This window comes from Flavobacterium hydatis (assembly GCF_000737695.1).
Taxonomy (GTDB): domain Bacteria; phylum Bacteroidota; class Bacteroidia; order Flavobacteriales; family Flavobacteriaceae; genus Flavobacterium; species Flavobacterium hydatis.
The window spans coordinates 230,687-288,357 of sequence record NZ_JPRM01000003.1 but is presented as its reverse complement, the minus strand read 5'-3'; the positions used below and the strand labels follow the sequence as shown (position 1 = coordinate 288,357).

Here is a 57,671-nt window from a genome sequence, read left to right as displayed (position 1 = left end):
CTCTAATTATCATGTTTTAAGTAGTTGAAAGTCTTGTTTTATCTTATAATGATTGAAGCTTTTAACATGAAAAAGGTATTATTATAATTAGTACTTTTATAGGTTATAAGCAAACAGAATACTATTTTGAAAACAGTTCCATTTATATATCAAAAGTTAGAAGCTTTTATCAAGAAATATTATACCAATGAGTTAATTAGAGGCTTACTTCTTTTTACTGGATTTGGATTATTGTATTTTTTATTTACGATTTTCATCGAATATTTTCTTTGGTTAAAGCCAGTAGGAAGAACACTTTTGTTCTGTGCTTTTATATGCGTGGAAGTTTTTTTACTGTTTCGTTTTATTATGTTTCCTCTTTTCAAATTATTCAAACTTCAAAAGGGGATAGATTACAACCAAGCTTCGGCAATAATCGGAAATCATTTTACTGAAGTAAATGATAAACTGACTAACTTTTTGCAACTTTCTGCTACAGATTCAGACATCGAAAAGTCAGAATTAATGTTAGCTTCTATAGAGCAAAAAGCAAATTCGTTGCAACCAATTCCGTTTAGTAATGCTATTAATTTTAATTCAAATAAGAAATATTTGCCATTAGCATTAATACCAATTTTGTTCTTTTTTGTTTTTTATATTTCCGGAAATAGTGGTATTCTTTCTCAAAGTTTAAATAGAGTAGTACACTTTAATGCTGCTTTTTTACCACCAGCACCTTTTAAATTTGTAGTTCTAAATTCTAATTTACAAACTGAACAGAACAAAGATTTTGTTTTACAGGTACAATCAGAAGGTAAAGTTATACCTGAGAATGTTATGATTCATATTGGCAATGAAAGTTACTTTATGGAATCGACTAAACCTGGAGTATTCGAATTTAAGATAGAGAAACCAAATACAAATGTTGAGTTTTTTCTTGAAGGGAATCTAGTTACTTCTCCTTCGTACGAATTGAAAGTGATCACAGTTCCATCTATTGCAAACTTCGAAATGCAGTTGAATTTTCCATCTTATCTTAATAAGAAAAGTGAAACTATTAGCGGAACTGGTAATGCTATTTTACCAGAAGGAACTCGAGTAACTTGGAAAATGAATACTAAATCTACTCAAAATGTAGATTGGAAAGAAGGTAATGTATCTATCCCTTTTGCTAAAGCTGAGGATAGCTTTGTTTTATCTAAAAATGTTATTCAAAACACAGAATATCAAATTCTTACATCAAATGATAAGGTCAAAAACTACGAAAAGCTTAATTATCAGCTCTCTGTTATCAAAGATCAGTTTCCTACCATCAATGTGAGTGTTGCTCCTGATAGTTTAAAGCTTGGTAAAGACTTTATGTTAGGACAATTGTCTGATGATTATGGATTATCTAAATTACAAATTGTATACTACGAACGTAACAAACCTAACACTGCCAAACGTGGAACAATTGCAGTTAAGAACAATGTATTCGATCAGTTTGTTTTTTCATTCCCAAGTAATCTACCAGTAGAGCAAGGAGTATCTTATGAATATTATTTTGAGGTTTTTGATAACGATGCACCACATAATTTCAAGAGTGCAAAGTCATCTGTATTTTCAGATAGAGTTGCAACTACAGATGAATTGCATGAACAAGATTTAGAGATGCAAAATAGTAATATCAATGCTTTATCTAAATCATTAAAAAGCCAAGACAAACAAATTTCTGAATTAGAAAAACTTCAAAATCTAGGGAAGGAAAAGAATAATTTAGAGTTTAAAGAACAACAAAAAGTGAATGATTTTGTGAAACGTCAGAAACAACAAGATCAGATGATGAAAGAATTTGCTGAGAAGATGAAGCAAAATCTAGACAAATTTAAGACTGAAAAGAAAGACCAAACTATCGATGATTTGCAAAAACGTTTAGATAAAGCGGATAAGGATTTAGAGAAAAACCAAAAACTATTGGATGAACTTAAGGACTTAAATGATAAAATTAAGAGCGATGAATTGTTTGATAAGATAGATAAGTTCAAACAAATTTCTAAAAATCAATCTAGAAATTTAGAACAATTAGTAGAGCTTACTAAGAGGTTTTATGTGTCTAAAAAAGCACAACAACTAAAAGATAAATTAGATAAACTTGCCGATAAGCAAGAGGAACTTTCTAATAAAGAAAAGGAAAATACTGCCGATAAGCAAGACGAAATCAATAAGACATTTGATAAACTTCAGGAAGATTTAAAGGATTTAAAAGAAGAAAATAAATCATTAAAAGCTCCTATGGATATTCCAGCTGATGCCAACAAAGAGAAAGATATCGATAACGAATTGAAGAAAGCATCTGATGAATTAAAGAAAAATAACAGTGCAGAAGCAAAGCCAAAGCAAAAGAATGCTGCTAAGAAAATGAAAGAGATGGCTAAAAAAATGGAAGAAGGTATGGAGGGTTCTGAGCAAGAACAACTAGAAGAAGATGTAAAAATGTTGCGTCAGATTTTGGATAATCTTCTTGCATTTTCATTATCAGAAGAAGCTGTTATGTTACAGTTTAAATCCCTTAAGTTAGGTTCATCTGTATTTAATAAGAACATAAAGATACAGCAAAATTTAAAGTTACAGTTTAAACACATCGATGATAGTTTGTTTGCATTGTCATTGCGCAACCCAAAAGTAGCAGAAGATGTTACTAAAGAAATTGGAAACGTACAATACAATATGGACAAAGCTTTAGAAACTCTTACCGATGTTCAGATTTCTAAAGGAGTTTCTCACCAGCAATACGCAGTTTCATCGGCTAACAAACTGGCAGATTTCTTGAGTGATTTATTAAGTAATATGCAAATGTCTATGTCAAGTCCTAGTTCAGGAAAACCAAAACCTGGTCAAGGGGAAGGAATGCAGTTGCCAGATATTATGAAGAAGCAAGAAGGATTAGGAAAGAAAATGAAAGAAGGAATGGAGAAAGGGGAACAACCTGGTAAAGGCAAAGATGGTAAAGACGGTAAAGATCCTAAGTCTGGAGGTAAAGGAACATCTGGTGATAATGGTGATGATGGAGAAGGGAATGCTCAGGAGATAATGGAAATTTATAAAGAACAAGTTCGTTTAAGAGAAGCTTTGCAAAATGAATTAGAGAAACAAGGACTCGGACCAAACGGTCAGAAGACTTTGGAACAAATGAAACAATTAGAAAAGCAACTTCTTAATAAAGGTTTCAAGAATGAAAACATGCAACGTATTTTAAATATACAACAAGAATTACTGAAGCTTAATAATGCAGTTCAGGAACAAGGTCAGGAGAACAAGCGCCAATCTGAAACAAATAGCAAAGAATTTAATAATCAATCGAATGCGTTGCCAAAGGCATTATCAGATTATTTAAATAGCATAGAGATTTTAAATAGACAATCATTACCTTTGCGCTCGAATTTTAATCAAAAGGTTCAAGAATACTTTAATACAAAATGATCAATTTTAATTACGAAACAGACTTTGTTTTAAATAATGAAGAAGCGTTTGAGTCATGGCTATCGGCTGTGATTCTTTCGGAGAATAAAAAAGAAGGGGAGATAAGTTATATATTTTGTGATGATGATTACCTTCATAAAATTAATGTAGAGTATCTAAATCATGATACACTTACAGATATTATCAGTTTTGATTATACTGTTGGTAACGAACTAAACGGAGATATATTTGTTTCTGTGGAGAGAGTTCGTGACAATGCTCTAGATTTTAATGTACCGTTTGAGAATGAATTGAAGCGAGTATTAGCTCATGGTATCTTACACTACTGTGGATACAAAGATAAATCTGATACTGAAGCTGCTTTAATGCGCTTTAAAGAAGAAGAGAAAATTGCAATGTTCCACGTGGAACTATAATTAGATTTCTCTTTTTTTGATTACATGTTCCACGTGGAACATGTAATTTTAGTTTTTACTTTATGTGTTCCACGTGGAACACGAATAATTTTAATTTGTTTCTGAGTTGTTTCGAATGCGAAGCATTCAGAAAAAAATCCATATCAAAAAATGTTTTTAGAAGAATACGATGTTATTGTAGTTGGCGCAGGACATGCCGGCTCGGAGGCCGCGGCAGCGGCCGCGAATCTTGGGTCTAAAACTTTGCTTGTAACAATGAGTTTGCAAAACATCGCACAGATGTCGTGCAACCCAGCGATGGGAGGAATTGCAAAAGGACAAATCGTGCGTGAGATTGATGCGCTCGGCGGATATTCAGGAATCGTTTCCGACCGCACGGCAATTCAATTTAAGATGTTGAACAAATCCAAAGGACCTGCAATGTGGTCGCCAAGGGTTCAAAGTGACCGAATGCGCTTTGCCGAAGAATGGAGAATGATGTTGGAGGGAACTCCAAATCTTGATTTCTACCAAGAAATGGTGAAAGGTTTGATTATCGAGAATGGAAAGATAAAAGGAATCAGAACTTCACTTGGAGTTGAAATTCGTTCCAAATCGGTTGTCTTGACAAACGGAACTTTCCTGAATGGATTGATTCATATCGGAGACAAACAATTCGGTGGAGGTAGAGCAGGCGAAAGTGCTGCATACGGAATCACCGAAGATTTAGTTCAGGCAGGTTTTGAATCTGGAAGAATGAAAACTGGAACGCCTCCACGAGTGGATGGGCGTTCTTTGGATTATTCTAAAATGAACGAAGAAAAGGGAGATGCTAAGCCAGATAAGTTTTCATACTCGGATGTTACTTCACCTTTGGTTCACCAAAGGTCTTGTCATATGACATACACATCGCTAGATGTGCATGATATTTTGAGATCAGGTTTTGATCGTTCGCCAATGTTTAACGGAAGAATAAAAAGTATTGGCCCAAGATATTGTCCATCTATCGAAGATAAAATTAATCGTTTTGCTGATAAAGAACGTCACCAATTATTTGTAGAGCCTGAAGGCTGGAATACTTGTGAGGTTTATGTAAACGGTTTTTCAACTTCTTTGCCAGAGGATATTCAGTTTAAAGCGTTGCGTACAGTTGTAGGTTTTGAGAACGTGAAATTTTTCCGTCCAGGTTATGCAATCGAATATGATTACTTTCCGCCAACACAATTAAAGCATACGCTTGAAACTAAATTAGTCGAAGGTTTATATTTTGCTGGACAGATAAACGGAACAACAGGATATGAAGAAGCAGCTTCGCAAGGTTTGATGGCAGGGATAAATGCGCATTTAAAAGTACACGAAAAAGCTCCATTAATTTTAAAACGCGACGAAGCGTATATTGGTGTTTTAATAGATGACCTAATTACGAAAGGAACAGAAGAACCATATCGTATGTTTACTTCTCGCGCAGAGTATAGAACTTTGTTACGTCAAGATAATGCCGATTTCAGATTAACACCAATGTCATATGAAATAGGTTTGGCTTCGGAGAAACGTTTACGTAGAATGGAACATAAACTAAATGAATCTGAAAAAATGGTTGCTTTCTTTAAAGAAACGAGTGTTTCTGTTGCAGAAGCAAATCCTATTTTAGAATCAAAAGGAACTGCTTTGATTTCTCAAGGAGATAAAATGTTTAAAGTTTTCTCTCGTCCGCAAATAGATTTGGAGGATATATTAAAGTTTGAGAAGGTTAAAGAGTATATCAATGAAAACGACTTAGATCAGGAAATTCTGGAACAAGCCGAAATTCAAGTTAAGTATTCAGGTTATATCGAAAAAGAAAGAAATAATGCTGATAAGCTTACGAGATTAGAAGAGATGAAAATCCCTGAAAACTTTGATTATAATAAAATCAAATCTATGTCGATAGAGGCGAAGCAGAAACTGAGCAAGATTCGTCCTGTTACGATTTCTCAAGCTTCAAGAGTTAGCGGAGTTTCACCAAGTGATATATCTGTTTTACTTATTTACATGGGAAGATAATAATTGCAGATTCCAGATTGTAGAGTTTAGTTTTATAATACAATCTAAAAATAATATGTTCCACGTGAAACTACTTTGTTAAGCCCCGACTTTGTTGGGGTTTTTCTGTTTATAGATTATTCTGAAATTTAGTATTCCCGCAAACAGAATCTGTCTGCTATTATGTTTGATGAGTATTCCTTTTGATTAAAGATAAAGTTCTGTAATCTCTTCAAGACTTCAGATAATGTTATTAAGTTAAGTTTTTTAGAAAACTGTATTAATATGTAAGCGCGTAAAACCGTAAAATTATAACACAATCTTGTCATTTTGACGAAGGAGAAATCTTCATGAGTAACTCTTTAAAGCTAAGATTTTCGTTGCCGAGTCTCTTGCTGAGATTTACTTCGGCTGTTTGCTATCGCTCGGTTCTCTAAAATCACAAACAGTGTGGGTGATTTATTATATGGAAAAACTGTTTTGTAATAAATTTATTCGATAGAGTATTATATGTTTTGACTTAGTATAATAACATCGAGCTTGGGTCAGCAATCTAAAATAGATATTCTTCAATACAAATTAAAATGTTCCACGTGAAACTACTTTGTTAAACGTTGATTCTATTGAGGTTTTTAGATTTAGAAATTATTCCATAATCTAAAGTTTCTTTCTTCTTTTTAAAAAAATGTTTAGAATTTACGATGTAATTATAATTATTTATAACGGCGTGATATGATTCATAAACTCGAAATTGATTTTTTACTTTATGTAAATATGAATTTGTTTTAGAATTTTCTCGCTTCATAAACTAATTGAATCACCTAGATTGTATTTGTATTCTCTAAACTGAATTTAAAATAGGGTAGTAGTTAGTTTTAATATTCTTCCTTTTCTATAAAAGCAGTCTTTTTAATTTAAAAATGTATCGTTTAATCTAAATTGATACATTGTTGCAATTGATTGTTTTTTGAATTGTTTTAAATGAAATTTCTAAAAAGTATTAGAAGTTTTGGATTAACTCAACTGAATTGTAATCTTAAATTAGTTTTGTTGTGAAACTACGTTATGGATTTTTGAATTTAATCAGGAGTAATTTTATAGATAATGAATGAGTATTTTAATCGAAATTGAAAATTTTGAGCAATTTTGTTTTAAAATTTTACTTTTTAGTGCCGAAACCAACATCATTTAGTTAAGGAAAATTCTATAATACAGTATCGGATAAATTTATCGTAAAGCGCAAATTTTTTATAAAAGGTAATTATCTATACAGTTTGTCATTTCGACGAAGGAGAAATCTCCACAAGAAACTCTGCAATGTGAGTTCTAGCTTTTTTATAATTACTCATGAAGATTTACTTCGCCCGTTCACTATTCTCGTATCCTTGGTTGAAATGACAAACACTGTGGGTAATTGATTTTTATGTTTTTTTTTTAAGTTTAAGTAGGATTGAGTCCGCATTGTATGTTCTTGTGTTTAAAGAATAATTTATGTTTTAAATTAAAATGATTTCTTTAATCTGATTTTATACATTTGCCGAATGTTAGCTTTTTTTTGATTGTTTTAAAAATGATAACGAAAGATGCATTTCGACAGCGTTTTTAGAATTGTTTCTGCAAATTAGAATAGTAAAGAAATGTTTTGAAATTCTTGATTTTTTGTGTGATTGAAGCTTACTAAAGCATGTTTTTTCCGATCTGAATTGATATCTTCGTATGATATTTATTTAGAGTTTGCTTGAGGAGCATTTGATAAGAGATATGATTGTTACCTGATTTTGATGAATTGTTTTCTGGAATGTGAATAGGATAGAACCAGGCTTGATAATTTTTGGTTGAAGAGTTAGTTTTGTAATCTAATATAAGAAATCTAAAAATTGTACGTTCCACGTGAAACTACTTTGTGATATATTGAATTTGTTGTGTATTTCTTTTTAGTTCAACGGTTAGTTCTGCAATCTAAAATCTAATATCTAAAATCAAACGGTTCCACGTGAAACTCCTTTGCGAAGTATTATTTTTTTTGAATGAGAATTGATTTTTTGTACGTATCGTAACTGTAATCTAAAATCTATATTCTACAATCTTAAATTGTACGTTCCACGTGAAACTACATTGAGAAGAGTTGAATTTGATGATTTTTTATTTTTAGTTAAACGGTTAGTTCACCAATCTAAAATCTAATATCTCAAATCTATAATCGAACTGTTCCACGTGAAACTACTTTGGGAAGCATTGAATTTATTGAATGTATTGCGTTTTTAATTTTTTAGATTATGAAGATAGTTCAAGGAGAAGTTTTATCGTTAGAACAGAAAGAAAGCTTATTGCAACTTTGGAACAATGAATATACAAAGAATTTAAATCATCAAACAATTCATGATTTTGATTTGTATTTAAATAGTTTGTCGGATGTAAAACATCATTTTTTAATGAATGATGAGAATATAATTCAAGGATGGGCGTTTGCTTTTTTGAGAGATAATGAAGATTGGTTTGCAATTATTGTCAACAGTCAAATTCATGGAAGAGGGAAAGGTTCTTTTTTAATTGAAGAATTAAAAAAGAATAAGGATAATTTGAATGGTTGGGTTATAGACCACGAAAATGAAATTAAAAAAAATGCAGCGCCATATAAATCTCCATTGTTGTTTTATGTAAAAAATGGATTTACAGTTTGTGCTGAAACAAGAATTGAAAACGAAAAGATATCGGCTGTCAAAATAAATTGGAAGCGTTAAAGAGAAAAATTAAAAATTAAATACAGTATGCCCTAAAAATGATAAAATTCGTTTTTAGGGTTTGCTGTGAAATTAAACCAAAATACCAATAATTATAAAATGGACGTTTTAAACAAAAAACATTTTCTTACTGTAAAAGATCATTCTGTTTCTAAAGAAACTTTTGAATTGTATTATGATGAAACTTTGGACATGCTAATTACATCTCCTCAACCTGATGAAAATAACCTGGGGAAATATTATGAAAGCGAAGATTATATTTCGCACACAGATAACAAACGTTCGTTATTTGAAAAAGCATATCACATTGTAAAAAATATCGCTTTAAAAAATAAGTTGAATTTGATTAATTCTGAAAATCCTCAAAAGGGAAGAATTTTAGATATTGGTGCTGGAACCGGAGATTTTTTATTAACGGCAAAAGAGAATGGCTGGAATACTGTTGGAGTAGAACCAAGTGATAGAGCTAAATCTATTGCAATTAAAAAAGGAATTTCTTTTGTTGAAAAAATTAGCGACTTAGAAAATAATTCTTTCGACGTAATTACGATGTGGCATGTTTTGGAACACGTTCCAAATTTAGAATTTCAAATTCAGGAATTGAAGCGATTATTAAAGCCAACTGGAACGTTAATTGTAGCAGTTCCAAATTTCAAATCTTTTGATGCAAATCATTATAAAACTTTTTGGGCGGCTTATGATGTGCCAATTCATTTTTGGCATTTCTCGAAAAAAGCAATTCAGTCTCTTTTTGAAAAAGTAGATATGCGCCTCGAAAAAATTCTTCCGATGAAATTTGATTCGTTTTATGTGAGCCTACTTTCGGAAAAATACAAAACTGGAAAAATGAATTATCTATCGGCGTTTTTTATCGGATTAAAGTCAAATTGGAAAGCAAAACGAACTTTAGAATATTCATCGCACATTTACGTCTTAAAAAACAAGTAAAAAGCATTTTTAAGCCCTTTACGGGACGTTTTAGGTTGTAAATATGTCTTTGTATTCCCTTTTTAAGAAAGTCTCTTAAAAAAGAGCTAATAAATCCAATATTAATAGCAGTAAATTATATAAAATCGGGGTTTGATAACAAAAATTGATACTAGAAAAATCGAGCATTTTTTAAACTTTATGTCGGTGCTATTGATTTTTTTATATTTTTGTCTTTCATACTTTAAAAAAAATAGAAATTAACAAAATGAAAAAAGCATTAGTAATTATCGCACTTTCAATTTCAGTTGTTGCTTGTAACAAAACGGCAGAAGTTAAAGAAGTAAAAACAGCTTACGTTGACACTTCAGTTTTAATGAAAGAGTACACAGAAGCAAAAGACCTTGAAGCTAAATACAAAGCACAAGCAGAGGAAAAAGGGAGACAGCTTCAAGCCGAGATTACTCGTTTTAAACAAGATGCTGCTAATTTCCAAAGTCAGGCACAAGCCAATGGTCAAGCATGGGCACAACAAAGAGGTGCTGAGTTACAAAAAAGAGAACAACAATTAGGGTATGCACAACAAGCATTAGCTCAACAATTGCAACAAGAAAGCGGTGCCGAAATGGATACTTTGGTTACTGGAGTTAAAAAATTCATCAAGAATTACGGTAAAGAAAAAGGGTATTCTTACATTTACGGTACAGGTGATGCAGCATCAATTTTATATGCTGAAGACAAATATGATATTACAAAAGATATCGTTAAAGCTTTGAATGACAATTATAAAGCTGGTACAAAGCTAGATACTAAATCTGACGCTAAAGCAAAAGATACAGCGACAGCAAAAAAATAATAAAAATTAAGAAACTATTTTTGAAGCCTATATCCACAACGATATAGGCTTTTTTTATTATAAATTATCTATAATTAGATTTTTAACTCGATATGTTCTTCTACTTTTGCAAAATGAATTTCTAACTAGAATTTCGAGTTTTTTCTTTTCTAAAATACAAGCCTAATGCAAAATATTTCCGAAGTAGCTTCCTATACGCTACAGTTTATAAACCAGACACAACGTTCTATTTTTCTTACAGGAAAAGCCGGAACTGGTAAGACTACATTGTTGCGCGAAATTATCGAAACAACACATAAAAACACTGTGGTAGTGGCACCTACAGGTATTGCTGCGCTTAATGCTGGTGGGGTTACGATTCACTCGATGTTTCAGTTACCATTTGCAGGTTTTATACCAGATAATTCTTCGCCGCAATTCTCAGAAACTACTAAGTTTGAAACGAAGGCAACGTTGCGCAGGCATTTTAAAATGAATAATGTGAAACGTTCTGTTATCAGGAATATGGAACTTTTGGTTATTGATGAAGTCAGTATGTTGCGTGCCGATTTACTTGACGCTATGGATTTTATGATGCAAACTGTTCGTAAAAGTAGCCAACCATTTGGTGGAGTTCAGGTATTATTTATTGGCGATTTATTGCAATTGCCTCCAGTAATTCGTGATGAAGAATGGCGCACTTTGAGAACGTATTACCGCGGAAAATTCTTTTTCCATTCGCATGTAATTCAACAAAATCCACCTTTGTACATTGAGTTGTCTAAGATCTTTCGTCAGACTGATGATTCGTTTATTTCAGTATTGAATAATCTGAGAAACAACCAAATAACACCACAAGATATTCAGAGTCTAAATCAGTACGTTCAACCAGATTTCGACTTAAAAAACAACCCGGGTTATATAACTCTTACTACACATAATGCTAAGGCAGACGCAATCAATAATCAGGCTATCAATGATTTGAAAGGTAAAATGCATAATTATTTTCCTGATATTGTTGGTGATTTTCCTGAAAAAATTTACCCACTAGACCCAAATCTTCAGCTTAAGGTTGGCGCTCAGATTATGTTTGTGAAGAATGATTTGTCTTTTGATAAAAATTATTTCAACGGAAAAATGGGCGTGATAAAATCCCTTTCGAGCCAGGAAATCATGGTTCATTTTCCTGAGGAGAATAAAACCATTGAAGTCGAAAAATACGAATGGCAAAATATTCGATACAAAGTCGACGAAATGACTCAAGAAATAGAGGAGGAGGTTTTGGGAACTTTTGTGCAATATCCGATCAAGCTCGCTTGGGCAATTACGGTTCATAAAAGCCAAGGATTAACTTTTGACAAAGCAGCGCTCGATGTATCGCAAGTTTTTCTTCCCGGACAGGCGTATGTGGCATTATCACGTTTACGTTCCTTAAATGGGCTTATTTTGCTTTCTCCGCTGCGCATGAATGGTATTTCTAACGATCAGGATGTGATGGATTATGCTTTGAATAAAGCTTCGGAAGAATTATTGAAGAATTCTTTACACTTCGAAACTAAGAATTTTATTCATAAGTATCTGGCTAACAGTTTTGATTGGGCTAATTTGGCACAAGAATGGCGCAATCATCAATACAGCTACAACGAAAAGTCTGAAAGTTCAGAAAAAGCTAAGCATGCTTTATGGGCAAAAAAACAAACTTTGATAATAGAATCGCTTGTAGATCCAGCTATAAAATTCATTGTTCAGCTTAATAAAATTTTTAATAACGAAACGGTCGATTTGATTCATGTTTCTGAGCGAATAGAAGCTGCTTACGGATATTTCATGAAACCTATGGATGATTTAGTTTATGAACTTTTATACAAAATCGAAGAAATTCAGCGTCTCAAAAAAGTGAAGGCTTTTTATGATGAATTAGTTTTGTTAGAGGAGTTGCAAACAAAAGCCGTTTTACGCCTAATGAAAGCCCGTTTATTGATAGAAACGGTTGTTGCTGGAGATACGATCTCTAAAGAGAAATTAACATCGCCAGAGATCAAAAATTACAAGTGTAAGAAAACGATCATAATTCGGGATAATTTTAAAAGTAAAAATGGAGATTTATTGGATGATGACGAACCTGTGGAACGTTATTCATCTAAAAAACCGAAAGAAAAAACGGTTAAAAAATCTACTGTCGAAGAAACGTATGAGTTATGGCAGGAAAAAATGTCTATAAAAGATATTGCTAATATTCGTAAACTTACAACTCAAACCATTGAATCTCATTTGGTAAAACTGATTCAAACGAAAGTTATTTCGGTAAATGATGTGTTGCCGGCTGATAAAATATCGGCTTTAAAAGAAGCTTTCCAATTCTATCAGGAAGAATCTCTTAACGGATTGAAAGAGAAGCACGGAGAGAAATTTACTTGGGACGAATTACGAATGTTTAAAGCAAGTTTGAATTGATTATCTAAAGTTTGTCTATGATATAATATATTTAATTATGAAAAAGAGTTTTGTATATTTTGTGTTGTTTATGTTTATCTATCAATTTTGTTTTAGTCAGAAATTAGATAAGCAATCTGAAAAAAACGTCAAAAATTTTATTGATAACATCAAGAATAATAGAAAATTAGACATTGCCGACAATGTTAAATACCCAATTTACCGATCGTATCCCATTCCGGAGATTAAAAATAAAAATGAGTTTATAAAAAGGTATGATGAAATCTTTGATGAGAAGTTAAAGAATCAAATTATAAAATCAAGTTTAAGTAAAGATTGGGCCTTAGTTGGAGAAAGAGGTATTATGCTTTATAATGGCTTGCTTTGGCTTGATGATGCAGGAACTTTAATATCAGTAAATTATCAGTCTAAATTTGAGAATAATCAAAAAAAACAGCTAATCGCGAATGAGAAAAAGACATTACATTTTTCTATTGCTAAGTTTAAAGAACCGATTTGTTTTTTACAAACGAGTAAGTATAAAATTAGGATTGATGATTTGGGAAATGAAAATCTTAGATACTCGTCGTGGAGGATCGATAAACCAATGACTGATAAACCTGATTTAGTGATTACTAATGGGAAAATTGTCTTTGATGGAATGGGAGGGAACCATTATTATGATTTTATAAATGGTAATTTTCGTTACGAATGCTATATTATTTTAGTAGGGGCAGATGATTCACCGCCCGGATATTTATCTATTTATGAGAATAAAAAGGAGATTATCTCTCAAGATATTAATATTGTTCGTAGGTAGTTGAGAATTTTATTTTCTATTTAATGCATTGTTTATTTATTTAAATTTAACCCGTGTTATCTTATTTTTATTATTCTAATTGTGTCATTCAAAGGTTAGATAAGTATTATAAAAGTTGTACCAATTGTTATTTATAATTTTAAAAAAGGAAAGCCTATTTAACAGAATAGGCTTTCCTTTTTTAGATAATTTTGGGCTATTTAGAATCTAAAATTTTTGTTAGATTTTGTTGCTGTTCCGTAAGCTTAGATTGGAGTTTTAAAATTTCAAGTTCTTGTTCTTTAGACTTTATCATTTTTTGCTGAAGCTTGTTTTCTGGCAGTTTGTTAACGGTTATTTCATTCTGAATTTTCAGATTTTTGTCCTCAGCTTTCTTTATTTCCTTTTTAGTTTTTTCTATTTTGTTTTGAGCGTCTTCTATCTTTTTCTGACGCTTCTCTGCTTTGTTTTGTTCTTGCTTTAATTGATCCTGTCTTTTTTGTAACTCTTTCTGATTTTCTAACGTTTTCTTTGCGTCTTCTTTCTCTTTTTTCAAGAGCATTTCCTGGGTTAAATTCGTTGTAATTGTTTGTTGTGCATAAAAAGATTGTGTTGTAATTAAAAGGCAAAAAAGGATGCCTAATTTTTGTGCAATGTTCATGGTATTAAAATTTAATGTTTTTAAAACTTCTGCAAACATTATTCCAAAACACCGACAAAATATAGTAAAAACCTTATGTTATTGTTTTTATAGCTTATGTGGTTGTAAAAAAAAACACCATTTTCTTTTGTCAAGAAATGGTGTTTTTAGTTAATATAATTTGTTCTTTTAATCTTAAATGATTGTCTCTTTTATGATTATAGAGTTTCTATTAAAATCCAGGCATCAGGATTTATAGTATTTTGAATTTCTTTCTGTGCTTTTTCTGCTTCACGCATTGTAGCATAACTACCATACAAAACAGGGAAAAGACCGTGTCTGTTTGCAGGAATTATTTTAGCATCATAACCAGCTTTTTTCAATTGTTTATATGCTTTTTCTGCATTTTTTTCGCTTCTAAAAGCACCAGCCATAATGTGATAAGGCATTGGTAATTTATCTTCTTTTACAGAAAGAGTTACCGCTGGCATTGGGTTTTTTATAAAGAAAGTAGCTTCCTGAATTTTATTCTGAACTTGCTTTTGTACAGCTGTTTCTACAAGAACAGTTTGGCTAGCAATTTGGTTTTGATACATTGGGTAACCAATACTACCAGTAACACCTAAAGCTAGAATAAAAATTGCAGCATATTTTAAATAAGAATTTCTATATCCTGATAATTCAATTGCTTCATTTTCATCTGTATCTTCTACTAAAGCTTCGATTTGTTTTTCGAAAGCTTCTCTTTTAACCATAGGAGAAATGAATGGGCTTAAACCAAAAGAAGTAGCTAAATAATTATTCTGATCATTTGGAGTAAACACAGGGTTTTTGTCTGCATTGAGTCTAATTTCCCCAACATTTTTTATTGAAAGAAAACCGTTATCTTCTAATTCTTTTTTCCAGCTCAAAACCTCAAAATGAAGTGCACTCACAGCAAATTTATATGATGTTTTTTCTGTTTGAGCAATATGATTTGCCAACAAGCCATCATTGTTCTTGATGTGTGAATTGAAAGAAATTAATTTTTTCGGTGGAAAAAAAGAATTTGTGCCTTCATTAAGTTGAGCCGATTGAATTTCGGTTAAAAAAGCTCCAAACCCAGGAACCGTTACACACTGATAACGATACAATAACTGCGCGATGTAAGTTTCGATTTTCATAGTAACAAAGTTAGACAACGTAAATAGTTATCAAAATTTTATTCACAATTTTTATTAACAATTCAAAACTTTATGTAAACATTTGAAATCTATGTATTTACGAAAACTCATTTTTTTTCAATTTATAATTATTTTTTTAAGTTTAATTTTTTTGGGAAGAATTTACGCAAAATTATCATCTTTGTAAATAACAAATAAGGGTTTTGTTTTATTTGTATAACCAAATTATATAGGCAAATGTCTGATCAGGATTTATTTTATTTATTAGCCTTACAAAGTGTTGATGGAGTGGGAGATATAATGGCAAAGAAGCTATTGCTACATTGTGGCACTGCCGAAGCAATTTTTAAAACGAAGTCATCACAACTTGCTACTATTGATGGAGTTGGATCTGTTTTATTGAAGAATATTAAAGAAAAGTCAATTTTTGAAAAAGCTCAAAAAGAACTAGATTTTATTCATGCAAATAAGATTAATATAAGTTTTTTTCAGGACAATACCTATCCTGATCGTTTGAAACATTGCATGGATTCTCCCGTTTTGTTATTTAGCTCCGGAAACATAGATTTGAAGGATAAAAAAATCATAAGTATTGTAGGAACGAGACAAATCACGTCGTACGGAATGGAATTTTGTAAAAAGTTAATAGAAGATTTAGCTCCTTTGGATCCTATTATTGTAAGTGGTTTTGCTTATGGTGTTGATATTGTTGCGCACCAACTAGCAATGGATAATAATCTCCAGACTATTGGTGTTGTTGCTCATGGATTAAACCAAATATATCCCAAAACTCATAAAAAATATGTTGCGAGAGTAGAACAAAATGGTGGCTTTATGACCGAGTTTTGGAGCTCGTCTAACCCTGATAAAGAAAATTTTGTACGTCGAAATCGTATTGTTGCTGGCATGAGCGAAGCTACAATCGTTATAGAATCTGCAGATAAAGGAGGATCACTTATTACAGCAAATATGGCGAATGATTATAATCGGGATGTTTTTGCTGTACCTGGACGAACTACGGATAAATTTAGCCAAGGCTGTAATAACTTAATTAAGACACAAAAAGCAAACCTCCTAACCAATGCAGCCGATTTGGTTTATATTTTAAACTGGGACGTCGAAAACAAGTCTAAATCGGTACAAAAGCAACTATTTGTAGAGTTAGAACCCGACGAACAGAAAATTTATGATTATTTACTAAAAACTGGAAAGGATTTAATGGATACGATTGCTTTAAAATGCAATTTCCCGATTTACAAAATCTCAGGATTGTTATTGAATATGGAACTTAAGGGAGTTATTCGCCCTTTACCTGGAAAGTTATTTGAGGCTATTTGATTTTTATCTTTTGATTAAAGCTCTATGTAGATTTTCTCGAAATCATGGATTGAGAATTTAAGCGATAAGTTCGTAAAGTTTCTTCACAAAATTGTCTTTTCGACGAAGGAGAAATCTCAGTGCGAAACTCGACAAAGATTTGTGATTCAGTTTACAGAGCTCCTTGTGAAGATTTCTCCTTCGTCGAAAAGACAAGATTATGGAATTTAATACCTTTAGATTGATTAGTTATAAGTCTTTTTATAGTTACTAAATCGATTTAGTAAATGTTGTTTGATAAAAAAAACCTGCAAAATCAATAAGACTTTGCAGGCATAATATTTACTTTAGTTTTCTAGTTAAACCCTAGTTTTACTCTTACTCTCTCCAGAACTTCATTTGCAATAACGGCTGCTTTTTCGGTTCCTTTTTTAAGCAAAGCATCTACTTCGTCTAGGTTGTTTATGTAGTAATGGTATTTTTCTCTTTCTGTTTTGAATTTCTCAGTAATCAATTCAAACAATGCTTGTTTGGCATGACCATAACCATAATTTCCGCCTAAATAATTGGCCCTCATTGTAGCAATTTGCTCTTCTGTTGCCATAAGCGAATAAATTGCAAATGCATTACAAGTATCTGGGTTCTTAGGTTCTTCTAGTGGTGTACTATCCGTTTCGATACTCATTACTTGCTTGCGCAACGTTTTATCATCTAAGAATATATCGATAAAATTATTAGCCGATTTACTCATTTTTCCTCCATTTGTTCCAGGAATCAACATACTGTCTTCTTGAATTTTAGCTTCTGGAATTACAAATGTTTCTCCCATTTGGTGGTTAAAACGCGAAGCTACATCACGAGTAATTTCTATATGTTGTAATTGATCTTTTCCAACTGGAACAAATTCTGCGTCATAAAGTAAAATATCTGCTGCCATTAACATTGGGTAAGAGAATAATCCAGCGTTTACATCATCAAGACGATCCGCTTTATCTTTGAAAGAATGCGCTAATGTTAATCTTTGAAAAGGAAAAAAACAGCTTAAATACCAAGTTAACTCTGTTGTTTGTGTAACATCAGATTGTCTGTAAAAAGTAACACGGTCAATATCTAATCCAAAAGCAAGCCAGGCAGCAGCAACGCTATAGGTATTCTCTCTTAGAGTTTTACCGTCTTTTATTTGTGTAATCGAATGCAAATCGGCGATAAACAAAAATGAATTGTTTTCTGGTTTGTTAGATAATTCGATTGCAGGAATAATTGCTCCCAATAAGTTGCCTAAGTGCGGCGTTCCAGTACTTTGTACGCCTGTAAGTATTTTTGCCATGCTAAATTTTTTTCTTAACCGCAAAGTTCGCAAAGTTTTACACAAAGTCTGCAAAGTTTTTCTCAAAGTTTTTATTTAACACAAATAATGTATGGGTTTTCGCCACAGATTATAAAGATTAAATAGATTTTTAACGCAGAGGGCATAAAGATTTTCGTAAATATTTTGGCTTAGATTATTACGATTAAAGAGTTTTTTTAACGCAGAGATTACAGAGGTTTTCTCAGAGTTCACAAAGCTGTGACTTAGGTTATTGCTATTAAATAGTTTTTTTACGCAGAGAATACAAAGGTTTCCGCAAAGTTCACAAAGTTGACAAAGCTTTGGCCTTTGGGAATTAAGATAAAGTTATTTTAACACAGAGGGAGCAGAGGTTTCCGCAGAGTTCTTAAAGCTGTGGCTTAGGTTATTACGATTAAAGATTTTTTTATATTTAAGTTCACAAAGTTTAGTGTTATTTAGAAGTTGTTTATTACTCTTCGGATTCCGTTTTTCAGTAATATTTCATTAAAATTTATGAGCAACCCCAGTTTATAATTTCCCAGTTTTAAGTAGGTTAGGGTTTGGGCTAAATGTATTGTACTTAGTGATTCTACACTTTTAAGTTCAATGATTAATTTGTTTTCTACCAATAAATCAACACGATAGCCACAATCTAATTTTACTTCTTCAAAAGTTATTGGAATTGCTTTTTCCTTCTCTACGAAAAGACCATGCTTTGTGATTTTATAATATAAGCACTCTTTGTATGTATTCTCTAATAAACCAGGACCAAGCGCTTTATGTACTTGAATTGCTAATCCGATAATTGTTGTTGATATTTCGTTTTCAGTCATATTAAATTAAAAAAAGCTAAATTTAATAATTATTTTCTTATAATTTATGCTTTTTTATCTCCGCGAAAAACTTTGTGCTCTCTGTGTTAAATAAACATCTTGTGTGTTTTGCTGTTAATGATAAAATTTGCGGTTAAATTCTTTCCTAATAAATTCTTTTTGCAAAATTCATTTCTGTTTTACTACATTTGAATCTATGAAAGGATTTAAAATTGTTTTTTGGGTTATTTGGCGTGTTTGGTTTTATGTATTAATGGCCATCCCGATATTGGTAATGTTTCCATTTTTGGTTCTATCGATTCTTACTGAAAGCGGCTATCCGTATTTCTTTAAAATGGCAAGAATTTGGGCAAAATTCATTCTTTTCGGAATGGGATTTTACTACAAAGTAGAGAAGGAGCAAGCCTTAGATCCTCATAAAAGCTACATGATTGTGGCTAATCATACTTCGATGACCGACATCATGCTAACGTTGGCTATTATTAAAAATCCATTTGTTTTTGTTGGAAAAAAAGAACTTTCGAAGATTCCGTTGTTTGGTTTTTTCTACAAAAGAACGTGCATTTTGGTTGACAGAAAATCTTCTAAAAGTAAGATGGATGTTTTTAACAGAGCTCAAAAGCGTTTGAGTCAAGGTTTAAGCATCTGTATTTTTCCTGAAGGAGGAGTTCCAGATGATGAATCTATAGTTTTGGATGAGTTTAAAGATGGGGCTTTTCGTTTAGCCATCGAACATCATATTCCGATTGTTCCGATTACTTATGCTGATAATAAAAAGCGATTTTCTTACACTTTTTTTAGCGGAAGTCCAGGAAAAATGAGAGTAAAAATTCACTCGTTTATAGAAACAGCAAAGCTTAATCCCGAAGACAGAAAAGACCTTCGAGACCAAGTAAGACAGTTGATTTATAGACAATTGTTAGTGTTTCACAAAGACAAAATCTTTCAGGAAGATTTAGTTTTGCAAGAACAAGAGTCAAGCGTTAATTCTTAAAAAGTAAATTTTGCCTTATCGGTGTATGATTTTTTTAGAAATAAAATTCATTACCATTCTCAATTTTCTTTTTGTTATCCAGTGATTTTGGAATAACGTTTCCAGTTTCTTCTTCATCTTTTATGTTTTAAAAATTCATAATAAAGAGCCTTTTTAAGGCTTAAAAACTACTATTCTTTGTATAGATGTGATTTATAGAAAAAGGTTGCGTAAAAAGCACAAAAAAACCCGAATTAATTCGGGTTTTATATTTTTAGGCGCTTGCCAATTCTTTGATATGTGCTTTAATCTTAACTTCTAGCTCTTCTGCCAATTCTGGATTGTCTTTAATTAGCGATTTTACAGCATCACGACCTTGTCCTAATTTTGTTTCACCGTAGCTAAACCATGAACCTGCTTTTTTAACGATTTCAAATTCAACAGCTAAATCTAAGATTTCTCCTGTTTTAGAAACTCCTTCTCCGTACATAATATCGAATTCGGCAGTTTTAAATGGTGGAGCAACTTTGTTTTTAACGATTTTTACTTTGGTTCTGTTTCCAATTACGTTATCTCCATCTTTAATTTGAGAAGAACGACGAATATCTAAACGTACCGAAGCGTAGAATTTTAATGCGTTACCACCAGTTGTAGTTTCAGGATTTCCGAACATTACACCAATTTTTTCTCTTAACTGGTTAATGAAGAATACAGTACAATTTGTTTTGCTAATTGTTCCTGTAAGTTTACGAAGTGCCTGAGACATTAAACGTGCGTGAAGTCCCATTTTAGAATCTCCCATTTCTCCTTCAATCTCACTTTTTGGAGTTAAAGCAGCAACAGAGTCAATTACCACAATATCAATTGCTCCTGAACGGATTAAGTTCTCAGCAATTTCTAATGCTTGTTCCCCATTATCAGGTTGAGAAATAATTAAGTTTTCGATATCGATTCCTAATTTTTCAGCATAATTTCTATCAAAAGCATGCTCAGCATCAATAAATGCAGCAATTCCACCCGCCTTTTGAGCTTCGGCAATAGCATGTAATGTTAGTGTAGTCTTACCAGAAGATTCTGGTCCGTATATTTCGATAATTCTTCCTTTAGGGTAACCGTTTACACCTAAAGCTAAATCTACTCCTAATGATCCTGATGAAATTGTTTCTACTTCAACAATGGCTTTATCGCCCATTTTCATCACGGTTCCTTTTCCGTAAGTCTTATCAAGTTTATCAAGCGTAAGTTGTAGCGCTTTTAATTTGGCTTCTTTCTCTGAACTCATCTCTTTTTTGTCTTTTTCTTTCATCTAAATTTTTATAACTCTTTTATATAAAATCAATAAAGCATTAACTTCTTGATTTAATTTGTATTGGCGTGTAATCGACGTAAAAATACTTCTTTTTTTTGAAGTTGCAACGGGATTTATTTTCTCTTTTTCAGATTGTTTTTTTATAAAAATAACGCTCTAAGTTCTGTTGCTTCTTCTGGTTTTATTTTGCCTGCCAATAATAAACTTAGTTGTTTACGACGTAATGCAGCTTCATAACGTTGTTTTTCAAGCTCTGTTTCTGGATCAATTGGTGGTACTTCTACCGGTCTTCCTGTATCATCTACAGCAACAAATGTGTAAATAGCTTCGTTTGCCTTTGTTCTATTTCCTGATTCGCGATCTTCGACCCATACATCTATAAAAACTTCCATTGAACTTTTAAAAGATCTTGACACTTTTGCTTCAACAGTTACTACGCTTCCTAGTGATATGGCTCTATTAAAAGCTACGTGATTTACAGATGCTGTAACTACAATTCGGCGTGAATGTCTTCGGGCAGCAATACTTGCAGCACGATCCATTCGGGCTAATAATTCGCCACCAAATAGATTGTTTAAAGGATTAGTTTCGCTTGGTAAAACTAAATCAGTTAATATTGTTAAAGATTCTGAAGGATGTTTAGGTTTCATTTAATTGCTATGTTGTTGATTTTTAATATTTTAATTATTAAAACATTAAATTGTATTATTTGGCTCAAATGTAATCAATAATTAGAATTCTTAGATTGATAGTCTTCTTAGATTTTTGATAAATTATTTAGCCTTTAATCTATTCGTTCTCCTTTGAGGTTCAAAGAAAATGTTTCGCCATTAAGTTCTACTTCTGTTCTTTCTCCGCAATAACATGTCATAGAATCGTATTTGAAAGGAATTATAGTTTGCCCTTTTCTATTGATTAATCCCCATTTATTATTAATGCTTGCAGAAGTATATTCGCCATCAAAAGCAAAGATTGAATCATATTTTAAAGGGATAATTTCTTTGCCTGTAACATCAATGTATCCAACTTTTTCTTTAAGAACCACTTGTGCAATATTGCCTTCAAGAGCGTATATTTTATCATACTTAGGAGCGACTACTTCTTTACCTTTTGCATTAATTAATCCCCATTTGTTGTTTACAACTATAATGGCAAATCCGTTTGAAAAGTCAAAAGCATCATCATATTTTGGAGGAATTACTTCTTTTCCTGTTTGGTCTACAAATCCTGTCTTTCCGTTTAATTCTATTAAAGAAAATCCATCTTCATTACCATAAACTTTATCATATTTTATAGGGGTTATTTCTTTTCCGTTGGTATCGATTAAACCTTGTTTTTCGTTAATAACAACAATTGACAAACCATTATGGTAGGCAAAAATCTGATCATATTTTGGCGCTACAATTTGTTTTCCAGCTTCATTTACTGTACCGTATTTTGATCCTTGTTTTACAGCAAAAAATCCTTCTTCGGGAGCTAAAACTTCGTCGTATGTAGGAACCAGAATTTCTTTGCCGTATAAATCGACAAATCCATATTTGTCATTAAGAACAGTAATGAAATAACCTCCGTCTGGAGCAAAAATTTTATCATATTTAGGTGCCACAATTTCTTTTCCAGTACTGTTTACAACACCCGATTTATTGTTTTTTACAACTATAAAAAAACCTTCTTTTGGCGCAAAAATTTCATCATATTTTGGCGCAAGTATTTCTTTTCCTGTTCCATCAATAAAGCCCTGTTTTTTATTTTTCACGACTATGAAGTAACCTTCTTCTGGAGCAAACATCTTGTCATATTTAGGAGTCAGGATATAATTTCCATCATCATCAATTAATCCCCATTTATTCGTAACCGGATCTGAATAAGCTTCTTGTGCAATTGTTTTTCCTTGAATTATTAATGCTAGTAATAGCATAAATATTGTTTTGTTTAATTTTAAATGATTCATAAAATGAGATTTCAATTTTTAGAGGTTCGTTCTCCTTTTGTGTTAATATAAAATGTTTTTCCGTTTAGTTCTACTTCTGCAACACCCTTATTAAAAGGTGCTACACCATCATATTTTAATGGAATTACTTCTTTACCGGTTGTGTCTATAAATCCCCATTTGTTATTAAGTTTTACAAGGGTACGTTGCTCACTTAACCAACCAATATTATCATATTTTATGGGTGTTATTTCTTTTCCGGTTTTATCAATTAACCCATATTTGTTGTCTATGATTACGTAAGCCTGACCTTTATGAAAAAAGCCTGTATCATCGTATTTTAATGGAGTTATTTCTTTTCCGGTCTGGTCGATGAATCCATATTTGTTATCAAGCCAAACAGATGCAAATCCTTCTTGAAAAGGAGTTACCATGGTGTATTTTATGGGGGTTATTTCGTTTCCTTTTTCATCTATAAATCCCCATTTATAATCTAGTACTATTGGGGCAAAACCTTCATCAAAAGAATAAATTGCATCATATTTTGGTTCACAAATTACAATACCTTTTCCGTTTTTAAGTCCATACTTTTCTTGTATAGAATCCATAAAAACCTCTTGTCCAGATACTTTTTTTTGACATGTTAATGCTAATAAAAGTAAAAGAATGAATTTATTTGTTCTAGATATAATGACTTTATTCGTGTTATTGTTTGCCAATATTTGGTTGTTTTATTGTGCTATTATTGCATATATAGTTTTTACTAAATACTATAATTAAATAGCAAATGGATATTTAATAACTAAAAGAAATAATCTAAACTTTAATACTTAATATCTTATGTTTTAGTTTAACCAATAAACAGCAATTACGGCCGGAATAAAATATATTGCTATTGTTCTTGCACCGTCATAATCCTTGGCTAATCTTTGTCCAAAAAGTAACATTATCAATGTAATACAAGAAAATATAGCGCCATAAAATCCAAATTCTCTTCCGCTGTTTAAGAACAATTGTATTGAACCAACTATGCATAGAATTCCCGAAATTAATTCTAGAATCAGAATGTTAAACAGGGCAAGCGGTACTTGATTTTTGAGTTGAGTTTTGGAGAAATGTCCTTTTAGCCAACTCACATTATCTTTCCAATAAAATATTTTGTCGTAAGCAGATTGAATAAATGTAACAGCTAAAAATACTAAAATTAGTATGGAGGCAATATTGTTCATTTTTTTATTTTTTATGAATTAAACGTGTTAGTTTTATGGATAAATCGGTTAAAATAATTTTTGCATTTCCGTTACGCTCAATGTGATACATCGCATCAGAAAGCTCTTTGAATATATCGTTTATGTTGTTTCCATTTACAAATGGAGCAAAATTCTCTAGTTTAAATTTCTCAACTTTTGGTTCCATATATACTAAACTTGGTGCTTGGTAATTAAGCAACAATGCCTGACGGAACATTTCGATACAAAATTCCAGAAATTTTTTCTGGCTTTCTCTACCCAACCCAGCAATTTGCTCACTCCATACTATTAGATCCTGAATCGCGGCTGCATTTCCTTTGGCTTTAAAAGCTGCACGAACCCAAGTAACAAACCATTGTTCAAATGGATATTCATCATCATCATTTTTTAGTAAATGCAGGGCTTTATTGTAATTTCCTTGTGCCTGATGTGCAATTTTTAATGCGGCATTGGTTTCTATATTTTGTTTAGCAACTAATGCGTCTGCAATTATTTTTTCACTTAATCCATTAAAATGAAGTACTTGACAACGAGATCGTATGGTTTGAATTATTGATTCTTCGTTTTCGGATATTAAAATAAAAATGGTCTTATCGGATGGTTCTTCTAATAATTTCAAAAGTTTATTAGATGCTGCAATATTCATTTTATCAGCCATCCATATAATCATGATTTTATAACCACCCTCATAAGATTTTAACGAAAGTGATTTTAAAACTTCTTGCGCATCTTCTACCCGAATTTCTCCTTGTTTATTCTGTACGCCAAGAATTTTATACCAATCAAATAATCCGCCGTAGGGAGTTTCCTGGATGAAATTACGCCAATCCTGAATAAAATCTAAACTCTTTGGTTTGGTTTTTACATCTTCGGTTGTTACGGTTGGATATATAAAATGTAAGTCGGGATGGGATATAGATTGAAACTTTAAATTGCAGGAAGCATTTCCATTCTCATTATCTGACCCAGTATTTCCACATAATATATATTGTGCGTATGCGATAGCTGCGGGTAAAGTTCCGGAGCCTTCTGGACCTATAAATAATTGTGCGTGAGGAATTCTCCCCGAAGAAGCACTTTTTACTAAATGGTTTTTAATGTAGTCTTGTCCTAAAATTTCAGAAAATTGCATGAAGCAAAGATAGTAGAAAATGATTTAGCCAAAAATTTTCGGAAGCAAAGTTGGTGTCAATTTTGGCAAGATTGTGCTCCTTAAATTTAAAATCTAAAAATGAGAAATCATTCTTTTAATAGTTTTGAACATTGTTTTGGGATATTTAGTTAATTCCTTTTTAAGAAAAATTAAAAATTAACAAAAAAATCCCAGATTGGGTGATTTATCAAATATATATTAACATTTTCTTGTTAATATCATTTTAGATTTATTTAAAAAGGTAAGGTTTTTTTTAGTAATTAAAACTTTAACATATTGATAATTAGTTTACTAAAATCGTCTCGAGTCCTACAAAACAGTTTTTTTTAAACGGTCAAAAAAAATCGACAAAGAAGCGTATTTTGTCGTTTAATAGCCTTTTTTTGTCCTATTTTGGCTCTTTTTGTTTAAAAAAAAGGATAATAAAAATTGCAAGTTAACTTTATTTATATATTTTTGTTTTTATAATTGAATTTTTAAAATCAGAATTTATGAAAGGGAAAATTATTTTTTTAAGCATCTTTTTAATGTTGTCAACAGAGGTGGTTTCATCTCAGGCTAAGAATGCACCTCAAAGCATTATTAGTACAACTGCACTGATTAGGAAGTACCATGATCAGAAAGAATTAAAAGGTATGCAAAAAGGTGAATTGTTAGAATTATACATCGAGCGTATCAAAGTATTGGTAAAAACTTTACCTTATATTGCTTTGGCTACAAAACCAGGAGTTACGATGGCTGATCTAGGTATCCCGATGGATAGTGAAAACAAAAAAATCCAAGATGCTCAAGTAGCGTCTACAAATTCATTCTTAGATGTAACTGTAGAATTTCAGAGAAAAATGATGCCCTACTCTGATAAAGATAATTTAGTTGCAGCAATTTTGTTTTATGAAAATACTCTTAAAACGTTGCACCTTTTCAATGAAAATAACGAATAATTTGAACCTATTTATGTCTTAAAATCTTATTGATTATAACGTATCGTTATTATTAAGGGATAAGGGATATTTATACAACTCGTTTTCGGTGCTTTCTTTGATTTATCAGGAAAACACCGGAATGAGTTTTTTTAATTTCATTAACTCAAATATCACTTTAGTGTTAATATTAAAACCTACTACCATGAAAAAATCATTACAAATTATTTGGATTGCCCTTTTTGCTGTATGCACAGTAAATGCACAACAAGAAAAAGGTATAATGGGTTATAGCAACTGGTTAAACAACTGGACAGAATTTAAACCCAACAAAGTAGATTACGGTGAAGCCAATCAGATTTTGGCTGGAAAAATATCAGTAAATACAAAATTATTAAAGAAGAATATTTACGTACTTCAAGGTAATGTTTATGTAACAAACAATGCCGTACTTACAATAGAGCCTGGAACATTAATTATTGGTGACTATGATTCTAAAGGAACTTTAGTTATTACAAAAGGGTCTTCGATTATGGCTGATGGATTAGAAACGGACCCAATCGTTTTTACTTCTAACAAAGCTGTTAAGAAAGCTGGTGACTGGGGAGGAATTGTAATTTTAGGAGATGCTCCGATAAATAAATTTGGAAATATCTCTTCTTTCAACTACGATTTAGATCCTTCATTAACTACTTATGGTGGTGATAATGCTGCTGCTAACTCTGGTATTTTAAGATATGTTAGAATCGAGTTTGCTGGTAAAAAAGTAAAAGGTTCTGGAACTTTTAACTCGCTAACTTTGGCAGGTGTTGGAAGCAAAACAATTTTAGAAAACGTTATGGCGAGCTACTCAGGTGGTGACTCATTTGATATGATCGGTGGAGATTTAAACATTAACAAATTTGTTTCTTATAAGTCTATCAACAACGATTTTAAATTTACTCAAGGAACTCAATGTAAAATCTATAATTCTCTTGCAGTTAGATCTTCTTACTTAACTAGTAATAAAGAAGGTTCTCGTTGTATGGAAGTTGCTTCTTACGATAAGAAAGAAGAGACTGATTTTACTAAAAAACAAACTTTGGTTACTGCATCAAATATTACAATGCTAAATGATAGCGATAACATTAGTGCAGATATTCAATCTGGATTAGTAAAAGAAGCTATTTACGTAGGAAACAATGCAGCTATCGAGCTTAAAAGAAGTGTAATCTCTGGATTTAACCCAGCGGTTGTATTAGATAGTAAAATTGAGATTAACGATGCTAATTTGAAAAAAATTAAAATTGAAGAAATGTATTTCAATTTATGTAAAGGAAATATTTTCACTGAATTTAATTCTAACAATGAAGACTTAGAGAACTGGTACGGAAATACTATCTTCTTTAATGTTTATTCTCAAAGTAATAATAACGAAACTTTTATAGATATCTCAAATCCAAAAAGACCGGACTACAGACTTAATATTGGTAAAATTACAGCTTCAAACAAATAGTATACCTACTTGCTTGTTTGATTTTAATTTTTTAAATACAATTTAGTCGTAGAGACGTATACTGTCTTTTAATAGGAAACTTATATCTAAAAAAGAATGATCGCCCCACATAGTAAAAAAATACCATACTTGTTGTTATTTGGATTACTTATAACAACTAGTCATACATTCGCTCAAGAGGCAAATACTGAAAAATCTGATTTTTCTGACACCTCGATTAGCGTTAATTCTATAGAAAAAACTGCTAAAGAGAATCTTTCTTCTTCACCAGTTTTAGCATTAAATACTACAACTGAATTTATAGTAGAGTTGTCCGCCCCCATAGGTAGCTTTGCTATAAATTCAACCGTAGTAAATAGTTCTAATGATATAGAATCCGACTGTTCGCAACCTAAGTTTACACTACAAAACAACAATCCAGTTGAAGTATTAGATGTAAATTGTAAGTACGATTTTTCTGAAACATTTATTGATAGCTTATTGTTTTTTGATAAAGATGTAATTAAAGAACGTATCATATGATTAAAGAATTACCTACTATTCTTCACAGAAGTTTTCTTTTTTTATGTGTTATTTTTTTTGCCAATACAGATTTATCAGCACAAATAATTATAGGGCAACCTACGTTTACTTTTAGCCCTGTTTGTGCAAGCCCTGGATTCAATACGTATGATATAAATTTTAACTTTTCGCCTGTTACGGGATTGTTAGCAACCAATCAGTTTATAGTAGAGTTATCCGCACCAGACGGGAGCTTTACTACAAACTCATCGGTTGTATACACCTCTAAAGTGGGAGAAATTGTATCATCGCCAGGAAAAATCACATTTGCATTTCCAACTAACACAGCAGGAGAAAATTATAGGCTTAGAGTAAAAAGTACAGGTCCAGCAGCTACAGGTCAGCCTTCTGTTGAATTTCCTGCGTACTATAAAATTCATAATGCTCAATATACATTAAACAACTTTATCCCAACAGCAACATATTGTGCTGGCGGGAATTTTGTTTTATCTATTGATAACCCAGGTGGGCCATTAAATGATTCTCCTTTAAAACACACAAACTTAACTTACAATTGGTATAAAGACAATGGTTTAGTTTTACCTCGTACACTTGTTGCAGCTGCGGCTGGAGGAAGTTATACAGTAACTCAACCTGGACTTTACTATGCCGAAACTAACTACGGTGCTTGTTCTGCAAGTTCAAATTCTTATTCGAATAAAGTTACTGTTACAGAATCTACAACCGATGCAAGTACTACAATTACTTCTAGTCTTGGAAACCCATTTTGTCCTAACGGAGGAACCACAACTTTAAGTGTTTCTGGAGGAATAAAATTTGAGTGGTTTAAAGAAGGAGTTAAAATCGAGGGAGCAAATAGTCAAACTTACGAGACAAGCGTTAGCGGATTATATTCTGTTAAAATCGATTTTGGAGGTTGTACAGGTAATGGATCTATCAACTTACAAAGTGAAGGTTCTTTTACAGGAAGTTTAAATGTACCAAATAGCAACGTGATTAATGTAGAAACAGGAGAAACACTAGATGTAACTGTTACTAGCGATGCTGTAGATCCTACTTACAAATGGTTTTTAAATGGAGTAGTTATTCCAGATGCTATAACTGATAGTTATTCGGTTAAAGAATTGGGTAATTATAAAGTGACCGTTACCCAAACTACAGGTTGTACTGCGACTAAAGAATTTGGTTTTCAGGTATCCGATTCAAATCTTAAAAACATTCCAAATATAGTAAGTCTAAGTAGCGCATTTAATACTTGGGATATTCCTGCCGATTATAAAAATGCCGATACAAATGTTATGATAGTTAGTTCGCAAGGAGAGGTGATGTTTAATGGAGTGGATTACGATCCTTCAAAATGGGAAATAAAAAGTTTTAAAAATATAAATCCGGTTTATTATTACATAATCACAAAAGGTAGTGATGAAAAAAAAGGATCTATAACAGTAATAAAATAATATGAAGAAAATACTACTATTCGTTACTTTTCTTTACGGCTCAACACATGTACTCTATTCTCAAGACAATGTCAAAGGGGATGGAGTTGTTTCGTTTTCAATACCAATTAGAAATTCATTAAAATTTAATAGATATATTATTAACCCTGCGTTCAGTTTTGTTCGTGAACAAAACTCTTATGTGAGTTTTTATAACAAGCGTCAGTGGGTACAATTTGATAATGCACCGCAAACATATTTATTTAGTTACTCAGGAAGATTTAGAGAAAATGAAGGTATAGGAGTTGGTTTATTCCAACAAAACTATGGTCTTATGACTACTTTTGGAATCTTAGGAAACTTTGCTCACAACGTAGTATTGCAAGAAGATAGTAACCTTACTTTTGGAGCAAACGTTGGTTTTTACAAAAGCGGATTAGATCAAGGAAAGATTATCTCAAACGATATGAATCTTAATATCGATGATATTCCATCAAATTCACTTATTACGATTAACCCAGGTTTTAACTACGGTAACGCATTTTTGGATGTTGGTTTATCTATTAACAATTTATTGCTATATAATTTTGCCACTTCAGAAATGGTAAAGGAAGATCCAGAGCAAGCTGTAGAAGTTCACCTTATGTACACGGGGTATATTGATGCTTATGGTTTTTTTGACAGAAGTAAATTCTCAGGTCTTTTAAAATCTGAATTCAAGAAAGACAAAACGGTTATTTCTGGATTAGCAATGATTGCTATCCCTAAAGGATTTTGGGCACAAGCAGGTTACAACACATTATACGGAATGTCAGCAGGATTTGGTGTTAATATCACACCAAAAATTGCTATTGAATATAACTACGAAAAAGGCACAGGTAACTTCTCTAATTTTGGAGCTTCTCATGAGTTTGTTATTGCTTATAAATTTAAAAGCAAAAACTACTATTACGGAGATGACGAAGAAGAAGGAGCACTTATTGAACCAACTGTGGTTAAAAAAGTGGCACCAGCCAAAACAACTACAACTCCTGTCGTAAAAACAGATGGAGCAACAAAAGCAAAACTTGCTGCAGAAGCAAAAGCAAAAGCAGATGCAGCTGCAATTCAGGCAAGATTAGAAGCACAAGCAAAATTAAAAGCTGATGCTGAAGCAAAAATTAAGCTGGCTGCTGATAATAAAGCAAAAGCCGATGCTGAAGCACAAGCTAGAATAGAAGCTGCAAAACTAGAAGCTGCTAAGTCTAAAGCAGATGCAGAAGCACTTAAAACAAAAGCACTTTCATCTGACGGTAAAACTAAAGTTGATGCAGATGCTAAAGCAAAATTAGCAGCCGATAATAAAGCCAAAGCTGATGCTGCCGCTCTACAAGCAAAACTAGCAGCTGATAATAAAGCCAAAGCTGATGCTGCCGCATTACAAGCAAAACTAGCTGCTGATAATAAAGCTAAAGCTGATGCTGCCGCTCTACAAGCAAAACTAGCTGCCGATAATAAAGCCAAAGCTGATGCTGCCGCATTACAAGCAAAACTAGCTGCTGATAATAAAGCTAAAGCTGATGCTGCCGCTCTACAAGCAAAACTAGCTGCCGATAATAAAGCCAAAGCTGATGCTGCTGCATTACAAGCAAAACTAGCAGCTGATAATAAAGCTAAAGCTGATGCTGCCGCTCTACAAGCAAAACTAGCTGCCGATAATAAAGCCAAAGCTGATGCTGCCGCATTACAAGCAAAACTAGCTGCAGACGCAAAAGCTAAAGCTGATGCCGATGCATTACAAGCGAAACTAGCAGCTGATAATAAAGCCAAAGCTGACGCTGCTGCATTACAAGCAAAACTTGCTGCAGATGCAAAAGCTAAAGCCGACGCTGATGCATTACAGGCGAAACTAGCTGCAGATGCAAAAGCTAAAGCAGATGCCGATGCGTTACAAGCGAAACTAGCAGCCGATAATAAAGCCAAAGCTGATGCTGCCGCACTTCAAGCTAAACTAGCTGCAGATGCAAAAGCTAAAGCAGACGCTGATGCATTACAAGCGAAACTTGCTGCAGACGCAAAAGCTAAAGCCGACGCTGATGCACTTCAAGCGAAACTAGCTGCAGATGCAAAAGCTAAAGCAGACGCTGATGCACTTCAAGCGAAACTTGCAGCTGATGCAAAAGTAAAAGCAGACGCTGATGCATTACAAGCAAAATTAGCTGCTGATGCAAAAGCTAAAGCCGATGCCGCCGCATTACAAGCAAAACTAGCTGCAGATACTAAAGTAAAAGTTGATGCTACTGCATTACAATCAAAATTAGATGCTGATGCTAAGGCTAAAGCTGATGCCGACGCTAAGCTAGCTGCTGATGCAAAAGCAAAAGCCGATGCTGCCGAAGCACTTAAAATAAAACTAGCAGCCGATGCAAAAGCTAAAGCTGATGCAGATGCAATTCAGGCAAAACTTGATGCTGATGCTAAAATAAAAGCCGATGCTAAGGCCAAAACTGAAGCAGCTGAATTAAAAGCAATTATTGATGCTGATGCAAAAGCAAAAGCGGAATCTGATGCATTACAAGCAAAACTAGCTGCCGAAGCAAAATTAAAAGCAAAAGCCGATGCAATTGCACTTCAAGCTAAACTAGCCGCCGACGCAAAAGCAAAAGCCGATGCAGTAGCATTATTAGCAAAAGAAGCTGCTAGTGCGAAAGCGAAAGCTGATACCGAAGCGAAGGCTAAACTAGCAGCCGATGCAAAAGCAAAAGCCGATGCTGCAGCATTACAAGCAAAAGAAGCTGCTGAAGCCAAACTTAAAGCTAAAGCTGATGCAGATGCTCAATTAGCAGCAGATGCTAAGGCAAAAGCCGACGCAATTGCTTTACAAGCTAAATTGGCAGCCGATGCTAAAACGAAAGCTGATGCTGATGCGAAAGCTAAATTAGACGCTGATGCAAAAGCCAAAGCTGATGCAGATGCGCTTAAAGCAAAATTAGCTCAAGATGAAGAACTGAAAGCGAGACAAGCAGCAGCTGCCCTTGCAGCATCAAACGCAGCAGCAAATGCGGCTAAAGATGAAACTGCTAAATCAATTGAAAATTTAACCAGCGTGTTTGATAGTTCATATAAAACACAAACGGATTTATTGAGCCAATTGACAGCTACAGTTGCTAAAAAACAAAAAGACCTTGATGATCTTAGAGAAGAAAATGATTTAAGTGAAAAAGGAATATATAAAGAACCGAAACCATTTAAGAGCGTAGCATCTGAAAATAGCGAGTTAGAGGCATTAAAATTACAAATAGCACAAGTTAACAAGGAACAGAAAGATGCGTTGTCTAGATTAACGAATTTGTATAATGAGCGACTTAAAAAGGTACCAAATAAAAATGATGAGCTTAACAGAAGTTATTTAGCCAAAATTGAAGCTTTAAAAGCAGAACAATTAAGAGCAGAAAAATCTAATGCGGATTTGATCGCTAGTTTAGAAAAAATTAAACTAGAAACCGAAATAGAGAAAAAACGTAGAATTAAGCGTGCAGCATTCGAAAATGACCAAGGTCGTTACCAACAAGATGTTGCTACTTTAAAACGTATAAAAGAAACGACAAGACCAAGTAGTAAACCATTAACTGCAAATGATTTTGATTATGGCGATGAACAATCGAATATGCAAATTATCAAGAACGTTAAAAACGCTGCAAGTGGTTATTATTTGATTATTGCTGTACATAGTAGCACAGATAAAAGAGATGAATTTTTGACCAAAGCAGTTTCTGCAGGACAATCGGATATTAATTTCTTTTACAATGTAAGTGCAAGTAAATATTACATCTATTACGATAAGTATGACAATTTGCAAGATGCCAGTAAAGCATTGGAATCAAAAGGGAATAAACCATACAACGGAAAAATGTCTATTGTAAAAGTTGAAAATGAATAATACAATTATTGTATAAAATTATAAGAATAAGTATGCAAGGGAACTTCTAGTTTTTTAGAAGTGCATGCTACTGAATAAATTTTTAGAGTGCCATTTGTCTTGTTTTCCTGGACCCCCCATTTAGGAAAGCATTGCAAATGATTAAATAGAAAATACCATGAAAAAACCTACTATTGTAAAAATTACGTTATTTGCTTTGATCTTCTTACAGAGCATTATTTCTTATTCTCAAAATTATAAAAGTTTTGATATTCGCTACAATAATAAAAACTTAAGAGGAGACATTCTCTTGATTGGAAATAGCGTTCTGAATAGGGATTCTAGAAGTTGGTGGGGTGGTGATGGTCCAAATGTACCCTTTAACGACCGGGATCAGAATAGCAGTTTCGACATGAAATATGTTAATGTTGATGGAGGTACTGGTATTTTTAATTCAAGTAAGGCTAAGTTGACCTTGCCTGATGCAGCTTGTTCCAAAATCGTATATGTAGGACTTTACTGGAGTGCAGTTACAAGAGGTACCGAAGCAATAGACAAGGTAAAATTTAAAATGCCTGGAGGTAGCTATATTGATATAGATGGTACCGTTATTTATGATGCAAACGGTACTAAAATAGGTACTAGTTTGCCTTATGCATGTTATGCCAATGTAACAGATTATTTTACTAAAACACCAAGGCCTAATCCTCAAGGGTATTATTCCGTAGCTAATATTTCTACAGCACAAGGTACTAACAGACCTGCTGGTGCTACTGGTGGAGGTACAGGTTTATCTGCAGGATGGTCTCTTTTCTTTGTATACGAAAATGCTACTTTACCAGAAAAAGCGATTACTTCATTTGATGGATTTAGTGCTATTGACGATAAAAATAATTTAGATATTAAAATTTCTGGATTTACTACAATCCCAGAGGGTCAAGTAAAAGCAAAATTTGCTTTTTCAGCAATGGAAGGAGATTTAGATATCGGAGGAGATTATTTATCTATTAATGGGGTAAAATCTACACCTCAGGAAAGACCACAGGAATCGTTTTATAATGGTAAAAAATGGGTTACAAAAGATAATTTCTTTAACAGTTCTGTTACTTCAATGGGGACTATCTTAAAGGATAGAGATCTCAATAGTTCCAATACATTAGGATTTGATGCGGGGGTATTTGAAGTAAAAAACGATCCAACCACTCAATACCCAGGAGGTTCTGTAATTAAAAATGGAGATACCTCGGCAATCATAAGTCTAGGAAGTGATCAGGATCTTTATTTTTATTATTTTAATGCTTTTGCAGTTGAAATTATTGCTCCAAGGATTGTACTTCTGAAAAAAGTTTTCACAAAAGATGATAAGGGTAAATATTATGATGCAGCAGGTAAGGACATCAGTATCGATACTGAATTAAAATATGAAATAAGTTTCCAGAATAAAGGAAATGACGATGCAGTAAACTTTACAATTACAGATGTTTTACCTAATAATATTATTTTTGACGAAAAAACCGATTTTATAGATTTACCAACAGGGGTAACAGTAGGTTCTTATAATGCTGCTACAAGAACTATTGTATTTAATGTAGATCCAGTTCTAGTTATAAAGAAAAGCGGTATTACTACTTTAACGTTTAGAGTAAAGACAGTTAAAGATTGTGATGCTCTAACAGATGCTTGTTCCAATCTTATTAAGAATACCGCTATTTCAAAATATAACGGAGTTATTAATAAAAATACTTTTGGTGAAGGAAGTCTTGATTCAGAGGAAGGTTGTAATGTTGGTACGCCTACAGCTACTAACTTCCTTATCGGTTTAGATAAATGTACATTTGAGCAAACGTTATACTTGTGTGGTACAGTTAAACTAAAAGCTGGAGGAGGGTATACTACTTATGTATGGAAAGATCCTAACGGAGTTATTTTTGGAGGAAACAACCAAGAAGTTACAGTTACTAAACCAGGTAAATATACTGTGGTTACTACTGCAGGAGCTCCTTGTAAAGGAATAACTCAAACATTTATTGTTAAGGAGTATAATGTAAATATTAATGATAATCCCATTAATACTTATGCAGATAATATTGATCCAAAATCAACAGCAACACCTAAATTACCTTATGCATGTGTTAATGATGGTAAGCCATTTCCAAAAATATTTTTATGCGGTAAAACGGCAACCAAATTTATTGATACTAAAATCGAAGGTGCATCTAGTATAGTTTGGCAAGAAACTAAAGATCCACGACCAGGAACTTTAGATGATAGTTGTCCGGATGTAACTGCAAAAAATTGGACAGAGATTGCAACAGGACCAACATATACTGTTAATAGAGCAGGAACTTTTAGACTTGTAGTTACCTATAATAATACATGTGAAAATATCTATTATTTTGATGTGACTCAAAGTGTATTGGAAGCTACAGCGATCAAACAAGATATTGTTTGTGACACAAAAGGAAGCATTACAGTTACAAATCCTAAACCAAATGATGGATTCGGATATCAATATAGTTTGGATGGCGTAAAACCTTACCAAGATTCAAATGTTTTCGATGATGTTCCAGCAGGAAGATATCTAGTTCATATAAAAACAAAAGCAGTAGATAATACATTCGAAAAATGTGAGTATACTGTAGATGTTACAATTATAGAGAAAACTTTTAAAACAAAAATAGATACTACAGATCCAAGTTGCGCTGGAAAAGGAGGAACTATCAAAGCGACAGTTACTGGAGTAGACGGATGGTATCAATTTATAGTTAAAGAAGTAGCAACAGGAGACATAAAGGGAGACTCAGGAAAAATAGTTGCTCCTAAGAATTTTAATCTTTTTGAAGGTATTGCACCAGGTGTATACGATGTCGTAATTACTACAAAAGATGGTTGTACAAAAACAGAAAGAGTTACAATTAATGATAATAAATTAGATGCTAAAGCTAGTATTACAACACCTCTTACTTGTAACGATGGTGTGATTACAGTAGTAGCAACAGGAGGAACACCTGTAGCAGGATTCCCAGATTTTTATTATTATTATGTTAATGGATCAAAAATTGCTTTAACTGATCCAGCGATTCCAATAACAAAAGCAGGAACATACGATATAGTTGTTATAGATGCTGCAGGATGTAGTGTTACAATTCCTACTATCACTGTTCCAGATTTAATAAGACCAACCGTTAAGATTGATCAGAAAAACATTAATTGTTATGGAAGTAAAGATGGTGAAATCTCATTTACTTTAACTCCAGCTACCTCAGACTATACAGTATCGTATAGCATTAATGGACTTGCTGGACCATTTAGTACCATTTCTCCAATTAAAAATTTAGCGGCAGGCGATTACGATGTTGTAGTAAAATATACTTATGACAAAGTAGATTGTTTTGATGAATCTGTAAAAATTACAATAACAGCACCAGCAACAAAAGTTACTGCGACAGCTGGTGTAGCAGAGTTATCTGGTTGTGGACTAGCAGGATTTGAAAAACAAGGTAAAGTTAGAATCACGAATGCTCAAGGAGGAATTCCTCCTTATAAGTATAGTTTTGACGGAGGTGTTAATTGGCAAGATTCAAATGAAGCCTATATTAACCCAAGCACTACACCATATACTTTTTATATTAAAGATAGTTCACCAGCGCCAGGTTGTCCTTACGCAATGGAAGGAATTATCTTAGATGAAAAACCTGCTGATCCTACAATTGAGGTTTCAACACCAACTTTTAATTGTGATGGAAACGCATCAACAACAGTTACAGTTACAAATAGTGGTGGAGCTAATTATGAGTATGAATATTTACTTAATGGAAAAGTTAATACAAATACCCCATCAAATGTTTTTGTAAATGTACCACCATCAGTTCCAGGAACTCCACATATAATATCTGTAAGATATAAATTGGTTTCAGTACCAACATATAGCCATTTATTAAAAGAAGATTTTGGTACAGGTCCATCTACGACTTCTCCAGGAATCAATACTACTTACTATTGTTTTGAAAGACAACTAGAAGGACAGCCTGCAACATATTGTAATGGTGCATTTAATATAAATGATGGTGATTATGCTGTTACAAGTGCTTTACATCCTAATCATCTTGGATGGTCTTGGGTACTTCCTAAAGATCACACAAGTAACGGAACTGTTTCAGATGGTAGATTCCTTGTAGTTAATATTGGAGATAAAATACCAGTAACTACTATTTTGTACGAAAAACAAATCAATGATATTATTCCAAATCAACCTATAAATTTCGAATTCTTTGCAATGAATTTAATGAAATTTGGAGCAGGAAAAGCTGATCCAGATTTAAGAATTGCTTTGATTGATGCATCAGGTAAAGAAATTTCTTGGTTTGCGACAGGTAAAATTCCTAGAACAAGCCCTGACAACTTATGGGAACAATATCCAAAAACACCAATGACTCTTGATCCAGGAGATAATAAATCATTGCGATTTATCATTCGTTCTAATGTGCGTGATACAAATGGTAACGACGTAGTAATAGATGATATTTCTGTTTATCAATTACCAAAATCATGTTTATCTACTAAAGAATTTAAGGTTATTGTTGACCCTAATAAAAAATTCACGGCAGATGTTAAAGATGTTATTGATACAAAATGTAAAGGAAATAAAGACGGAAGTTTAACTATAGTTGCATCTAATTTTGATACTACCAATGGTTTTGAGTATTTAATAGATGGAGTTCTTCCTTGGAGAGTTTCTAAACAAGAAGAGACTATTGTTTCTGGTTTAGGAGAAGGTCCTCATGTTGTTAAGGTTCGTTATGATGCTACTTCAGTAGGTTGTGATTTTACTCTTAACCCTACAATTGGATCACCTGATAAGTTTGAAGTAGATGCAAAAGCTACTGTAGCTAAATGTTCTGTAGGTGCTACAGTTACTGCTAGTGGAAAAGGAGGAACAAAAGACTATACATTTACACTTACAGATTCGGCAACACCACCTAACGTAGTTACTTTCCCATCTAACGGAATATTAACAGATGTTAAACCAGGAACATATATTGTTTCGGGTAAAGATAAAAACGGTTGTTTAGATGACAAAGACACGCCTTTGGTTATTGATGAACCAGTAGCGCCAAAAGCTGAAATTGCTGATAATACAGGTTTATGTTTTGACGGAAAAGTAGCAACAATAACAGTTAATATTACTGGCGGAGTAGCTCCTTACTTTTATCAGGTTAAATATAATACAGGTGCATTAGAAGCAAAAGTGCCTGTTCCAGCACCTGCTACTTCATTTACATATGAGGCAAAAGCAACAGGAGATTATACATTTGTAATAACAGATTCTTATGGTTGTGAAGCTACAGTTATTAGCCAAAAAATTAATGCTTTGCTTACAGCAGATGCAAATACGACAAGTTCATTAACTTGTATTGATCCAAAAGAAGCTAAGATTGAAGTAACAATTAAAGGAGGTACAACTCCATTTAGTTATATCGTTAAAGATAATTTAGGTAACCCAGTATATGCTAGCGTAGGAACTATTGCAGGTCCAAAATTCACATATACTACGACTGTTGCGGGTAAATATACTTTTGAAATTACCGATAAAAATAAATGTAAAACAACTGTAGAAGGTAATATAGCTTCTATTACAAACCCAACAGTTACAGCTGTACCAACAAACATTAGCTGTAACGGATTGTCTGATGGTTCAGTAGTATTAACTGGCCACGACGGAACAGGTGATTATGAGTTTAGCGATAAACCTACAACAGGATTTACAAGCTCTCCTAATTTTTCAGGTTTAACTTTAGGAAAACATAAATTTTATGTAAAAGATACTAATGGTTGTACAGGAGAAGTAGAAGTTGATATTACACAACCAGATGTGATAACACCTACAGTTACTATATCTACACCATACACTTGCGAAACCAAAGCTATAATTACAGCTTCGGCAACAGGTGGAAATGGTACTACTTATACTTACGTATTAAAGATAACCAAAGGCGGAGTTACTACAGTAGTAGCAACAAATACTACAGGTATATTTAAAGATTTAACTACAGGTGGAACATATTCAGTTACAATTACTGATAGCAAAGGATGTACTATAACTAAGGATGCAGGAACTATTTTAGATTTAGTTCCTATTACAGCTATGGTTATTAAAAATACAGATCTTAAATGTCCATCTAATTTAGTAGATGTTACAATTACAAGCGTAACAGGAGGAAAAGGACCATATGAATATTCCATAACTGTACCAACAGGATTTAGAGCTTGGCAGCCAGAGGATACATTCAAAGATTTAGCTCCGGGTACTTATACATTTACAGTAAGAGATGCTAATAAATGTACATTCTCATTCCCTCATACTATTAAAAAATTAATACCAATAGTAATAGATGAAGAAGTAGTAAATAATATTTCTTGTTTAGGAAGTACAGATGGTTCTGCGAAGTTTACTATCAAAGACTTAGGTAATAATGTTCGTTATTCTTATGATATTGACGGAGGAACAGCAGTAACAGGTACAACGCCTACTACAGGATCTACTACAATTATTGTAAATGTTCCTAATTTAGCAGCAGGTGATCATACATTAACGTTAACAGATTTAGAAACAAATTGTCAAGTTTCTAAAACTGTGAAAATTTTGGCTCCAGCTGAAAAATTAGAAATAACAAAATTAACTGTAACACCAATGACATGTGATGTTACTGGTAAAGTTGTAGTTGATACTAAAGGTGGTTGGGGAACTAATAAATATACCCTTACACAACCTGATGGAACTAAAGTAGGCCCACAAGCATTAAATACTTTTGAAAATTTAACACAAGTTGGAGAGTATACTGTAACTGTAAAAGATTTGAATGGTTGTACAGTATCTGATAAATTTACATTGGCAGATAAAGTTAAACCAAAGGCTACGATAGATGTAACTTCAGATTTATGCTATGATAAAACTGATAAAGCAACAATAATTGTTACGCCAGATGTGGTGCCATCACCAACATACGAGTATAAACTTAATACAGGAGCTTATCAGCCTTCAGGTACTTTCTCTAATTTAGAGCCGGGGGATTATATTGTAACGGTTAGAGACAAAGCAACAGGTTGTACACTTGTATTAACATCTCAACATATTGCGAAACAATTAACTGCAACTGTTAAGGTAGATAAGGATATCGACTGTACGACTAATCCTGATGTAATCATTAAAGGAGAAGTGTTTGAAGGTACAGCACTTTACACTTACACAGTAACCGTAAATGGTGTTGCAGATCCTATTGTTAAATCAATTTCAGGAAATAAATTTTCTTATACAGATGCTACTGCTACAACAGCTACTACAGATACGAAATATGTATTTGTAATAAAAGATAATATAGGTTGTGAAGTAACTTCTACAGTTACTGTAAAACCAAAAACAGATCCGAAATTTACTGCAGTAACAACAGGTTCAGTTATCTTATGTAATGGAGACGCTACAGGTTCGATAAAAGTAACTATAGACACTGCTTTTGGAGTAGGACCTTATGTAATCGATGTGAAGAATACAACTACTAATACATCATACGGAACGCAAACTACTGGACTTCCAGCAGGTTTTTACACTGTAAAAGTAACAGATGCAAAATCTTGTTCTACTACAGAGTTGAATGTTGAAATTAAGCAACCAGATCCTATTTCTGTAGTTTATGATGTTCAGCCTATAACTTGTAATGCGTCTAATGGTGAATCATTGGGTTCAATTACGATTACTTCCGTATCTGGAGGAACAAAAAATTATACTTATAACGTAAAAGGACTTAATGTTACTTATGATCAAACATTCACGAACCAAACAGGGACATTACAAGTTTTTAAAGTAGTTGATTTTGGTTATTATGAGATTACTATAACAGATGCAAATAATTGTTCTAAAATTATAAAAAACATATTAGTTGCTTCACCGCCAAAAGATTTAGATATTACAGTAACTCCACCAGTAGCAGATTGTTCTGCAGGAGGTACAGCAATTGTTGCTGTAGGTAAAGCGGCAGATGGGTCTACAATTACTGGAAACGGACCATTTTATTTTGCTATTTATGACGGTACAACGCCTAACTTCCCCGTTCCTATGGGACCAGTTGGTTGGTTAGCAGAAGATGCTCTTCCAGTAGGAAGTAAACAAGCAACTTTCTATAATTTAACGCCTGGGGTTAAGTATACTTTTATCGTATATGATAGTAATGCTGCTCATGGTGGTACAGGAACAGGATGTTATTATTATGAAACTTCAGAATTTGCTATTCCAACAAATTCAAAATTAGAAATAGAGAACTTACAAGCTAATAATATTACTTGTTTGGGTGCAGACAATGGTAATGTATCGTTTAAAGTTTATAGTCAATATACAGTACCAACTGATGTAGAATATCAAATTTTTAATGAACTAACGCAAGCACCAATAGGACCAGTACAATCTGGAGTAGTACCGGCAGGTAATACTATTCCGAGAGCTTCATTAGATATAAACAATTTTGGAGTACTTCCATTTGGAAACTATTATGTTTTGGTGACCGAAATTGATAAATCAGTTACACCAAATAAAAAAGGATGTAGTGTAACTACATCACCATTTAATATTACAGGTTCGACTACAGTTTTAACATTAGATGCTAAATCAACTAATAATGCTAATTGTAATCCATTAAAAGGAGTAATCAATGCTTTTCCACAAGGAGGAACTACTATACCAGCGGTTGTAGCTGTACCAGCAACGCCAACTACGCCAGCAATTCCAGCTTCTGCTGCAGTTCCATATTTGTATCAATATGTTGTTGATAATTTACCATTAGGCGAAGGTCCAGAGGATACTAGACCAACTGCTGCATCTTTCGTTATTCCTACACATACATCAAGTACATTTAATGTAGAAGCAGGTAATTACTTAGTTTATGTTCGTGACGCTTATGGTTGTATCGCATCTAAAGCTGTAACGGTTGTTAAAGACCCAGAACCAGTAATTGCTGCCGTTATAGATCCAGCTTTCTGTTCGGCTCTAGAAGGTAGTTTTGCTATCAATGTAAATATAACTACACTTGGTGTAGGACCATATACATATACTTTAAATGGTGGTAATGCTGTTGCTATTACAACAGTACCAGCGTTTACAATATCTGATTTAGCTTCAGGGGTATACAAAATTAAAATTAAAGACTTAAATGGTTGTACAAGCAACGAGGTTGAATTAGAAATTTTCAAACCATTAGACCTTAAAGCTAAATTTACCCTTGATCCTGTTTGTGATATCGCAAACGGTACTATTACTGCAGAAGTTTCTGGAGGTGATACTACTGTAGCTACAGGAAATAAATTCGAATTTACATTAAAAAATAAGACTGTAATTCCTACTCCTGTAGATGTAGTACAGCTTAACAATGGTGTTTTCTTAAATCAGGCTGCAGGCAGTTATACGATTATTGTTAAGGATTTGAGTACAAATTGTACAAAATCTGTAGATGTTGATATTCCGCTTGCTACAAAAGTAGTTTTAGCAATTGGTGATATTGTTGTAACATTACCTAATTGTATGACTCCGGCAGGACAACCAGCTCAAGGAAACGTTAGTAATGGTACAATTAAAGTTAATTTACCAGCTGTTAACAATAACCCTGAATATACATACACGCTTACATCACTTGATCCAATAACAGGACTTCCGGTTGGCACTCCAGTTATACAAAAATCAAATGGTTATTTTACTGGATTAGCTTCAGGAGATTATAATGTTACAGTAAAATCTGAAAGAGGTTGTGAAGAAACAGTAAAAGTTACCATTGGTATACCTGTTGAAGTTGTTGCTAGCGCAACTCCAGACCCATTTGAATGTTCTACAGGAAACACTCCTAAAAAAGTAAAAGTTACTGTTACAGGCGCTGGAGGAACAGGAAAATTCACTTATAGTAAAGACAATATTACTTATGGAAACGATAATGTATTTTATGTAGATGCTGATAAAGCTCCTCAAAACGTAACATATTACGTTAAGGACGAAAATGATTGTATCGATAATGTAACTATCCTAATTGCTCCATTCCCAAGTTTAATTTCTGCGGATGTAACTTTTGGTGCAGATATGGATTGTGAAAACAAGAAACAAGTAATGAATGTTGTTATTACTGGAGGAACAAATACACCAAAACAATTTACATACCAAGTGTATCAAGACGGAGCTCTTATTCCAGGAAGTTTAACAACCGTTACTGGTAATATATTTACTTACGATGCGCAAACAGCAGGTAGCTACTATGAATTTGAAATATTCGATAATAATACAGGTTGTAGTATAAAATCAGTTGTTCAACCAGTTCCATTATTTAATAATCTAAAAGTAACTGCTTTTGCATCAACACAAGTTGGATGTAAAACAGATAGTACAGGAAAAATTACTATCGATGTTACTGGATATACTGGAGCATATACTTATGAAGTTTTCGACGGAGCTACTTCAGTATTAACAGGAAATGGAGATACAACTCTAGGTTCAACAGTTACTACTGGATTACCTGCAGGAAATAACTATACAGTTGTAGTTAAAGAAACAGGATTCCCTAAGTGTTCTGAAACATCAACCGTAGTTATAATCACAGAGCCTGCATTAGCATTAAGCTTAGGTCCAATTACTAATGTCCCTCAAAATTGTAAAACTAAAGGAGCACAAGTAACAGTTCCAATTACATCTGTTATTGGTGGAACAGCAGACTATAAGTATGCTTTTGTTAAATCAGGAGATTCACCAGTTGGGAATTATTTTGATACCAATACGGCTACATTAGACCCAGCGGTAAGTACTAAATGGGATGTTTGGGTTATAGATAAAAATGGATGTGAAGCTAGTACGCCTGTAGATATTACAGTAGATCCAGTTCCATCTGCAATTGTAGCTACACCAGATAGCCAATGTTATGTTGCTGGTGCAGATTATACAATAACTGTTACTGCTAATGGTGTAAAACCATTACAATATGGTTTAGATAAAGATAATTTTTCAACTAATCCTATTTTATCTGTAAAAGGACCAGGTACATATGATGTATATGTAAAAGATGCGAATGGATGTATTACTTCAGCAATTGGAGCATTTACAATCTTGGAACCATTAGGATTGTCGGCAGAAATTTCGACATATCCAACTTGTAATGGAGGTGACGGAGTTGTTACTCTACAAGGTTTAGGAGGAACAATAACTCCACCTAATTACCAATATGCTATTGGGTCAGCTACAGTACCGGGTACATTTAGCGTAACAGCAGTATTCCCGAATTTAACTCCTGATGTTAAGTATTATTTCTGGGTAAAAGATATGGCGACAAAATGTACTGCATTAATTGATTATACAATACCTAAAGCAGCAGTTGTTACTATTGTAGATGCAGATTTAACACCAACACCAGTTACTTGTTTTGATGGAACTGATGGTACTATAACGGTTGCACTAAATGCAAGTAATAACAACCCTGATTATAAATTTACGTTAACAGGTGTTGATTATAAAGGTAATGCTGTTGCAAGACCAGAACAAAAAGAACCTACATTCAGTAATTTACCAGCAGGTAAATATACAGTATCAGTTATGTCAGGTAGAAATTGTCCAGGTTCAGCAAAAACTGAAATTATACAACCAAGCATAATTGTTATTGCTACTCCAGTTGTTACAGAATTTGCTTGTAATGCAGGAACAAATACACCTAAGTTTGCTACTATAGAAGTAAGCGCTTCAGGAGGTACTCAACCGCTTACTAAATATGTATTTATCAAAAAAGGAGCTACACCAGCAGATGACAGAATTGTTCAGTCAGGAAAAGAGACTAAATATACTTCGTCAGATTTAGCAGGAGGTACTTATATCATAGAAGTTTATGACAACAATAATTGCCCTATAAGCACTACAGCTGTAATTAAGCCTTATGTAGGTATTAAAGATGCTGTTATAAAAGTAGATGCTAAAATTACATGTTTAACTAATGAAGATATTAGTGTTAATGTAACTGCTGAAGGAGTATTGCCATTACCAGCTTTAGAATATTCTATAAAGTATCCAGATGGTACAATTAAAATCAATTTAATTGGAGTAAATACGTTTACTGATTTACCAACAGGAGAATATATAATTACAGTTAAAAACCCTGATACAGGATGTAGTATTGATAGAATTCATAATGTTGATAAGCCGAATACTTTCGAGTTAAAAGCTACAAACGTTAAGAGCATTACATGTTTTAATGCTGCAGATGGAAGCATAGATTTTACTTTAGTAGATTCTAAAGTAATTCCTTCTAACCTTCCTAAAGGATTCACTTATGTAATTACTAGCCCGGTATTAGGTGCAGCTACTATAAATGGTACTAGTCCAAATTTAGGACCACTTACAATTAGTAATTTAAAAGCAGGTTCTTATAAAATATCAGCTACATTAATAGATTCACCTTTCTGTACTGTAGATGCTGAGTTTGACATAAAAGGACCATTGACACCATTAGAACTTGATGTACAGCATTCAGAGATTACATGTGCTGCAGGTAATAAAGATGGAAAAATCGTAGCTTCTGCTAAAGGTGGATGGCCAGGCGGATATGAATTCCAATTAGAATTAAACGGAGCACCATTAGTTACTTGGTCTACTCAATCAACATTCTCTAATTTAGGAGTTGGTAATTACGTAGTAAAAGTAAGAGATAGTAAATGTGAGGTTTCAAAGCCTATAGAATTAAAAATACCAGCACCAATTGTAGTTACAGCTAATGTAGCTAAAGCAATGTTAACTTGTTTTGGTGATAATACAGGAGAAATTACAGTAACGACTACAGGAGGTTCAGGTAAATATTTATATACATTGGTTGCAACATATCCTGATGGAGTTGTAACTAAAAACGGACCACAAGTGGATCCTTTATTTACAGGATTAAAAGCAGGAAGTTATGTAGTAACAGTTACAGATAGCTGGACATGTTCAGGTACATCAGTAGCAGTAGAAATTAAAGAGCCAACAAAAGTTAAAGGATCATTAGCAATTAAAGCTACTGAAACTTGTCTTAAAGCTCCAGAACTTACACTTACTGCAACAGGAGGTACAGGACCATATAAATATAGTACAGATGGTATTAATTATAGCTTACCATTTAATTCATCAGTAACTATTGTATTGCCTGTTACAACGGCAGATGCTACATACAAATATTTTGTACAAGATGTATTTGGTTGTACTACAGAAACTGTTAACGGAATTAAGTTTTCACCAGTTCCAGAACTTGTTTTCACAGCTGTTACAGGTTATGATATTCATTGTAAAGGATCAAGTACAGGTAGTATATATGCTACAGCTGTAGGAGGATTAGGAAACTATGTGTACACATTGCTTGATGCAGCTGGGTTACCAATTGTACCTACACCTACACAGAGTAAACCAGGTCAATTTGAGAACCTTTCACAAGGAACTTATATTGTAAAAGTGGATAGCGGGGATTGTTTTACAAAAGCATTACCAGTTACAATTATAGAGCCAACAACAAGCATAACAGCAGTTGCAGTTCCTACACCATTAAAATGTAATGGATCTAACAACGGAGCAATTACTATTAATGCTACAGGAGGAACAGGAAAACTGAGATATGCGATTTCGCCAGACTTCAGACAATTCTTTGAATTAAATGTTTTTGATAATTTAAAAGCAGGATTCTATGATGTATTAGTTCAGGACGAAAACGGATGTGAGTTCCCGATTAAAGGAATCGAAATAAAAGAACCAGGAATCTTAAGCCCATCTCTAGTGCCAAATAGTATAATGCCAGAGTTGTGTTTTGGAGAGAAAAATGGATCATTTAGTATCGATATTGTTGGCGGAACAGCTCCTTACAGAGTAAGTCTGGATGACAGAAAAGGTACATATGCACCAGTTACAGGTACAAACCATCCATTTACAGGATTAGTAGGAGGTAAACATATAGTTTATGTTATCGATGCTAACGAGTGTACGGCTGAATTAGAAATTCCGATGCCAGAAGCAGTTAGACTAGAGCCAATTGCTGAGGTTAATACGGATTGTGTGAATAATGTAGCGGCAAACTTTGTGACTATAACTATTCACGAAAGTGCAAACAAAGCTGATGTAGATTATGCATTAGATGGTAGCACAACGTATCAGGATAGTAACATATTTGTAAATGTTGCTCCAGGAAAACACACTGTAACAGCAAGACATAGTAATGGTTGTGAGCAAACAACATTACCATTTACAATAGATGCAGTACAACCATTAACATTAACATTGGCCGATGGCGGATTAAATGAAATTGTTGCTACAGCTACAGGTGGTGGTGGAGAATACCAATACACACTAGATGGAGAATCTTACGGAACAGTTAATAAATTCATTATTTACAAATCAGGAACATACACAGTTACTGTAACAGATAAAAATGGATGTACAGCTACAGCTACAAGATATTTCCCTTACGTAGATGTTTGTATTCCAAATCACTTTACTCCAAATGGAGATGGCATAAACGATACTTGGGCTCCAGGATGTACAGTAAACTACAAAGATTTAACATTCGATATTTTTGATAGATACGGACGTATAATCTGTAAGTACAGGTTGGGTCAAAAATGGGATGGAAAATACAATGGTGCCGAATTGCCATCTGGGGATTACTGGTACGTATTGAAACTCAATGACAAAAAAGATGACAGAGAGTTTGTTGGACATTTCACCCTTTACAGATAACTAATAACAAAGTAATTATGTTATCTAAAATTAATAATACAATGAAAAAAATTATCATATCATTTCTACTTATGGCTGTAACATCAGGTTACAGCCAAGAGTTAAACTTGCCAGTTTTTACACAATACCTTGCAGATAATCCATTTGTAGTATCTTCAACTTTTGCCGGAATTGGTGATAATTTAAGAATACGTGCCAATGGTTTAACACAATGGGTAGGAGTTAAAGACGCACCCGATAACCAGTCGCTTTATGCCGATTTTAGAATCCTGGATCGTTCCGGAGTGGGAATATCGCTTTATAACGATAGTAACGGATATACAAGACAAACAGGAGCCAAAATATCTTTTGCGCACCACTTAATTCTAGATTATTATTCTAAGCAATACTTGTCTTTTGGTATCTCGTATAACATCAATAATTTTAAAATTGATATCAACCAGTTTAACCCAACGTACGAAATCCCTGCACCAGATCCAAGCGTTACCGATAATAGATTTGTTTCTAACAACAACTTCGATGTAGGGGTCTTATATCGTAATAAGTCGTTCTATTTAAGTTTTAACGCAAGTAACATCCTAAACAAAGCAATCGATAAATTCGACGGTATAGAGCCTAATTTACTTAGAAACTACCAAGTATATACAGGATATGTTTTTAAAGGAGCAGAGAACAACCGTATCGAGTTCGAACCATCAGTTTATTACCAATTGTTTGCTAGTGATCAGCGTTCAAGTACCGATTTTAACTTTAAGTTCAGACAATACAACCGTTACGAAGATTATTATTGGATAGGAGTTTCTTACCGTTTTCTTAATGATCAGTTCTTCCAGCCATTAATGGTAGGTCCTATGGCAGGTTTCAAGAAAGCAGGTTTTTACTTCGGTTACTCGTATCAGGCATCACTTAACCGTATTGGCGCTTATAACTCAGGAACACACGTTGTAACAATCGGATTCGATTTCCTACAAGCAATTAGTAACTGTCCTTGTACACAAAACCCAGTTCACGATTAATAATTAATTTGTCATTTTTTGATTTTTTGTGTTTAATTTAAAATAATTATCAAATTACATCGTTTTCGTTTATATAAACCCCTGTTTTTTATTTTTATCGAATTTATTACTAAGGTAAAAGTTCTATATTTGTTATTCTTTCAAAAAAAACTAAAAAACTTACCTTAATGAAAACGTTAAAAGATTTTAATTTTAAGAATAAAAAAGCAATCATTCGTGTTGATTTCAATGTGCCATTAGACGAAAACTTTAATGTAACAGATGCTACACGTATCGAAGCTGCAAAACCTACAATTGATGCTATTTTAGCCCAAGGCGGAAGCGTGATTTTAATGTCACACCTTGGAAGACCAAAAGGAGTTGAAGAAAAATACTCTTTAAAACATATTTTAAAAACAGCCTCAGATATCTTAGGAGTTCCTGTACAGTTTGCTTCAAACTGTGTTGGGGAAGTTGCCAAAGATGCTGCTGCTAATTTAAAACCAGGCGAAGTTTTATTACTAGAAAATTTACGTTTCCATGCCGAAGAAGAAGCTGGAGATGTAGCTTTCGCAAAAGAATTAGCTTCATTAGGAGATATCTATGTAAACGATGCTTTCGGTACAGCACATAGAGCACACGCTTCGACAACAATAATTGCTCAATTTTTTCCTAACGAAAAATGTTTTGGAACATTATTAGCAAAAGAAATAGAAAGCTTAAATAAAGTACTTAAAAATAGTGAAAAACCAGTTACAGCTGTTCTTGGTGGATCTAAAGTTTCTTCGAAAATTACGGTTATCGAAAACATTTTAGACAAAGTAGACCATATGATTATTGGTGGAGGAATGACTTTTACCTTCATTAAAGCACAAGGTGGTAAAGTAGGAAATTCTATTTGTGAAGATGACAAACTAGAACTAGCACTTGAAATTTTAAGATTAGCTAAAGAAAAAGGAGTTCAAATACATATTCCAGTTGATGTTATTGCTGCAGATGATTTCTCAAACACAGCAAACACACAAGTGGTAGATGTATATGATATTCCTGATGGATGGCAAGGTCTTGATGCAGGTCCTAAATCATTGGCAAACTTTGAGAAAGTTATCATGGATTCAAAAACAATCTTATGGAATGGTCCATTAGGAGTTTTTGAAATGGAATCTTTCGCCAAAGGAACAATCGCTTTAGGAGATTATATTGCTGCATCTACTGCAAATGGAGCCTTCTCATTAGTAGGAGGAGGAGATTCGGTAGCTGCTGTAAAACAGTTTGGTTTTGAAGACAAAATGAGTTATGTATCTACTGGAGGTGGTGCAATGTTAGAAATTTTAGAAGGTAGAGTTTTACCTGGAATTGCAGCTATTTTAGACTAACTATCTCATTTTTAACACTTTTTAAAGAGTCTTTCATTTTATAGTCCTTAAGTTTGCAAAAATTACGGCATAGAAATTGTAAGAAATATGTCAATTAAATAGATGTTATGATTGTAAAGAATACCACATTATCAGTACTTCTGTTATCTACAATGGGTTTGTTTGCACAAGAAGTTGTGCAAACAAACCCAGTTGTAAAACAGGAAATTAAGATTTCGTATTTAGACTCAGTTAAAAATTCATTTGTTAAAGACGATTACGCGGTTCGGGTAGACAGTCTTTGGATGAAAGAATTAGTGAGTTTAGACATATACGAAGATTTATCTAAAGATATCCAAACAATTAATACGGATGCAAAGGTAGATTATGAATTGCCAACCGAGTTGTTAAAGCAACGTCTAGAGGCAATGAATGAAAAATCACCTTTTAACATTCAGTATAACCAAGGGTTGGAAAATATCATTAAGTCATTCCTAAAGAATCGTAAAAAATCATTTTCGCGATTAATGGCGTTATCAGAATATTATTTTCCAATGTTTGAAGAAGCATTCGCTAAACAAAATGTTCCTTTAGAGATAAAATATTTAGCCGTTGTAGAGTCAGCTTTAAATCCTAAAGCAGTTTCAAAAATGGGAGCCACAGGACTTTGGCAGTTTATGTACCACACCGGTAAACAATATAATCTAAAAATAGATTCGTTTATCGATGAGCGTAGTGATCCATTAAAAGCATCAACTGCAGCTGCAGATTATATGTCAAAAATGTATAAAATTTTTGGCGATTGGGAGCTAGTTCTTGCTTCTTATAACTCAGGTCCAGGAAACGTATCCAAAGCGATTCGTCGTTCAGGAGGAAAACAAACCTACTGGGATATTCGTAGTTACCTTCCTAAAGAAACACAAGGATATGTTCCCGCTTTTTTAGCTACAATGTATCTTTACGAATATCATAAAGAACATGGTATAGTTCCAGATAGAGCAGTTGTACAGCACTTTCAAACTGATACTATAAGAATTAAAGAAAAAATGAGCTTTAGGCAAATATCTAATTTACTAGATGTTCCCGAAGCACAACTACAGCTTTTAAACCCATCTTATAAACTAAACGTAGTTCCGTTTTATCAAGACGAAGAGCATTTCTTGAGATTGCCAAAAGATAAAGTTGCTATTTTTACTTCAAACGAAGACAAAATTTATGCATATCTTAATCATGAATCAAGTTCAAAAATTAATAAACTGCAAACATTAATTGCAGCTACTAAATTGGCTTCGCCTAAAACAAACCAAACTGTTGTTACAAAAACACAACTTTACAAGGTACGTTCAGGAGATAATTTAGGTTCAATTGCAAGTAAATACGATGTTACAATTACTCAATTGAAGAAATGGAACAACCTTAAGAGTAATTCAATTGCACTTGGGAAAAGTTTAAAAATTATTTCAGATAGCAAAATTATTAAGAAAGATATCAATGAAGTAAAATTGGTTCCTGCGGTAGACAAAAAACATACCGAAGAAGCAATTGCTAGTGTTGATGATAAAAAAACAACAGAATCTCAGCCGTCACTTTATGTGGTACAAGCAGGAGATAACTTAAGTACGATTGCTAAGAAATTCAATGTTTCTTTATCAGACTTAAAAGAATGGAATGGTTTGACACCAGAGAATATGGATATGATTGCTTCAATGAAAAAATTAGTAATACATTCTAATGTTCAAGAAGCGTCTGATACTCCAGAAATTATTGTTGCTTCAAGTAATATAGATAATTTCAAGAAAAGAACAGATGCTGTAAAAAGTGTTGGAGTTGATTATTATGTAAAAAAAGGAGATTCGTTATATAGCATTGCCAAAAAATATCCAGGAGTTACGATTTCTGATATTAAAAAATGGAATGATATAGAAAACGGAGCGATTAAACCCGGAATGAAACTCAAAATAAACGGATAATCAAAAATTGTATATAAATTTGGGTTTTATTTCATAACTTAACTAAAAATTAAAAATGAATAAAACCCATTTTTTATTGCTAATACTTCCGTTTTTGTTTTTCTCATGTCTAAAAAAGAATGAGAAAATACATCAGCACAACGATAGCAGTAAAATAAACACAATCTCGATCATTATAGATGATCAGTTGTGGTACGGAGAAGTGGGAGATAGCATTAGGAATAAGTTTGCTTCGCCAGTTGTAGGCCTCGTACAAGAAGAACCACTATTTACAATAAACCAATATCCAGCCAAACTACTAGAAGGTTTCATGACCGATGGGCGAAATATTATTGTAGTTAAAAAATCGAATACAAGTAAATTCGAAATCACCAAAAACGTTTACACATCACCACAAAATGTATTTCGTATATCAGGAAAATCAGTTTCGGATATTATAGAAGCATTTGAAATACACACACCGCAGATAATTCGAATAATTAGGGAAACCGAAATAGCCGAATGCCAAAAAATCAACAGTAAATCATTGTTAGATGGCGCAATTCTCAACAATAAGTTTCATATAAAACTAGACGTTCCCACAGGATATGAATATGCATTGCATAAACGTAACTTTCTATGGCTTAAAAAAGAAATGGTAAGTGGTAGTACCAGTTTGCTTATTTATCAGGTTCCGATAACAAGTATTACCAAGAACTCCGATATTGTTGGCAATATCGTAAAAATGCGGGACTCAGTAGGAAGGTATATAAAAGGGCGTGAACCTAATACCCAAATGATAACCGAAGAAGCCTACGCTCCATATTTCTCTAAAATTACCTTAGATGGAAAAACAGCTTATGAAACCAAGGGAACTTGGGATTTAAGAAATGATTTCATGACAGGACCTTTTATAAATTATGCAATTATTGATAAAGCCTATAACCGAATACTAGTTCTCGAAGGATTTTGTTATTCCCCATCTAATGAAGAACGAGATTCGATGTTAGAGCTAGAAGCCATTATAAAATCGGTTAGAATTAATAAGCGATAATACCCTTTTTTAAATAAAACCAGATTATACTATTACAACATGAAACCAAATTGGAAAATTAAGCCTTTTGAGGCATTAACTGTTCACGAACTATATGATACCCTAAAATTGCGAAGTGAAGTCTTTGTATTAGAGCAAAACTGTGTTTATTTAGATCTAGACGGTAAAGACAAACTTGCTTTGCACCTAATAGGCGAATATGAAGGCAAAATTGTGACACATGCGCGTCTTTTTGATGCCGGAATAAGTTTTGATAACGCATCGATAGGAAGAGTCGTAGTAAGCCCGGATTATCGCGATAAAAAATGGGGACATGATTTAATGACAGAAGCTATTGCAGGAATTAAAACCCATTTTAATAAAACTGATATTACAATCGGAGCACAATTATACCTAAAAAAATTCTACGAAAGTCATGGTTTTGTACAAAGCAGTGAAATGTATCTAGAAGACGATATTCCGCATATAGAAATGATTAAAAGTTAATTACGAAAATTTTTGATTTCACAAAAAATATAAAACTAAAATTATTTTTAGTGAAACAAAAGACATTATATGACGACTACTATTTTATAAAATAGTGGTCGTTTTTGTTTTAATACTTAATCGACAGTATAAAATTTTGATTTTAGAGCATTAATAACCTAACTATAACCAACCTTATTCCTAATGAAACTTAAACTAACGTATTCAGCTTTATTATTCACATTTACGGCTATAACCTTCGGTCAAGTTAAACCACTAATTGTAGAGCCAACTATCAATTTGCCAAAAGACACTCTCATAGCCAATAACCTCATAAAATCGTTAAATGGCTTTTTGAGTTTAAAAGAAAGTCCAAATAAAGAAAATACCTATGTATTGAAAGAAGATTTGCTGGAAACATCAATACTTTTGGATGAGATGAAAGCGATTGAGAAAAGTGGAAAGTATAAAGATGAGAATTTCTACAAAGGATACCTTAACAATGTAGTACAGCTTGATAATGATTCTTTTTTTATCCAATTCTCCTACATTGGTATAAATGAGAACAAGCCAATTTTGGGCGCTAGTTTTGAGATTTTAGCAAAGAAAAGAGATGATAAATTCTACTTTTTATCACCGTTAAAACGCAATACAATGACTTGGCAAAGCAAAACAATTGGCAATTGTGTATTTCATTACAAGAATACATTAAATAATAAAACAGCATCAGAATATGTTAAGGCAGTTGCCTCATTTGATGCTAAATTAAAACCGACTAGTACAAAAATAGAATGGTATGGTTGTAGTGATTTACCGGATTTGCTACAAACAATAGGAGTAAAATACAAGATAAATTACAACGGAAACAGTTCTAGTAATTTTAATGCAAATGAAAACAATACTACTTTATTGGTAAGTGGAGCTAACAATACGAGTTTTAATAGTTTTGACCCACACGATTTATGGCATGAGCGAGTACGTAATGTATACCCAAGAAGTGCAATTAATAAACCAGTTGATGAAGGCTGTGCCTATCTTTATGGTGGAAGTTGGGGAATTAGTTGGAAAGATATATTAGCAACATTTAAAGAGAAAATTGCATCAAATCCTAATTCAGATTGGCTTACATCGTATGAAGACTTTTATAACTTTGGAGAAAGTAAAGAAAAACATTTACTTGTACCTTATGTAGTAAATGCTCTAATTGTTCAGAAAATAGAAAAAGAAAAAGGTTTTCCTGCCGTTTTGGAATTATTAAGTTGTGGAAAGTATGAAAAAGGAAATGAAAATTATTTTATAACACTCGAAAAAATAATAGGAATCAATAAAAGTAATTACAACGAAAGTGTCTGGAAATTGATAAAAGAGAATTAAAATAGTTAGCGAAATGCTTTAATTTTTAATCAGAAGTTCATTTGAAGTTTGACTTTACCAAATTTCAAATGAACTTCTGACATATAGAGATAATAAAGAACTAGTTCGTAAGAGCTTTTAATTTTTCTTTAAGAGCTGTATTTTCTGTTCTTAGTAACTCAAGTTGTTTAAAGATAGAATCAGGAATGTTAAACTGGTTAATAACATTGCTATTATCGCCATTAGGCTCATAAATAGTTTCTTTTTCTACATCCAAAACTTTAGCTATTTTCAGCCATTCAATTTCCGAAATGTTCTTGCGACCATTTTCTCTTCGGCTATAATTAGATTGAGTCATACCAATTAAATCTGCTAGTTTTTCTTGAGAGAATCCCTTGTTTAATCTTACTTGTAGCAGTTTCTTTTTGGTCATATTTCTTTTTAGTTTGCTGCAAAAATGAGGAAATAAATTTTTCAGAACAATACCCACTTTTAATGATATTTTGAAAGTTTTAGTTAATTATACAAGCTTTTTATCTGCATGGTTCCTATAAATTTTACATAATTCGCATAAAAATGCATAAGGATTATTTTCATTAGCATCTATTTTTGAAAAACTATCTTCTTGTCATTTCTCAATCTTAAACAGCCTAGTCGACAGGCATAAGCTAAGAGATGATTAATGTAGATTAGTTCAAAATTTAAATTTAACCGTAAAAATTAAAAACGATGAAAAAAATTAACGAAGACAAAAAGAAAAAAACAATCAATGATTTATTAGATAAAAAGTTTGAGCGTTTAGAGAAAATTGTTGGAGGAGGTAATTCTACAGGATCTTGTTCAGCTAGTAGAGATTGTAGAGGAGTTGTAACAGCAGTTTAATAATACAAAAGGAGGTTATGTTTTACATTCCCTCCTTTTTTTAAATTCTTTAAAAGTAATGCAAAAAAGTATGGAAGAAAGTTTGAGTAATGTGCTCAGCTATAAGAATGAAGATGTAATAGATAGATTCTTGAATTTTTATAAAATAGAAGAATCAGAAGCAGTTAGCATTTTTGAGGAAACAAAAAAATGGCTTTGGTTATGTTCAAATATAGATTTTAATTTTGTGAGTGATGATTCTATAATTATAATCGACGAAATGTGGCATAATTTTATTCTTTTTACAAAAGATTATAATGAGTTTTGCCAGAAATATTTAGGGCAATTTATTCACCATCAGCCAAAAACCAGAAAAGAAAACGAAGAGTGGAATAAGGATATAGATAAAAGCCTTAGAGATTATAAAATTGCTTTAAAAAAGCAATATGAGCTTATCTATGATAATTTAGGCGAAGAAACATTAAACAAATGGTATGTAGAATTTGCAGATAAATATACTGGTACATACATAAAGTCAATTACTAAATAAATTATGAAGAAAGTTATTCTTTTGTTACCACTGTTTTTATTCAATTTCAGTTTTGCACAAACATCAAAATCTAATTTTACATTAGAAACCCGAAAAATTACGGATTATCCCTTTAATCCAGTTATTTCTGAAAAGGTAAATGATAAGATAGTTTTAAAAAAAGAATATGAATTTCTTGATTCTTTAAATTTTCAAAGTATTAATTACAAGTCTTTTGACAACCTTAAACTTAGAGGTTTTTTAATAGAACCTAAAAAGAAAGGGAACTATCCCGTTTTAATATACAATCGTGGAGGTAACGGTAATTTTGGTGCTGTAAAATCAGGATTCCTAACGGAGTTTTTGAGCAAAATTGCCAACGAGGGTTATATTGTAATTGGTTCACAACTCAGAGGAACATCTGTAAGTGAAGGTGTAGACGAATTTGGGGGCAAAGATGTAAATGATGTTTTAAGTCTTTTTGAAATTATTGATCAATTGCCTAATGCCGATAAAAGCAGAATTGGCGTTTTTGGATGGAGTCGTGGCGTTATGACAAATTTCTTGATGCTAAAAAAGACCAATCGAATAAA

Annotated in this window: 36 protein-coding genes (1 of these 36 cut by a window edge); 25 read left to right on the top strand and 11 right to left on the bottom strand. The window is 32.9% G+C overall.

Annotated elements, in window-relative coordinates; genetic code table 11:
* Positions 1–126: 126 nt before the first annotated feature.
* The 8 genes from IW20_RS03290 (at position 127) to IW20_RS03250 (ending at position 13,611) form a co-directional block, all read left to right on the top strand.
* Complete coding sequence (locus IW20_RS03290) at positions 127–3,438, top strand: coiled-coil domain-containing protein (protein ID WP_035618689.1); 3,312 nt, start codon at positions 127–129, stop codon at positions 3,436–3,438.
* The gene (ybeY, locus tag IW20_RS03285; RefSeq protein ID WP_035618687.1) at positions 3,435–3,854 is read left to right on the top strand and encodes an rRNA maturation RNase YbeY; all 420 of its coding nucleotides are present in this window, start codon (positions 3,435–3,437) and stop codon (positions 3,852–3,854) included. The genes IW20_RS03290 and ybeY overlap by 4 nt, the downstream gene beginning before the upstream one ends.
* 150 nt (positions 3,855–4,004) lie before the next feature.
* Positions 4,005–5,876, top strand: a complete 1,872-nt coding sequence (gene mnmG / locus IW20_RS03280) for a tRNA uridine-5-carboxymethylaminomethyl(34) synthesis enzyme MnmG (RefSeq protein WP_035618686.1) — start codon at positions 4,005–4,007, stop codon at positions 5,874–5,876.
* Between the two features lie 2,255 nt (positions 5,877–8,131).
* Positions 8,132–8,596, top strand: coding sequence for a GNAT family protein (locus IW20_RS03270; RefSeq protein WP_035618682.1), 465 nt, complete (start codon positions 8,132–8,134; stop codon positions 8,594–8,596).
* A 99-nt stretch (positions 8,597–8,695) separates the two neighbouring features.
* On the top strand, positions 8,696–9,544 hold the full coding sequence (locus IW20_RS03265; RefSeq protein WP_035618680.1) for a class I SAM-dependent methyltransferase: 849 nt from the start codon (positions 8,696–8,698) through the stop codon (positions 9,542–9,544).
* Positions 9,545–9,791: 247 nt separating this feature from the next.
* On the top strand, positions 9,792–10,379 hold the full coding sequence (locus tag IW20_RS03260; protein WP_035618678.1) for an OmpH family outer membrane protein: 588 nt from the start codon (positions 9,792–9,794) through the stop codon (positions 10,377–10,379).
* Positions 10,380–10,544: 165 nt separating this feature from the next.
* Entirely contained in the window at positions 10,545–12,812 is a 2,268-nt protein-coding gene (locus IW20_RS03255) for a helix-turn-helix domain-containing protein (protein ID WP_035618676.1), read from the top strand.
* 37 nt (positions 12,813–12,849) lie between these two features.
* On the top strand, positions 12,850–13,611 hold the full coding sequence (locus IW20_RS03250; RefSeq protein WP_035618673.1) for a hypothetical protein: 762 nt from the start codon (positions 12,850–12,852) through the stop codon (positions 13,609–13,611).
* A 196-nt stretch (positions 13,612–13,807) separates the two neighbouring features.
* Here IW20_RS03250 and IW20_RS03245 read toward each other — a convergent pair whose 3' ends face one another.
* Together IW20_RS03245 and IW20_RS03240 are read right to left on the bottom strand one after the other, a co-directional pair.
* Complete coding sequence (locus IW20_RS03245) at positions 13,808–14,251, bottom strand: hypothetical protein (RefSeq protein ID WP_123869569.1); 444 nt, start codon at positions 14,249–14,251, stop codon at positions 13,808–13,810.
* A gap of 197 nt (positions 14,252–14,448) precedes the next feature.
* Positions 14,449–15,393, bottom strand: coding sequence for an HU domain-containing protein (locus IW20_RS03240; protein WP_035618656.1), 945 nt, complete (start codon positions 15,391–15,393; stop codon positions 14,449–14,451).
* 237 nt (positions 15,394–15,630) lie between these two features.
* Here IW20_RS03240 and dprA point away from each other — a divergent pair, with 237 nt between their 5' ends.
* Positions 15,631–16,731 (top strand): DNA-processing protein DprA, encoded by a 1,101-nt coding sequence (gene dprA, locus IW20_RS03235; RefSeq protein WP_035618653.1) that lies wholly within the window; start codon positions 15,631–15,633, stop codon positions 16,729–16,731.
* 334 nt (positions 16,732–17,065) lie between these two features.
* On the opposite strand, the gene trpS is transcribed toward dprA, so the two are convergent.
* Both trpS and IW20_RS03225 read right to left on the bottom strand, forming a co-directional pair.
* On the bottom strand, positions 17,066–18,037 hold the full coding sequence (gene trpS / locus IW20_RS03230; protein WP_035618650.1) for a tryptophan--tRNA ligase: 972 nt from the start codon (positions 18,035–18,037) through the stop codon (positions 17,066–17,068).
* Positions 18,038–18,495: 458 nt separating this feature from the next.
* Positions 18,496–18,873: a GxxExxY protein gene (locus IW20_RS03225; protein WP_035618647.1), complete on the bottom strand. Its 378-nt coding sequence runs from the start codon at positions 18,871–18,873 to the stop codon at positions 18,496–18,498.
* Between the two features lie 196 nt (positions 18,874–19,069).
* On the opposite strand from IW20_RS03225, the gene IW20_RS03220 reads away from it, so the two are divergent.
* Positions 19,070–19,867 carry a lysophospholipid acyltransferase family protein gene (locus tag IW20_RS03220; RefSeq protein WP_035618644.1) on the top strand — a complete coding sequence of 266 codons (798 nt, stop codon included), beginning with the start codon at positions 19,070–19,072 and terminating at the stop codon, positions 19,865–19,867.
* Between the two features lie 253 nt (positions 19,868–20,120).
* Here the strand turns inward: IW20_RS03220 and recA are convergent, their stop codons facing one another.
* From recA to IW20_RS03190, 6 genes are all read right to left on the bottom strand, one after another.
* Positions 20,121–21,128 (bottom strand): recombinase RecA, encoded by a 1,008-nt coding sequence (recA, locus tag IW20_RS03215; RefSeq protein ID WP_035618850.1) that lies wholly within the window; start codon positions 21,126–21,128, stop codon positions 20,121–20,123.
* 167 nt (positions 21,129–21,295) lie between these two features.
* Positions 21,296–21,805 carry an acyl-CoA thioesterase gene (locus IW20_RS03210; RefSeq protein ID WP_035618641.1) on the bottom strand — a complete coding sequence of 170 codons (510 nt, stop codon included), beginning with the start codon at positions 21,803–21,805 and terminating at the stop codon, positions 21,296–21,298.
* Between the two features lie 134 nt (positions 21,806–21,939).
* Positions 21,940–23,106, bottom strand: coding sequence for a WG repeat-containing protein (locus IW20_RS03205; RefSeq protein ID WP_051885519.1), 1,167 nt, complete (start codon positions 23,104–23,106; stop codon positions 21,940–21,942).
* Between the two features lie 11 nt (positions 23,107–23,117).
* Positions 23,118–23,804, bottom strand: a complete 687-nt coding sequence (locus tag IW20_RS03200) for a WG repeat-containing protein (RefSeq protein ID WP_051885517.1) — start codon at positions 23,802–23,804, stop codon at positions 23,118–23,120.
* 126 nt (positions 23,805–23,930) lie between these two features.
* Entirely contained in the window at positions 23,931–24,314 is a 384-nt protein-coding gene (locus tag IW20_RS03195; protein WP_035618639.1) for a hypothetical protein, read from the bottom strand.
* 4 nt (positions 24,315–24,318) lie between these two features.
* A complete protein-coding gene (locus IW20_RS03190) occupies positions 24,319–25,467 on the bottom strand; it encodes a DNA polymerase III subunit (protein WP_035618635.1) in 1,149 nt (382 codons plus the stop codon).
* 512 nt (positions 25,468–25,979) lie between these two features.
* Between IW20_RS03190 and IW20_RS03185 the strand changes: the two genes are divergently transcribed.
* From IW20_RS03185 to IW20_RS03130, 12 genes are all read left to right on the top strand, one after another.
* Positions 25,980–26,429, top strand: coding sequence for a hypothetical protein (locus tag IW20_RS03185; RefSeq protein ID WP_035618624.1), 450 nt, complete (start codon positions 25,980–25,982; stop codon positions 26,427–26,429).
* Positions 26,430–26,613: 184 nt separating this feature from the next.
* A complete protein-coding gene (locus IW20_RS03180) occupies positions 26,614–27,903 on the top strand; it encodes a hypothetical protein (protein ID WP_035618842.1) in 1,290 nt (429 codons plus the stop codon).
* A 96-nt stretch (positions 27,904–27,999) separates the two neighbouring features.
* Entirely contained in the window at positions 28,000–28,425 is a 426-nt protein-coding gene (locus tag IW20_RS03175; protein WP_035618622.1) for a hypothetical protein, read from the top strand.
* On the top strand, positions 28,422–29,882 hold the full coding sequence (locus tag IW20_RS03170) for a hypothetical protein (protein ID WP_035618619.1): 1,461 nt from the start codon (positions 28,422–28,424) through the stop codon (positions 29,880–29,882). Before IW20_RS03175 ends, IW20_RS03170 begins: the two co-directional genes overlap by 4 nt.
* Position 29,883: 1 nt before the next feature.
* On the top strand, positions 29,884–33,780 hold the full coding sequence (locus IW20_RS03165) for a PorP/SprF family type IX secretion system membrane protein (RefSeq protein WP_035618616.1): 3,897 nt from the start codon (positions 29,884–29,886) through the stop codon (positions 33,778–33,780).
* A gap of 157 nt (positions 33,781–33,937) precedes the next feature.
* The gene (locus IW20_RS03160) at positions 33,938–48,517 is read left to right on the top strand and encodes a T9SS type B sorting domain-containing protein (RefSeq protein ID WP_035618614.1); all 14,580 of its coding nucleotides are present in this window, start codon (positions 33,938–33,940) and stop codon (positions 48,515–48,517) included.
* A 41-nt stretch (positions 48,518–48,558) separates the two neighbouring features.
* Entirely contained in the window at positions 48,559–49,533 is a 975-nt protein-coding gene (locus IW20_RS03155; RefSeq protein WP_035618839.1) for a PorP/SprF family type IX secretion system membrane protein, read from the top strand.
* 167 nt (positions 49,534–49,700) lie between these two features.
* A complete protein-coding gene (locus IW20_RS03150) occupies positions 49,701–50,888 on the top strand; it encodes a phosphoglycerate kinase (RefSeq protein ID WP_035618611.1) in 1,188 nt (395 codons plus the stop codon).
* 107 nt (positions 50,889–50,995) lie between these two features.
* Entirely contained in the window at positions 50,996–52,837 is a 1,842-nt protein-coding gene (locus tag IW20_RS03145; protein WP_035618608.1) for a LysM peptidoglycan-binding domain-containing protein, read from the top strand.
* 55 nt (positions 52,838–52,892) lie between these two features.
* The gene (locus IW20_RS03140; protein WP_035618604.1) at positions 52,893–53,870 is read left to right on the top strand and encodes a DUF4837 family protein; all 978 of its coding nucleotides are present in this window, start codon (positions 52,893–52,895) and stop codon (positions 53,868–53,870) included.
* A 39-nt stretch (positions 53,871–53,909) separates the two neighbouring features.
* Positions 53,910–54,356: a GNAT family N-acetyltransferase gene (locus IW20_RS03135; RefSeq protein WP_035618601.1), complete on the top strand. Its 447-nt coding sequence runs from the start codon at positions 53,910–53,912 to the stop codon at positions 54,354–54,356.
* Between the two features lie 183 nt (positions 54,357–54,539).
* Positions 54,540–55,709 carry a hypothetical protein gene (locus IW20_RS03130; RefSeq protein WP_035618598.1) on the top strand — a complete coding sequence of 390 codons (1,170 nt, stop codon included), beginning with the start codon at positions 54,540–54,542 and terminating at the stop codon, positions 55,707–55,709.
* A 100-nt stretch (positions 55,710–55,809) separates the two neighbouring features.
* On the opposite strand, the gene IW20_RS03125 is transcribed toward IW20_RS03130, so the two are convergent.
* Positions 55,810–56,121: a helix-turn-helix transcriptional regulator gene (locus IW20_RS03125; protein WP_051885515.1), complete on the bottom strand. Its 312-nt coding sequence runs from the start codon at positions 56,119–56,121 to the stop codon at positions 55,810–55,812.
* A 296-nt stretch (positions 56,122–56,417) separates the two neighbouring features.
* Here IW20_RS03125 and IW20_RS26165 point away from each other — a divergent pair, with 296 nt between their 5' ends.
* The 3 genes in view from IW20_RS26165 to IW20_RS03115 are tightly spaced (at most 58 nt apart) and all read left to right on the top strand, a layout consistent with a single transcriptional unit that may run on beyond the window.
* Positions 56,418–56,570 (top strand): hypothetical protein, encoded by a 153-nt coding sequence (locus tag IW20_RS26165; RefSeq protein ID WP_165571401.1) that lies wholly within the window; start codon positions 56,418–56,420, stop codon positions 56,568–56,570.
* Between the two features lie 58 nt (positions 56,571–56,628).
* On the top strand, positions 56,629–57,099 hold the full coding sequence (locus tag IW20_RS03120; RefSeq protein ID WP_051885513.1) for a glycine-rich domain-containing protein: 471 nt from the start codon (positions 56,629–56,631) through the stop codon (positions 57,097–57,099).
* A 3-nt stretch (positions 57,100–57,102) separates the two neighbouring features.
* Positions 57,103–57,671, top strand: the 5' portion of a protein-coding gene (locus IW20_RS03115) for an alpha/beta hydrolase family protein (protein WP_051885511.1). 358 nt of this gene lie beyond the right edge of the window; the window shows 569 of its 927 coding nt (coding positions 1–569); its start codon is at positions 57,103–57,105; its stop codon lies off the right edge, out of view.

What these genes read in the sequence shown, in the direction of transcription:
- ybeY (WP_035618687.1), top strand. Translation starts at nt 3,435, where the DNA reads ATGATCAATTTTAATTACGAAACAGACTTTGTTTTAAATAATGAAGAA.
- mnmG (WP_035618686.1), top strand. Translation starts at nt 4,005, where the DNA reads ATGTTTTTAGAAGAATACGATGTTATTGTAGTTGGCGCAGGACATGCC.
- IW20_RS03270 (WP_035618682.1), top strand. Translation starts at nt 8,132, where the DNA reads ATGAAGATAGTTCAAGGAGAAGTTTTATCGTTAGAACAGAAAGAAAGC.
- IW20_RS03265 (WP_035618680.1), top strand. Translation starts at nt 8,696, where the DNA reads ATGGACGTTTTAAACAAAAAACATTTTCTTACTGTAAAAGATCATTCT.
- IW20_RS03260 (WP_035618678.1), top strand. Translation starts at nt 9,792, where the DNA reads ATGAAAAAAGCATTAGTAATTATCGCACTTTCAATTTCAGTTGTTGCT.
- IW20_RS03255 (WP_035618676.1), top strand. Translation starts at nt 10,545, where the DNA reads ATGCAAAATATTTCCGAAGTAGCTTCCTATACGCTACAGTTTATAAAC.
- IW20_RS03250 (WP_035618673.1), top strand. Translation starts at nt 12,850, where the DNA reads ATGAAAAAGAGTTTTGTATATTTTGTGTTGTTTATGTTTATCTATCAA.
- IW20_RS03245 (WP_123869569.1), bottom strand. Translation starts at nt 14,251, where the DNA reads ATGAACATTGCACAAAAATTAGGCATCCTTTTTTGCCTTTTAATTACA.
- IW20_RS03240 (WP_035618656.1), bottom strand. Translation starts at nt 15,393, where the DNA reads ATGAAAATCGAAACTTACATCGCGCAGTTATTGTATCGTTATCAGTGT.
- dprA (WP_035618653.1), top strand. Translation starts at nt 15,631, where the DNA reads ATGTCTGATCAGGATTTATTTTATTTATTAGCCTTACAAAGTGTTGAT.
- trpS (WP_035618650.1), bottom strand. Translation starts at nt 18,037, where the DNA reads ATGGCAAAAATACTTACAGGCGTACAAAGTACTGGAACGCCGCACTTA.
- IW20_RS03225 (WP_035618647.1), bottom strand. Translation starts at nt 18,873, where the DNA reads ATGACTGAAAACGAAATATCAACAACAATTATCGGATTAGCAATTCAA.
- IW20_RS03220 (WP_035618644.1), top strand. Translation starts at nt 19,070, where the DNA reads ATGAAAGGATTTAAAATTGTTTTTTGGGTTATTTGGCGTGTTTGGTTT.
- recA (WP_035618850.1), bottom strand. Translation starts at nt 21,128, where the DNA reads ATGAGTTCAGAGAAAGAAGCCAAATTAAAAGCGCTACAACTTACGCTT.
- IW20_RS03210 (WP_035618641.1), bottom strand. Translation starts at nt 21,805, where the DNA reads ATGAAACCTAAACATCCTTCAGAATCTTTAACAATATTAACTGATTTA.
- IW20_RS03205 (WP_051885519.1), bottom strand. Translation starts at nt 23,106, where the DNA reads ATGAATCATTTAAAATTAAACAAAACAATATTTATGCTATTACTAGCA.
- IW20_RS03195 (WP_035618639.1), bottom strand. Translation starts at nt 24,314, where the DNA reads ATGAACAATATTGCCTCCATACTAATTTTAGTATTTTTAGCTGTTACA.
- IW20_RS03190 (WP_035618635.1), bottom strand. Translation starts at nt 25,467, where the DNA reads ATGCAATTTTCTGAAATTTTAGGACAAGACTACATTAAAAACCATTTA.
- IW20_RS03185 (WP_035618624.1), top strand. Translation starts at nt 25,980, where the DNA reads ATGAAAGGGAAAATTATTTTTTTAAGCATCTTTTTAATGTTGTCAACA.
- IW20_RS03180 (WP_035618842.1), top strand. Translation starts at nt 26,614, where the DNA reads ATGAAAAAATCATTACAAATTATTTGGATTGCCCTTTTTGCTGTATGC.
- IW20_RS03175 (WP_035618622.1), top strand. Translation starts at nt 28,000, where the DNA reads ATGATCGCCCCACATAGTAAAAAAATACCATACTTGTTGTTATTTGGA.
- IW20_RS03170 (WP_035618619.1), top strand. Translation starts at nt 28,422, where the DNA reads ATGATTAAAGAATTACCTACTATTCTTCACAGAAGTTTTCTTTTTTTA.
- IW20_RS03165 (WP_035618616.1), top strand. Translation starts at nt 29,884, where the DNA reads ATGAAGAAAATACTACTATTCGTTACTTTTCTTTACGGCTCAACACAT.
- IW20_RS03160 (WP_035618614.1), top strand. Translation starts at nt 33,938, where the DNA reads ATGAAAAAACCTACTATTGTAAAAATTACGTTATTTGCTTTGATCTTC.
- IW20_RS03155 (WP_035618839.1), top strand. Translation starts at nt 48,559, where the DNA reads ATGAAAAAAATTATCATATCATTTCTACTTATGGCTGTAACATCAGGT.
- IW20_RS03150 (WP_035618611.1), top strand. Translation starts at nt 49,701, where the DNA reads ATGAAAACGTTAAAAGATTTTAATTTTAAGAATAAAAAAGCAATCATT.
- IW20_RS03145 (WP_035618608.1), top strand. Translation starts at nt 50,996, where the DNA reads ATGATTGTAAAGAATACCACATTATCAGTACTTCTGTTATCTACAATG.
- IW20_RS03140 (WP_035618604.1), top strand. Translation starts at nt 52,893, where the DNA reads ATGAATAAAACCCATTTTTTATTGCTAATACTTCCGTTTTTGTTTTTC.
- IW20_RS03135 (WP_035618601.1), top strand. Translation starts at nt 53,910, where the DNA reads ATGAAACCAAATTGGAAAATTAAGCCTTTTGAGGCATTAACTGTTCAC.
- IW20_RS03130 (WP_035618598.1), top strand. Translation starts at nt 54,540, where the DNA reads ATGAAACTTAAACTAACGTATTCAGCTTTATTATTCACATTTACGGCT.
- IW20_RS03125 (WP_051885515.1), bottom strand. Translation starts at nt 56,121, where the DNA reads ATGACCAAAAAGAAACTGCTACAAGTAAGATTAAACAAGGGATTCTCT.
- IW20_RS26165 (WP_165571401.1), top strand. Translation starts at nt 56,418, where the DNA reads ATGAAAAAAATTAACGAAGACAAAAAGAAAAAAACAATCAATGATTTA.
- IW20_RS03120 (WP_051885513.1), top strand. Translation starts at nt 56,629, where the DNA reads ATGCAAAAAAGTATGGAAGAAAGTTTGAGTAATGTGCTCAGCTATAAG.